The 57,671-nt window shown below is 45.7% G+C and carries 46 protein-coding genes and 2 pseudogenes (1 of these 48 running past the window's edge); 22 read left to right on the top strand and 26 right to left on the bottom strand.

The features are described 5' to 3' along the window. The first annotated feature begins 172 nt into the window (after positions 1-172). From DW657_RS06195 to DW657_RS06260, 14 genes are all read left to right on the top strand, one after another. Positions 173-1,573, top strand: coding sequence for a hypothetical protein (locus DW657_RS06195; protein WP_147381894.1), 1,401 nt, complete (start codon positions 173-175; stop codon positions 1,571-1,573). A gap of 300 nt (positions 1,574-1,873) precedes the next feature. Beyond that, complete coding sequence (locus tag DW657_RS06200; RefSeq protein ID WP_118311818.1) at positions 1,874-5,068, top strand: TonB-dependent receptor; 3,195 nt, start codon at positions 1,874-1,876, stop codon at positions 5,066-5,068. A gap of 50 nt (positions 5,069-5,118) precedes the next feature. After that, positions 5,119-6,870 carry a RagB/SusD family nutrient uptake outer membrane protein gene (locus DW657_RS06205; protein ID WP_118311819.1) on the top strand — a complete coding sequence of 584 codons (1,752 nt, stop codon included), beginning with the start codon at positions 5,119-5,121 and terminating at the stop codon, positions 6,868-6,870. Positions 6,871-7,471: 601 nt separating this feature from the next. Continuing rightward, positions 7,472-7,801, top strand: a complete 330-nt coding sequence (locus DW657_RS06210; RefSeq protein ID WP_118311820.1) for a helix-turn-helix transcriptional regulator — start codon at positions 7,472-7,474, stop codon at positions 7,799-7,801. A gap of 567 nt (positions 7,802-8,368) precedes the next feature. Beyond that, positions 8,369-11,230: a leucine--tRNA ligase gene (gene leuS / locus DW657_RS06215; protein ID WP_118311821.1), complete on the top strand. Its 2,862-nt coding sequence runs from the start codon at positions 8,369-8,371 to the stop codon at positions 11,228-11,230. 78 nt (positions 11,231-11,308) lie between these two features. Beyond that, complete coding sequence (locus DW657_RS06220; RefSeq protein ID WP_118311822.1) at positions 11,309-12,262, top strand: YitT family protein; 954 nt, start codon at positions 11,309-11,311, stop codon at positions 12,260-12,262. Positions 12,263-12,267: 5 nt separating this feature from the next. Further along, positions 12,268-12,885, top strand: a complete 618-nt coding sequence (locus DW657_RS06225) for a non-canonical purine NTP diphosphatase (RefSeq protein ID WP_118311823.1) — start codon at positions 12,268-12,270, stop codon at positions 12,883-12,885. Then, a complete protein-coding gene (locus DW657_RS06230) occupies positions 12,878-13,807 on the top strand; it encodes a glycosyltransferase family 2 protein (RefSeq protein ID WP_118311824.1) in 930 nt (309 codons plus the stop codon). The genes DW657_RS06225 and DW657_RS06230 overlap by 8 nt, the downstream gene beginning before the upstream one ends. Continuing rightward, on the top strand, positions 13,804-15,828 hold the full coding sequence (locus DW657_RS06235; RefSeq protein WP_118311825.1) for a T9SS type A sorting domain-containing protein: 2,025 nt from the start codon (positions 13,804-13,806) through the stop codon (positions 15,826-15,828). The genes DW657_RS06230 and DW657_RS06235 overlap by 4 nt, the downstream gene beginning before the upstream one ends. A 61-nt stretch (positions 15,829-15,889) precedes the next feature. Next, positions 15,890-16,954 (top strand): glycosyltransferase family 2 protein, encoded by a 1,065-nt coding sequence (locus tag DW657_RS06240; protein WP_118311826.1) that lies wholly within the window; start codon positions 15,890-15,892, stop codon positions 16,952-16,954. After that, entirely contained in the window at positions 16,909-17,889 is a 981-nt protein-coding gene (locus DW657_RS06245) for a glycosyltransferase (RefSeq protein ID WP_118311827.1), read from the top strand. The genes DW657_RS06240 and DW657_RS06245 overlap by 46 nt, the downstream gene beginning before the upstream one ends. Before the next feature lie 49 nt (positions 17,890-17,938). Next, on the top strand, positions 17,939-19,087 hold the full coding sequence (locus DW657_RS06250; protein WP_118311828.1) for a glycosyltransferase family 4 protein: 1,149 nt from the start codon (positions 17,939-17,941) through the stop codon (positions 19,085-19,087). 145 nt (positions 19,088-19,232) lie between these two features. Next, the gene (locus tag DW657_RS06255; RefSeq protein ID WP_118311829.1) at positions 19,233-20,957 is read left to right on the top strand and encodes an AAA family ATPase; all 1,725 of its coding nucleotides are present in this window, start codon (positions 19,233-19,235) and stop codon (positions 20,955-20,957) included. A gap of 493 nt (positions 20,958-21,450) precedes the next feature. Beyond that, on the top strand, positions 21,451-22,653 hold the full coding sequence (locus tag DW657_RS06260; protein WP_118311830.1) for an ATP-binding protein: 1,203 nt from the start codon (positions 21,451-21,453) through the stop codon (positions 22,651-22,653). 61 nt (positions 22,654-22,714) lie between these two features. On the opposite strand, the gene DW657_RS06265 is transcribed toward DW657_RS06260, so the two are convergent. From DW657_RS06265 to DW657_RS06325, 13 genes are read right to left on the bottom strand one after another with little or no spacing between them, the layout of a single operon-like run. Continuing rightward, positions 22,715-29,554, bottom strand: a complete 6,840-nt coding sequence (locus DW657_RS06265; RefSeq protein ID WP_118311831.1) for a CotH kinase family protein — start codon at positions 29,552-29,554, stop codon at positions 22,715-22,717. A 2-nt stretch (positions 29,555-29,556) separates the two neighbouring features. Further along, positions 29,557-29,841 (bottom strand): hypothetical protein, encoded by a 285-nt coding sequence (locus DW657_RS06270; protein ID WP_118311832.1) that lies wholly within the window; start codon positions 29,839-29,841, stop codon positions 29,557-29,559. Between the two features lie 10 nt (positions 29,842-29,851). Then, positions 29,852-34,078: a hypothetical protein gene (locus DW657_RS06275; RefSeq protein ID WP_233546629.1), complete on the bottom strand. Its 4,227-nt coding sequence runs from the start codon at positions 34,076-34,078 to the stop codon at positions 29,852-29,854. A gap of 24 nt (positions 34,079-34,102) precedes the next feature. Continuing rightward, a complete protein-coding gene (locus DW657_RS06280; protein ID WP_118311833.1) occupies positions 34,103-34,567 on the bottom strand; it encodes a hypothetical protein in 465 nt (154 codons plus the stop codon). A gap of 1 nt (position 34,568) precedes the next feature. Beyond that, positions 34,569-39,047, bottom strand: a complete 4,479-nt coding sequence (locus DW657_RS06285; RefSeq protein WP_118311834.1) for a tape measure protein — start codon at positions 39,045-39,047, stop codon at positions 34,569-34,571. After that, positions 39,044-39,241, bottom strand: coding sequence for a hypothetical protein (locus tag DW657_RS06290; protein ID WP_118311835.1), 198 nt, complete (start codon positions 39,239-39,241; stop codon positions 39,044-39,046). The genes DW657_RS06285 and DW657_RS06290 overlap by 4 nt, the downstream gene beginning before the upstream one ends. 38 nt (positions 39,242-39,279) lie before the next feature. After that, a complete protein-coding gene (locus DW657_RS06295; protein ID WP_118311836.1) occupies positions 39,280-39,771 on the bottom strand; it encodes a hypothetical protein in 492 nt (163 codons plus the stop codon). Between the two features lie 3 nt (positions 39,772-39,774). After that, positions 39,775-40,287, bottom strand: a complete 513-nt coding sequence (locus DW657_RS06300) for a hypothetical protein (RefSeq protein ID WP_118311837.1) — start codon at positions 40,285-40,287, stop codon at positions 39,775-39,777. Beyond that, a complete protein-coding gene (locus DW657_RS17700) occupies positions 40,280-40,618 on the bottom strand; it encodes a hypothetical protein (RefSeq protein ID WP_158577323.1) in 339 nt (112 codons plus the stop codon). The genes DW657_RS06300 and DW657_RS17700 overlap by 8 nt, the downstream gene beginning before the upstream one ends. After that, on the bottom strand, positions 40,596-41,054 hold the full coding sequence (locus DW657_RS06310) for a hypothetical protein (protein WP_118311839.1): 459 nt from the start codon (positions 41,052-41,054) through the stop codon (positions 40,596-40,598). The genes DW657_RS17700 and DW657_RS06310 overlap by 23 nt, the downstream gene beginning before the upstream one ends. A gap of 21 nt (positions 41,055-41,075) precedes the next feature. After that, a complete protein-coding gene (locus tag DW657_RS06315; protein ID WP_118311840.1) occupies positions 41,076-41,546 on the bottom strand; it encodes an N-acetylmuramoyl-L-alanine amidase in 471 nt (156 codons plus the stop codon). Between the two features lie 2 nt (positions 41,547-41,548). Continuing rightward, positions 41,549-42,610, bottom strand: a complete 1,062-nt coding sequence (locus DW657_RS06320) for a hypothetical protein (protein WP_118311841.1) — start codon at positions 42,608-42,610, stop codon at positions 41,549-41,551. Positions 42,611-42,635: 25 nt separating this feature from the next. Further along, on the bottom strand, positions 42,636-43,571 hold the full coding sequence (locus DW657_RS06325; RefSeq protein WP_118311842.1) for an HK97 family phage prohead protease: 936 nt from the start codon (positions 43,569-43,571) through the stop codon (positions 42,636-42,638). A gap of 169 nt (positions 43,572-43,740) precedes the next feature. Between DW657_RS06325 and DW657_RS06330 the strand changes: the two genes are divergently transcribed. The 8 genes and pseudogenes from DW657_RS06330 to DW657_RS06370 all read left to right on the top strand — a co-directional run bounded on the left by DW657_RS06330 (position 43,741) and on the right by DW657_RS06370 (position 52,118). Continuing rightward, positions 43,741-44,205: a terminase gene (locus tag DW657_RS06330; RefSeq protein WP_118311843.1), complete on the top strand. Its 465-nt coding sequence runs from the start codon at positions 43,741-43,743 to the stop codon at positions 44,203-44,205. A gap of 9 nt (positions 44,206-44,214) precedes the next feature. Further along, positions 44,215-45,774 (top strand): hypothetical protein, encoded by a 1,560-nt coding sequence (locus tag DW657_RS06335; RefSeq protein WP_118311844.1) that lies wholly within the window; start codon positions 44,215-44,217, stop codon positions 45,772-45,774. Positions 45,775-45,778: 4 nt separating this feature from the next. Beyond that, positions 45,779-46,009 carry a hypothetical protein gene (locus DW657_RS06340; protein WP_118311845.1) on the top strand — a complete coding sequence of 77 codons (231 nt, stop codon included), beginning with the start codon at positions 45,779-45,781 and terminating at the stop codon, positions 46,007-46,009. An 11-nt stretch (positions 46,010-46,020) separates the two neighbouring features. After that, the gene (locus DW657_RS06345) at positions 46,021-46,440 is read left to right on the top strand and encodes a phage protein Gp36 family protein (protein ID WP_118311846.1); all 420 of its coding nucleotides are present in this window, start codon (positions 46,021-46,023) and stop codon (positions 46,438-46,440) included. A 5-nt stretch (positions 46,441-46,445) separates the two neighbouring features. Beyond that, positions 46,446-47,768: a DUF935 family protein gene (locus tag DW657_RS06350; RefSeq protein WP_118311847.1), complete on the top strand. Its 1,323-nt coding sequence runs from the start codon at positions 46,446-46,448 to the stop codon at positions 47,766-47,768. Positions 47,769-48,481: 713 nt separating this feature from the next. Further along, positions 48,482-49,291, top strand: a pseudogene (locus tag DW657_RS18325) (phage minor head protein); the annotation flags it as partial. A gap of 1,042 nt (positions 49,292-50,333) precedes the next feature. Further along, a pseudogene (locus tag DW657_RS06365) lies at positions 50,334-51,636 on the top strand (reverse transcriptase domain-containing protein). Further along, a complete protein-coding gene (locus DW657_RS06370) occupies positions 51,636-52,118 on the top strand; it encodes a hypothetical protein (protein ID WP_118311848.1) in 483 nt (160 codons plus the stop codon). The pseudogene DW657_RS06365 and the gene DW657_RS06370 overlap by 1 nt, the downstream one beginning before the upstream one ends. Before the next feature lie 72 nt (positions 52,119-52,190). Here the strand turns inward: DW657_RS06370 and DW657_RS06375 are convergent, their stop codons facing one another. From DW657_RS06375 to DW657_RS06435, 13 genes are all read right to left on the bottom strand, one after another. Continuing rightward, positions 52,191-52,634, bottom strand: a complete 444-nt coding sequence (locus tag DW657_RS06375) for a hypothetical protein (protein WP_118311849.1) — start codon at positions 52,632-52,634, stop codon at positions 52,191-52,193. Beyond that, complete coding sequence (locus tag DW657_RS06380) at positions 52,631-53,203, bottom strand: phage virion morphogenesis protein (protein WP_233546630.1); 573 nt, start codon at positions 53,201-53,203, stop codon at positions 52,631-52,633. Before DW657_RS06380 ends, DW657_RS06375 begins: the two co-directional genes overlap by 4 nt. Beyond that, entirely contained in the window at positions 53,178-53,429 is a 252-nt protein-coding gene (locus DW657_RS06385; protein ID WP_118311851.1) for a hypothetical protein, read from the bottom strand. Before DW657_RS06385 ends, DW657_RS06380 begins: the two co-directional genes overlap by 26 nt. A 143-nt stretch (positions 53,430-53,572) precedes the next feature. Then, a complete protein-coding gene (locus DW657_RS06395) occupies positions 53,573-54,301 on the bottom strand; it encodes a DUF3164 family protein (protein WP_118311864.1) in 729 nt (242 codons plus the stop codon). Between the two features lie 28 nt (positions 54,302-54,329). Further along, the gene (locus DW657_RS06400; RefSeq protein ID WP_118311853.1) at positions 54,330-54,797 is read right to left on the bottom strand and encodes a hypothetical protein; all 468 of its coding nucleotides are present in this window, start codon (positions 54,795-54,797) and stop codon (positions 54,330-54,332) included. Beyond that, a complete protein-coding gene (locus DW657_RS06405) occupies positions 54,794-55,063 on the bottom strand; it encodes a hypothetical protein (RefSeq protein ID WP_118311854.1) in 270 nt (89 codons plus the stop codon). The genes DW657_RS06400 and DW657_RS06405 overlap by 4 nt, the downstream gene beginning before the upstream one ends. An 8-nt stretch (positions 55,064-55,071) precedes the next feature. Then, positions 55,072-55,308, bottom strand: a complete 237-nt coding sequence (locus tag DW657_RS06410; RefSeq protein ID WP_118311855.1) for a hypothetical protein — start codon at positions 55,306-55,308, stop codon at positions 55,072-55,074. Then, positions 55,301-55,477 carry a hypothetical protein gene (locus tag DW657_RS17705; RefSeq protein ID WP_158577324.1) on the bottom strand — a complete coding sequence of 59 codons (177 nt, stop codon included), beginning with the start codon at positions 55,475-55,477 and terminating at the stop codon, positions 55,301-55,303. The genes DW657_RS06410 and DW657_RS17705 overlap by 8 nt, the downstream gene beginning before the upstream one ends. Before the next feature lie 3 nt (positions 55,478-55,480). After that, complete coding sequence (locus DW657_RS06415) at positions 55,481-55,705, bottom strand: hypothetical protein (RefSeq protein WP_147381895.1); 225 nt, start codon at positions 55,703-55,705, stop codon at positions 55,481-55,483. Between the two features lie 4 nt (positions 55,706-55,709). Then, positions 55,710-56,333: a bifunctional adenosylcobinamide kinase/adenosylcobinamide-phosphate guanylyltransferase gene (locus tag DW657_RS06420; RefSeq protein ID WP_118311857.1), complete on the bottom strand. Its 624-nt coding sequence runs from the start codon at positions 56,331-56,333 to the stop codon at positions 55,710-55,712. A gap of 2 nt (positions 56,334-56,335) precedes the next feature. Continuing rightward, a complete protein-coding gene (locus DW657_RS06425; RefSeq protein ID WP_118311858.1) occupies positions 56,336-56,581 on the bottom strand; it encodes a hypothetical protein in 246 nt (81 codons plus the stop codon). A gap of 2 nt (positions 56,582-56,583) precedes the next feature. Next, entirely contained in the window at positions 56,584-57,459 is an 876-nt protein-coding gene (locus DW657_RS06430) for an ATP-binding protein (protein WP_118311859.1), read from the bottom strand. A 44-nt stretch (positions 57,460-57,503) separates the two neighbouring features. After that, positions 57,504-57,671: the end of a hypothetical protein gene (locus DW657_RS06435; RefSeq protein ID WP_118311860.1), read on the bottom strand. The gene runs 1,830 nt beyond the window's last position; the window shows 168 of its 1,998 coding nt (coding positions 1,831-1,998); the start codon falls outside the window, past its right edge; its stop codon occupies positions 57,504-57,506.

The following is a 57,671-nucleotide window of genomic DNA, read 5'->3' on the forward strand; positions in this document are numbered from 1 at the left end:
TTCCGCTCCATTTGGGAAAAATCCCAAGGCTCTATGGGAAAAGGCGTGGGAAAATCGGGCGGATTTCTTCAGTTTTACGGGAAAACGTTTGGTAATCATGATAGAAAAACGTAAATTTGCAGACTGATAACGGAACTTCGTTTCGCAAACTATTCACGATAAAACTAGAAATATGCTACAGACTCAGCAAGATAAACAAGTCCCCGCATTCAGCTACGAGGTTTTCGATCGTCAACTCGACCATTTTACAATGATGCTCAAGGTGTTGATGGACGGATGGGAAGATTACAGTTCGCAGGAGATGACCTTCGACATCCACTCCCTGTGTACCAAGGCAGCCCGACTCTGCTATCTGGCAGACCAGGACCTCGCCTTGCAGCATACCGATGTTTCCCATCATCGCAAGGAGCAGAACGAGATGTATTTTACCTCCTTCGAACTCATCATCACCACCCAGTTTACCAAATTCATGAAAAAAGTACTTGCCCTGGTCAAGGCTGGCAAAAAAGTAGAAGGACATTCTTCCCCAATGTTCTCCTCAGAGATCAGTACCCTCCTGCCTAAGCTGCACGACCTGCTGCTGATGGATGGCATGAACCAGGAATCGATACAGCTGATGGTGGAAGATATCCAGAATACGGAGAAAATGATTCAGAAATATCATAAAATCACGAAGTTCCCGGGGGTGAGATACGAGGAACGTCTGTGGTATCTCATCCGCCTCTATTGCCTCGCCAGCTATCTGGTGCTGCATTTCCGCAGAGTCTGCCACGTTACAGATTCAGAAATGACACCCGAGGAAGCGGCTCGATTAACGGAATGGGCGATACAGAAATACATCTCGGAAAAGGACAGCAGCGAAAAGCTGGAACTGTATTTCTCCAATCTGCAGTACGACAACGATGGCAAACCGCTCAACGTGGACCAATGGCTCCAGGCGAGAAGGGAGTTGAAGCATCTGGTGCCCCAGAATCTGCTCCTGCTGTTTCTCAATAGTGCAGATGATGTGAGCCAGTTGGGTGCTTCGCTGATAAAAGTGAGTTTCACGAACGAGGAATTTCTGAAGCTCGTGGATGCTGTGGCTAAATACCAGATTATCACGCAGCGCATCCGTGCCATCGAATTTCCGGAAGAATTCGAGCAGTCGCTTCATAATGAGGTATTCTATCTTACGGTGAAGGGCCGTTCGGTGAATCTGGAGGAGTTGAAGAAATCCATCTCCAAGATGGTGAATCTGATAACCCGGAAGAACCAGTGGTTCTGCGTATGGAGCGTGCTGAAGCATCTCAACCTGATCAAGCATGAGAGCACCTTCGCCACCTTTGCCCATCAGATGATGAGTATCGAGTGGTTTGGCACCATCGACCCCCGTCTCCGCTTTACGGCAGATAATCTGAGCGATTACTCCCGCTACTTCAATGAATACGATTATACCGAATGGACCGAGGAGATGTTTCTGGAGAAGAAGGAGCTGTATGGGATGACGAAGTGGTCGCCTAAGCTCTATCAGAATTTCTCTTCGCTCTGTGCCAGAATGATGCAGGCCATCTGGGGCTACAGCTTCTTCTGCTGATTTCTACCGGAAAGAAGAAAGAATCTATATTAAATAAGGTGAGAATCTATATTAAATAAGGATAGGGGGCGAAAAAGCAAATTTTATATGTTTTTTCGCCCCTTTAATGATTATTAACTTTTTTTTCAGACAACTTACTAAAAAATATCGTAAATTTGCAACCGGTTATTAAATATAATAAGCCTAAGCAATAAGAATCATTAATTGAATCAATATATATACACTTAGTCAGACAATTAAATAATTAAGAATCTGATTATCTACAATACTATATAATATAACAATTAAAACCAAACAATTATGAGCAAAAAAAGTCAGTTTGGCATGACCCTATTACTATCTACGATCTTAGTAGGTGGCGCCAATGCGAGTACTGTTTCTACCTCAAACACATTGGGTGCAGCAATGATTGCACAGCAAGGTGCTGTTTGTAAGGGTGTGGTAAAGGATGCTACCGGTGAACCTATTATTGGTGCTTCTGTATCAGTGAAAGGTACCAAGAATGCTACCGTTACCGATTTGGACGGCAATTTTACCCTTTCAGGTGTAAACAAGGGTACTACAATCGTTATCTCTTATATTGGTTTCGTGAACAGTGAAATCAAGTGGAACGGCACAAGTCTCAATGTAACTCTCGCAGAAGATACACAGGGCTTGGAAGAAGTCGTTGTCGTAGGTTATGGTACACAGAAGAAGGTAAACCTCTCTGGTGCTGTTGCCAACGTGGATGGTAAGGTATTGGAAAACCGTCCTATCACCAACATCGGTCAGGGTCTTCAGGGTGTTGTTCCTAACTTGAACGTATCTATGAACAGTGGTGGTGCTCCTGGTGCCAGCTCTAGCTACAATATCCGTGGTAACACGTCTTTGAACGGCGGTAGCCCATTGGTATTGGTTGATAACGTTCAGATGGATGCCAACCTCGTGAATCCAGAAGACGTTGAGTCTATCTCTGTTTTGAAGGATGCTTCTTCTGCAGCCATCTATGGTGCACGTGCAGCATACGGTGTGATTTTGATTACTACCAAGAAGGGTCGCAAGAGCGACAAGCCAACCATCTCTTTCAACGCTACAGGCTACTGGCAGAGCCCTGCCAAGTCATACCACAACGTTAACTCTATGCAGTACCTCAAGATGATGGATGAGGCTAACAAGAATGACGGTGGTTCTGGCCGATACTTCAAGGATCAGGTTTATAAATATACAGAGGAATACTTCAACGGAACCCGTAAGGATCCTGTATTCTTCGACGAGGCATACGACAAGGCTAAGTATGGCTATTGCGGCAATACCGACTGGTGGAATGAGCTTTACAAGACTTCATTCTCTCAGATCTACAATGCCAGCATCAGCGGCGGTAACGACCGTACTACCTACTATGCATCTCTCGGTATGAACGACCAGAAGGGTATCTTGACCGCTGGCGACGATAAGTACAAGAAGTACAACGCTAACGTAAACATCTCTTCCAACATTACCAAGTGGTTGAATGTAAGCGCTAAGATTACTCATACCTATACATCAGAGCTTCACCCTACCGGTGGTACTACAGCTATGAACCCTACTGCCTACTCAGGTTTGAGCGCATACTCAGGTATGATGAAGAACGACTTGAGCCCATTGATGCCAGTAAAGCATCCTGATGGACACTATGCAGGTCAGGGTAGCTACACCAACCCTATCGCTATCATGGAGCAGGGTGGTAACGCCAAGTATCGCCAGAACGACTTGTGGATGACTGGTGCCGTACGCATCACTCCTATCAAGGGTCTCGTGATCAATGCTGACTATACATGGAACTTCTACGGCAGAAACGCTAACGAGCACGTACGTAACTTCTACGACTATACAGCCGTTCCAGGTACAGAGAACTACTATCCTTGGACTAACCCAAGCAGTATCACCGTATCTAACTACGATGACTACTATCAGGCATTCAACGTATTTGCTGAGTACTCACTGTCTTTGGCAGAGAAGCATAACTTCAAGGTGCTCGTAGGTTACAACCAGGAGAAGAAGCACAACAAGTATCACTGGGTGGGCCGCAAGAACCTCATCGACAACGATACTCCACAGATCAACCTCGCATATGGTGATATTTCTACCAGCGGTAGCGAGAGCATGTGGGCAACCAATGGTCTCTTCTTCCGTTTCAACTACGACTTCATGGGCAAGTACCTCTTCGAGTTCAACGGTCGTGAGGATGGTTCTTCTAAGTTCGCTAAGGGTAACCGCTATGCGTTCTTCCCTTCAGGCTCTATCGCTTGGCGTGTATCAGAGGAGAAGTTCTTCGAGCCATTGCGCAGCTGGTGGGACAACCTGAAGATTCGCGGATCTTACGGTTCTCTCGGTAACCAGAACGTATCTGGTAACTTCCCTTACCTGGCTACCTACGGTGTAAGCACCAAGGCTGGCGTATTGCTCGGCGGCACACGCCCTGTAGCAGTTTACGCTCCTGGCTTGGTAAGTAGCTCATTTACATGGGAGACCGTGAACCAGCTCGACCTCGGTATCGATGCAACATGGCTCAACAACCGACTGAGTGCATCTTTCGACTGGTATCGCCGTGACACCAAGGATATGTTGACCAGAGGTGCTACCCTGCCTTCTGTGCTCGGTACTAGCGAGCCAAGAAGCAACGCTGCCAACATGAAGACCACAGGTTGGGAAGTTTCTGTAGAGTGGAACGATCGCTTAAGCTGCGGTTTGGGCTATCACATCAAGGGTGTATTGTCTGACTATCAGTCTGAAATCACCAAGTACTCTAATGATGCAAAACTCCTCGGCGACCACTATGTAGGTGAGAAGATTGGCGAAATCTGGGGTTTGGTATCTAACGGACTCTTCCAGAGCGACGAGGAAGCAGCCAAGTGGGATCAGAAGGCTATCAACGGCGGCCACTGGAGTGCAGGTGACGTGAAGTTTGAAGATATCGATGGTGACGGCAAGGTAACTTGGGGCGAAGGTACAGTAGATAAGCCAGGCGACCGCAAGATTCTCGGTAACTCAACTCCTCGCTATGCATACGGTATCACAGCAGGTGCTGACTACAAGGGCTTCGACTTCGAGATGTTCTGGCAGGGTATCGGTAAGCGCGACTACTTCGGTGGTTGGGGTGGTGCCCAGTTCTGGGGCTTCACAGACGAGTGGTGTACTCCACAGACCACCTCTCTCGACTACTGGACAGAGGATAATCGTGATGCTTACTTCCCAAAACTCCATCACTACAGTGTAAATGGCAGTAACCACAATACCTCTTCACGCTATATGCTGAATGCTGCATACTTGCGTTTGAAGAACGTAACTTTGGGTTATACTGTTCCATCTAGCTTGTTGAAGAAGGTAGGTATTGCTCGCCTCAGAGTATTTGTACAGGGTGAAAACCTCCTGACATTGACTCCAATGAAGGTGAAGTTTGCTGATCCTGAAACACTTGGTAACATGACTTACCCTATCAACAAGAAGATCTCTGTTGGTTTGAACTTAACATTATAATGTTCGAGAGTTAGGAAAGAGTGTATTATTAATGCTTAAATAGACAGACAATGAAAATTAAAAATATATTCATTTTGAGTATGATGGCCGGTATGACACTTGCATCTTGCAACTATACCGATTTGAGCCCACAAGACTCATTTACAGATAAATCATACTGGAAGAGCGCCAACGACCTCAAGATGTACGCCAATGGTATCTACAGCAACATGCTGGCTGGTGCTTCTTCTACTCTTGATGGCGAGAGTGATAACTTTGTAACCAATAGCCCAAGTGGTTATTTGTTCAACAACTACACCGTTCCAACATCAGGCGGTGGCTGGGGCTGGGGTAACGTGCGTAGCTGCAACTACTTCCTGAAGCGTTATCAGACTGCTTCTGGCTCTGAGGCTGACATCAACAAGTATGTAGCTGAGGTTCGTTTCTTCAGAGCACAGGATTACTATAGCAAGATCCGTAATTTCGGTGATGTGCCTTGGTATGAGTCTGACCTCCAGACAGGTGATGAGGCAGAGCTCTTCAAGGGTCGTGACCCACGCAACTTCGTATTGAAGAAGGTAATCGAGGACTTGGAGTTCGCTATCCAGTGGCTCCCAGAGAAGACAATGGCAGAGAAGGGTCGTCTGCACAAGGATGCAGCCCGCACCCAGTTGGCTCGCGTTTGTCTCTACTACGGTACTTATATGAAGTATCACCACGAGGCTGGTTCTGAGGGCTTGACAGCAGAAAGCTTGATTACAAAGGCTAAGGAGCTGACCGACGAGATCATCAACAGCGGTAAGTATGAAATCGTAAAGGGTACTGACGCAGGTGCCGGCACAAGAGCATACGAGGGTTATCCACTCAGCTATGCCAACCTGTTTGTTCAAGAAGACCTTTCTGACAACAAGGAGGCTATTTTGGCACGCTTCTACGAGACAGGTGTCCTTACCCACGAGACTGGCCGTCAGGCTGGTGGCAATGGTATGGGCTTGAGCAAGGACTTCATCGAGTCGTTCCTGATGAAGGATGGTACTCCTATCTATAACGAGGGTTCTGGCTACGAGGGTGATGACAATCTGGAAGAAGAGATTGCCAACCGCGATCCACGTCTCTATCAGCTCATCGACAACAACCACAAGCCATTCTGGCTCCGCAACAACAAGCAGGTGCAGAACAAGATGCCAGACTGCTCTGTTTCTGGTGGTGTAACAGGTTATCCATGTACCAAGTTCCACTCTGCTGACGAGACTCAGTGGCAGGCTCGCAACACCTCTTACGACTGGTTCATCTACCGTTATGCAGAGGTATTGCTCATCAACGCCGAGGCTAATGCCGAGTTGGGTACATGCACTCAGGCTGTTCTTGACAAGACCATCAACCAGCTTCGTGACCGTGTAGATATGGCTCACCTCACCGTGAACCCAGTTGCCGACCAGAAGCCTATCAACTATGGTTATGAGCTTTCTAACCTGCTCTACGAGATTCGTCGTGAGCGCCGTATCGAGTTGGTTGGCGAAGGTTTCCGTATGGACGACTTGAAGCGCTGGAATGCGATGAAGTTGTTGGAGAATCCTCTTACTACTCTGGGTATCCGTGTTACCGACAAGGTGAAGGAGCAGTACAACGAGATCTACGCTTTCGATAGCAGCAACACCCGTGTATATAACGGCAAGACCTATCTTCGCATCTACGCAGAGAGCTATGACGATGCTGCAGGTCGCAAGTGGTCAGACAACGACCGTCGTTGGTTGTATCCATTGCCAATCGACCAGTTGGCTTTGAACAAGAACCTGACCCAGAACCCAGGATGGACAGAATAACTATTTATCACAATAATGAGTTTTAGAATAGGCTTATAGTAAGATTAGGTTTATAAGATAAGTTTTTAAATTTGGTTCATTTATTGACTTACACTATTCTATAAATGAAAACTAAGCGTATGCCCTTTTGCTGTGAAGCAAGAGGGCATATCTTTTTTACTAAAATATTAGTACACAGACTTTTTACGTTTGTTTTACGTAGATTTATGAAGCAAATGCATTAAACGAGATGAAAGTTGCCAATGAAGCCATTGCAAAATGCAACAAAGAAGGGAAACCTATTACTCTGACAGATGTAAAACCATCTATACAAGAGAGTAAATAAAAAGCAACTTTGTTTCGCTACAACTGACTCTAATGGAGGGGCGATGTAATTGGCGTGCAATATAAGTTATGCAAAAAGGCAAAATTAAATTCATTTGTTTTTTAGATTTTATTATCAGTCTGTGGATTCTCTATGAGCAAGGACTCAAAAGCAAGTTTCTTATACGCAATTACCTCTTCCGTAAATGTTAAAAAAGAGGCTTCGTGATGTCTTTTCTTCATAATGTTTCTTGTTTATGAAACATTATGTTTACCTTTGTATTCAAAATGAAAATGTATGCCACAAATGAATCTTACTCCATTAGACGATGTGCTTGACAAGCATTTCGGAAAAGTAGGCACTCCTAAACGTGATGCTTTCGAAAGTGATGTAGATGAAGCCTTGCACGCTTATAGATTGGGCGAAGCTATCAAGAAAACTCGTATAGAACAGAACTTGACCCAAGAACAACTTGGTGAGCGTATTGGAGTGAAAAGAGCGCAAATTTCTCGATTGGAAAGAGGTTACAGCATAACTATTCCAACAATGAGAAGAGTGTTCAAGGCATTGGGTATAGGAACAGCAACTATTGACTTGGGAATTGCAGGAAAAGTTGCACTGTGGTAAATCTTCATTAATAGAGCATTACGCAGAAGCAACTATAAATAACTTTACAAGTTAAATGCAATGAAAATAATCTCTTAAGGGAAGATTTTATTTCCCTTAAGGAAAAATTATTTTCCCTTAAGGAAAAAAATAAAAATCCTTAAGGGAAAATTTTCAATCTCTTTTTTCCCCATTTTACGGGAGTTTCTTCTCTATTGTCCTTTTCTAGAATATTATTTACATATCGAAATCTATATGCCACCAGAATTATGAAAGGACTATGATGTGATTCCCCCTCTCACCAGCCACTTCGCAAAGAAACGGTCGCTTACTAAATAGCCATTGCGCTTTTTACGCAACGCAAATTACGCAATAAAAAACGAGACAGCCAAATGTTTTCAAGTTTTTTAATAATAATTATCTCCTAAAGACAAAAGGGTGATGAAATGCTAGCATACCCAGGCATTAAAATCATAAAAAACTTGCATTTTATTTTGTAATGTGCTAAAATAAATGTAATTTTGCACCTTGAATGGGGTTTTACCTTATTATATTTAAGAAAAGAAACAAAATAATTAGATAAAGACAATGGAATACAACTTCAGAGAAATCGAGAAGAAATGGCACCAGAAATGGGTCGAAAACAAGACCTACAAGGTGACAGAAGATGAAAACAAGAAGAAATTCTATGTGCTCAACATGTTCCCTTATCCATCAGGAGCGGGTTTGCACGTAGGTCACCCACTTGGTTATATCGCTAGCGATATCTATGCCCGCTACAAGCGTTTGAACGGATTCAACGTACTGAACCCTATGGGTTACGATGCTTACGGATTGCCTGCAGAGCAGTATGCTATCCAGACTGGTCAGCACCCAGAGGTTACTACCGTAGCCAACATCAACCGCTACCGCGAGCAGCTCGACAAGATTGGCTTCTGCTTCGATTGGGATCGTGAGGTTCGTACCTGCGACCCTAAGTATTACCATTGGACTCAGTGGGCTTTCCAGAAGATGTTCAACTCATTCTTCTGCAACGGCTGCCAGAAGGCTCAGCCTATCGAAAAGCTCATCAAGCGCTTCGAGGAGAAGGGTTCTGCTGACTTGAACGTGGCTCAGAACGAGCAGATCGACTTCACTGCCGAGGAATGGAACAGCTTCGACGACCTGAAGAAGCAGCAGATTCTGATGAACTACCGCATTGCTTACCTCGGCGAGACCATGGTTAACTGGTGCCCAGGTCTGGGTACTGTGCTTGCCAACGACGAGGTGGTAAACGGCGTAAGTGAGCGTGGCGGTTATCCTGTCATCCAGAAGAAGATGCAGCAGTGGTGTTTGAGAACATCTGCTTACTCTCAGCGATTGCTCGACGGTTTGGAGACCATCCAGTGGAGCGACAGTATCAAGGAAACCCAGAAAAACTGGATTGGCCGTTCTGAGGGTACAGAGGTAGTATTCTCTGTAAAGGACAGCGACGTGAAGTTCACCATCTTCACCACCCGTGCCGATACCATGTTTGGTGTTACCTTCATGGTGCTGGCTCCAGAGAGCGAGTATGTTCAGCAGGTAACTACTGCCGAGCAGAAGGAAGAGGTGGAGAAGTATCTGGACTACGTGAAGAAGCGCACCGAGTTGGACCGTATGGCTAACCACAGCGTAACCGGTGTATTCTCAGGAAGCTACGCCATCAATCCATTCACCGGCGAGGCAATCCCTGTATGGATTTCAGAATATGTATTGGCAGGATATGGTACAGGTGCCATCATGGCAGTGCCAGCTCACGATAGCCGTGACTACGCCTTTGCCAAGCACTTCAACCTGCCTATCATTCCTCTTATCGAGGGTGCTGATGTTTCAGAGGAGAGCTTCGATGCCAAGGAAGGTATCGTAACCAACTCACCTGTAGCAGGCAAGAGCAGCATGGACGGTTTCTCTCTGAACGGACTCACCGTGAAGGAGGCTATCGCAGCTACCAAGAAGTTTGTTACCGAGAAGGGCATCGGTAGAGTAAAGGTAAACTATCGTCTCCGCGACGCCATCTTCTCACGTCAGCGCTACTGGGGTGAGCCATTCCCAGTATATTACAAGGACGGAATGCCACAGATGGTTCCAGAGGATTGCCTGCCACTCGAATTGCCTGAGATTGAGACCTACAAGCCAACAGAAACTGGCGAGCCTCCATTGGGCAGAGCCAAGAAGTGGGCTTGGGATGCTGAGAAGAAAGAGGTGGTTGACAAGAGCCTCGTAGATAACAAGACCGTATTCCCACTGGAGCTCAACACCATGCCAGGTTTCGCAGGTTCTTCTGCTTACTACCTGCGCTACATGGATCCTCACAACAATGAGGCACTCGTAGGCAAGAAGGCTGATGAGTACTGGCAGAACGTGGACCTCTACGTAGGTGGTTGCGAGCATGCTACCGGTCACTTGATTTACTCCCGTTTCTGGAACAAGTTCCTCTTCGACCTCGGCGTAAGCTGCAAGGAAGAGCCATTCCAGAAGCTGGTGAACCAGGGTATGATCCAGGGTCGCTCTAACTTCGTTTACCGCATCAACAGCGATGACCACGACAAGGCTCCTGTATTCGTAAGCCTGAACCTGAAGAAGGATTACGACGTAACTCCTATCCACGTAGATGTAAACATCGTAAGCAACGATGTATTGGATATCGAGGCATTCAAGGCTTGGCGCCCTGAGTATCAGAACGCTGAGTTCATCCTGGAGGATGGCAAGTACATCTGCGGATGGGCTATCGAGAAGATGTCTAAGAGTATGTTCAACGTGGTGAATCCAGATATGATTGTCGAGAAGTATGGTGCCGATACCCTGCGTCTCTACGAAATGTTCCTGGGTCCTGTAGAGGCAAGCAAGCCTTGGGATACCAACGGTATCGACGGTTGCCACCGCTTCCTGAAGAAGTTCTGGGGTCTGTTCTACGAGAACCGTACCGACAACTTCCTTCCAGCAGCCGACGAGGCTGCGAAGCCAGAGAGCCTGAAGAGCGTTCACAAGCTCATCAAGAAGGTAAGTGAGGATATCGAGAAGTTCTCTTACAACACTTCTATCTCAGCCTTCATGATTGCGGTGAACGAACTTGGTCAGCAGAAGTGCCGCAACAAGGAACTCCTCACAGACCTCGTCATCCTCATCGCTCCATTCGCTCCACACATCGCAGAAGAGTTGTGGGCAGCACTTGGCGGGCAGGGCAGCGTTTGCGATGCAGCATGGCCTAAGTATGATGAGCAGTATCTGAAGGAGAACGATATGCAGCTCACCATTTCCTTCAACGGTAAAGCTCGTTTCCAGATGACTTTCCCTGTGGATACTCCTAACGAGGAAATCCAGAAGCAGGTATTGGCAGACGAGAAGAGCCAGAAGTACTTGGAAGGATTCAACGTGTTGAAGGTGATCATCGTACCAAAGAAGATCGTCAACGTGGTGTTGAAAAAGTAATTTATTGATAATATCCAGAAGGTCGTCTCATCTAAAAATGGGCGACCTTCTGCGCTTTAAAAATACGAGGAAAATATTATGCAAATAGCAATCAGTCAAAAAGTTAAGAATGAAATCAAGGACTATTTCTACATTACACTGGGTCTGTTGATTTATACATTTGGATGGACTATCTTCCTGCTTCCATACCAAATCGTAACGGGTGGCGTAACGGGTATTGCAGCCGTAATCTTCTATGGTACGGGAATACCTATCTATTTGTCGTATTTTCTCATCAATGCCGCCCTGCTGCTTGCCGCGCTGAAGATCTTGGGATTCAAGTTCATGGTGAAGACCATCTATGCCATCATCATGCTCTCCGTGTTCCTGGCGCTGGCGCAAGACTGGATGATAGGTGAAAATGGCAAGATGGTGCAGGTGCTGGGAGAGGGACAGGACTTCATGTCGCTCATCATCGGCTGTCTGTTTACAGGCTTGTCGCTCGCCATCGTCTTCCTGCACAATGGAAGTACGGGAGGAACGGATATCATCGCCGCCATCGTGAACAAATACCATAATATCTCGCTGGGACGTGTGCTCATCTTCGTGGACCTCGTCATCGTGGGCAGTTCCTTCTTCGTCTTCAATGCGAAACCGGAATTCACGGCGATAGATGCCATCAGAAAGGTGGTATTCGGTCTCTGTACCATGGTGATTGAGAACCTGGTGCTCGACTATGTGATGAATGCCAAACGAGAGAGTGTACAGTTCATGATCTTCAGCAAGAAGTATCAGGAGATAGCCAACGCCATCGGTACGCAGATGGACCATGGTGTGACGATTCTGGATGGCCACGGCTGGTACACCGGCGACGAGATGAAGGTGCTCTGTATTCTTGCCAAGAAGAACGAGAGCGTCACCATCTTCCGCATCGTCAAGATTATCGACCCGAATGCCTTTGTCAGCCAGAGTGCCGTCATCGGTGTGTATGGCGAGGGATTTGATGAAATGAAAGTGAAAATCAAGGAGAAAGATATTAAGAAAATCAAATAGTGATTATGAAGATAGTATTTGCAACCAATAACCAGCATAAGCTCCAGGAAATCCGCGATATTCTGGGCAGCGACTACGAGGTGGTTTCGCTGAAGGAGATAGGATGCGATGTGGATATTCCTGAAACAGGAAACACGCTGGAGGAGAATGCCTTGCAGAAGGCGCAGTATGTTTACGACCATTATCACCTGAGCTGCTTTGCCGATGATACCGGTCTGGAAGTGGAGGCGCTGGATGGTGCTCCGGGTGTTCACAGTGCCCGCTATGCTGAAGGCACCGACCACGACAGCGAGGCAAACATGGCTAAACTGCTCAGAGAACTAAATGGAAAGGAGAACAGAAAGGCCCGCTTCCGCACCGTGATCTGCTACATCGAGAAGAAGGATGTCTGCCCTTGCGGATGCACCAGCATCAAGAAAATCCATCAGTTTGATGGTATCGTAGAGGGGCATATCGCTACCGAGAAGCACGGCACCGAAGGTTTCGGCTACGACCCGATCTTCGTTCCGGAAGGCTACGACCAGAGTTTCGCCCAGCTGGGTGAGGAAATCAAGAACGGCATCAGCCATAGAGCCAGAGCCGTGGCTAAACTGGCTGAATACTTAAAGAACAAAAATGATTAATACCCTTTCGATATTAATCCCTACATATAATAATGTATGCGTTGAGCTTGTAAAATCCCTGCAAGCTCAAGCATCGTTATTGTATTCATCTTCAGATTCCCTCTCTTCATCCTCTCATTTCGAATATGAAATATTAGTCGCCGATGATGGTTCTACGGATGAAAGAACCATAGAAGGCAACCGTATCATCAACAACCTCCCCCATTGCCGCTACATCGAGAGAAAAGAGAACGTGGGCAGGGCTGCCATCCGCAACTTCCTGGCAAGGGAGGCGAAATATCCCTGGCTACTTTTTATCGACAGCAACATGAACGTGATCAGCCATCAGTATCTTGCCAATTATCTAAAAGAAAAAGAAAGCGATGTGGTCTATGGAGGATATCAGATAAAACGGGATGCTGAAACCAGAGAACGACTGAAATATAACCTACGATACATTTTCGAATCAGCCGGCACGCAGAACGGAAATCATCTCCAGCGACAGACTCATCCCTATGCAGACTTCCACACCTCCAACTTTATCGTGAAGCGAAGCATCCTGCTGAAACACCCATTCGATGAACGGTTTTCCCACTATGGATATGAAGATGTGCTTTGGGGCAAGAATCTAAAAGACAATCAGATACCGATTCTTCACGTGGATAATCCACTGGGTTATGAACACTTTATAGGCAACATGTCGTTTCTCTATAAAACAGAGGAAAGCCTGCGCATCCTCTATCAGTTCAGGAATGAACTGCAGGGCTATTCCAAAATCATCGACTATGCCCACAAGCTGAAAAGATGGCATCTCTATCCACCTTGCCAGTATCTCTTTCCGCTGCTGAGTCTGCCAATAAAAGCCAGGCTCACAGGCAATAAACCCAGTATTTTTATGTTTAATATATATAAGTTATTATATTATATACATTTAGATAGATGAGAAAGAAAATATGGATACTCCTCTCGTTCCTGATTCTTCAGGTTGCCACTTTCCAGAGCAGCGCCGCCATCGGCGACTGGAAAGCCTATATGGCGTACAGCGAAGTGCAGGAAATAGAAGAAGCCGGCAACTGGATATTCGTGCAGGCTTCCAGCAATCTCTATGCTTACAACAGAAACAACCAGAGCATTCAGACCTTCAGCAAGATGGATTTCCTGAACGACTGCGATATCCAGCACATCGCTTACAACAAGACTGCCAAGCGGCTGCTCATCCTCTACAGCAATGCCAACATCGACCTGATGAACACCCAGAACTGGAGCGTGCAGAATCTGCCGGATTACTATGCTGCCACCATCACGGGCGACAAGACCATCAACGATATCTATATGTATGGCAAATTCGCCTATCTGTGCTATGGACTGGGCATCATCAAGCTCAATATGGCGGATGGGGAAATCAGCGATACTTATACACTGGGATTCAAGGTGAACTGGTGCGAAATCAGGGATAACCAGATCTATGCCTACAGCAAGGAGGAAGGTACCTATCGCGCTGCCCTCTCTGACAACCTGCTCGACAGAAACCGATGGAGCAAGGTGGGGGCTTATACCGCTCCCCAAAAAGAGGACAAGAGCGAACTGATGAAGCTGGTAAGCAGCTTGCTGCCAGGAGGACCGAAGTATAATCATTTCTGGTATATGAAGTTTATCCACAACCAGCTCTATACCTGCGGCGGCGCCTTTCTTTCGGGAATTTCTCTTGATACCCGTCCCGGTACCATCCAGGTATTGAACCGGGATAACTGGACCATCTATCAGGATGACATCAGGAATACGACGGGTTATCAGTATCAGGATATCAACTGTGTAGAACCGGATATCCACGATCCGAACCACGTGTTTGCTTCGGGCAGAACCGGACTCTATGAGTTTACAGACGGCAAACTGACACATTATTATAATAAGGACAACAGTATCCTGGAAGCTGCCGTGGATAGAGGAACGGTGCTGGACAACAACTATGTGCTGGTGCATAGTCTGCTATCGGATGAAAGCGGAAAGCTGTGGATTCTCAACAGTCAGGCTACCCACCGCTCCATCATCGAGATGAAAGATAACCAGTTGATAGCCCACGACCAGAAGACATTGAATGCGAACGGCTACAGTCTTTCGGCGATGACGGGTCTGATGAAGGACAGGCAGGGCAGGCTGTGGTTTGTGAATGACAATCATGAAACTCCAGCCATCGTCTGCTATCAGCCGGAAACTGATGAGGTGAAGATGTTCAGCAAGCCCTTCACCAACCAGGATGGTGCGGAAATTAATCTCTATTATATCAGATGCATCAAGGAAGACCTGGAGCATAATCTGTGGATAGGAACCGACCAGGGACCTTTCTACATCACTCCGCATATCCTGGATGATACGCAGTCAACGCTTACCCAGGTGAAAGTGCCGAGAAACGACGGTACCAATTATGCCGACTATCTGCTGGGCGGTGTGGATATTACCTGCATGGCAGTGGATCAGGCAAACAGAAAATGGTTTGGTACCAGCAACAACGGTGTCTATCTCATCAGCGCCGACAATATGGAGCAGATTCATCACTTCACGACAACCAACAGTAAGCTGCTGTCGAACAACATCGAATCGCTCGCCATCAACGATGCTACCGGTGAGGTGTTTATCGGAACCAACAAGGGTCTCTGCTCCTATATGAGCGATGCTACCGCCACCAACGAAGAGATGACCCAAGACAATGTATGGGCTTATCCGAACCCGGTAAAGCCAGACTATACAGGACTCATCACCATCACCGGTCTGTCGCTGGATGCGGATGTGAAGATAGTCAGTACCAGCGGAACCCTGGTGAACCAGGGCAGAAGCAACGGCGGCACCTATACCTGGAACGGCTACGACCTGAAAGGCAGAAGAGTGGCTAGCGGAATCTATATGGTGGAAACCGCTACCAGCAACGGAGAGAAGGGTACCGTCTGCAAAATTGCCATCATCAGATAAAAGAGACAGCATCTTCTATCAGAAATTCTATCTTCTATCAGAAATATCAAGAGAGCAAGCAATGAAACTAAGTATCATCATCCCCATATATCGTGCCGAAGATACGCTCGAAAGATGCATCGGGAGTATCCTGCAGCAATCATTCACCAGCTACGAGCTGATTCTCGTAGATGATGGATCGCCTGATGCATGCCCTCTGCTCTGCGATGAATATGCCGGGAAAGATAGTCGTATCCACGTTATCCACAAGGAAAACGGAGGTTTAAGCGATGCCAGAAATGTGGGGATAAAGATGGCTAAAGGATTGTATATCACCTTTATAGACAGTGATGATGCGATTGGGGAAAACTCGCTTCAACAGCTGATGGAAGAACTTTATCAACATCCCGATGTGGATATTCTGGAATATCCCATCATGGAGAGAATCGGTCATCCCCATCGGGAAAAGCTCCTCTCCTTCGCTCCGAAAACCTATCAGAATGCCATCGAATACTGGTTGGCGGAAAAGGGCTATCATCATACCTATGCCTGCAACAAGATATTCAGGCGTTCGCTGTTTCAGAACATCGAATTTCCGAAAGGAAAAAGCTTCGAGGATGTGTGGACGATTCCGAAACTGATAGGGCTGACGGAGACTGAGATTAATCCGGATAGAGCGGTGGTTCCTCCTCCGCCATTGAAAATAAGGGTGACGGATGTAGGGAAGTATCTCTATTACTGGAATCCTCACGGCATTACATCGCAGGCAAAATATCCCGATCTGCTTCAGCTGTATCTGGGACAGAGGCAGGCTTTGATGAAGCTGAAAATAGCGGGTAAAGAAAAGATGAAGCTACAAATGGGAGCAACAGAAGAAACCAAGCTACAAATGGAAGCAATAGAAGAAATCCTGCAGAAATATCAGTCTTCATTAGAAGATTTCCTGACGCAGCATCTCAATGTCCTGCTCGATCTCTACGATTTATCAGGAAGATATGAACCGGATCCTCCCCTTATCCACGCCGTGAAATGGCTGGAAGGAAAGACGGGGATTCATTCATTCAAACTCAAACTATTCAATATTTTAGGTTATCATTCATTATGCAAAATCAATCATCTCATACACAGAATATACAGGCACCCTTAGTAAGTTTCATCATCACCACTTACAATATGCCTACGGAATATCTGGAGGAATGCCTCAAAAGCATCCTCCAGCTCTCACTCAATGCCAAGGAAAGAGAAATCATCCTCGTGGATGATGGAAGCGATATCTGTGCGATTAACGGACTCACGGAATATCTGCAGGATATCATCTATCTGCGTCAGCCTAACCGGGGAGCCAGCGTGGCTAGAAATTATGGTATGATGATAGCCAAGGGCAGATTCATCCAGTTTGTGGATGGCGACGACTATCTGGTACAGACCGCCTACGAACATTGTCTAGACATCGTAAGATATCATCAGCCAGACATCGTGACTTTCAACTATGTAAAAAACAGGCAGACGGATACTCCTCCTTATGAATTGCCGACTCCGATATCGGGCACAGCCTATATGAGCAATCATAACCTGCATGGTTCTGCCTGCTCCTATATTTTCCGCAGCAGCATCAGAGGAACCCTGCAGTTTACGCCGGGCATCGTATATGGAGAAGATGAGGAGTTTACCTCTCAGCTTTTCCTGCGTGCCGAAAGAATCTTCAAGATGGAGACTGAGGCTTATTACTATCGTGAGAACCCGAACTCCGTAACCCATCAGATGGATCATGAGAAGATTAGCCAGAAAATGGATAACAGCCTGGAGGTAATCCTGCATCTGCAGAAACTGCTGGATAAGATTCCGGTGGCAGAAAGACAGGCGCTGAGTCGCCGCATCGCCCAACTCTCGATGGATTATCTGGTGAACAATATCCGACTGAAACATTCGCTGATAGCCCTGAACCACGCCATCAAGAAGTTGAGAAAGCATGGACTCTATCCACTTCCAGACAAGGAATACACCAAGAAATATACCATGTTCAGAAAGATGATAGGTACATACGTAGGAAGAATGGCGCTCCTCTTTTTCATCAAGAAATAAATGAAAAGGAGGAAGATTTTATCAGATAAATAAAGATTATATCAGGAAGATGAAGATTCTATTAATGGGAGAATACAGTAACGTACATGCCACACTTGCCGAGGGACTCCGCAAGCTGGGGCATGAGGTTACCGTGCTCTCCAACGGCGACTTCTGGAAGAATTATCCACGAGATATCAACATGGTGAGAAAGCCTGGAAAACTGGGTGGAATCCTATATTTGATAAAGTTATACACAATTGTGCATAAGTTAAGGGGATACGACATCGTCCAGCTCATCAACCCGATGTTTCTGGAGTTGAAGGCTGAGCGTATCTTCCCGATTTACCGGTATTTGAGAAAGCACAACAGGAAGGTGGTGCTGGCTGCATTCGGTATGGATTACTATTGGGTAAGCGTCTGCTGCCAGGATAAGCCATTGAGATACAGCGATTTCAACATAGGAGATGATTTACGCACCAATGCCGATGCCCTGAAAGAAAGAAAAGACTGGCTGGGAACCGTCAAGGAAAGACTCAACCGGATGATTGCTGAGGATTGCGACGGCATCATAGCGGGACTTTATGAATACTGGGTATGTTATCAACCGCATTTTCCACAGAAAACCACGTTTATCCCCTATCCTATCCATACTTATTCACAATCCCATCAGGATAGGGATAAAAGGGCAGCTTCTGTAGAGACATCTTCTGTAGATATTCCCAGAAGACCTTCCCAAAAGTTGAAGTTATTCATAGGTATCAACAAAACCAGAAGTGAGTATAAGGGTACGGACATCATGCTGAAGGCTGCCCAGGCAATCGCCGAGAAATATCCGGAAAAGGTAGAACTGCGTATCGCCCAAAACGTGCCTTTTGCGGAATATGTAAAGATGATGAACGGCAGCGATGCCATCCTCGACCAGCTCTACAGTTATACTCCATCGATGAATCCGCTGGAGGCAATGGCAAGGGGCATCATCTGCATAGGTGGTGGAGAACCGGAAAACTACGAGATTATCCACGAGGAGCATCTCCGTCCCATCATCAATGTGCAGCCCAACTATGAGAGCGTATATCAAGAGTTGGAGCACCTGGTGCTTCACCCGGAACTGATACCGCAGCTTAAGCAACAGAGCCTCGAATACATCAGCAAGCATCATGAATACATAAAGGTAGCTAAACAATATGAAGAATACTACAAGAGCCTGTTAGCCTAGGCTCTTGTCATAAAAAGACGTCGCCTACAGAATATTGGAACGAAGGATATCATTTAAGGAAGTTTTTGAAAAAAGCCTTGCTATTCCCAATTATTTCCACTATCTTTGCAATCGAATAAGTTGCACTCTATAAAACGAAGAAGATATGGATTACAAGAGATTACCATACGGCGTTGCCGATTATACATGGATTAAGAGTCAGAACAGATACTGGGCTGATAAGACGATGTATATTCCAAAAATGGAGGAAGCAGGAGACTTTCTCTATCTCATCCGCCCACGCCGTTTTGGCAAGAGTGTCTTCCTCACGATGCTTCAAGCCTACTACGACATTGAGAAGAAAGACTCGTTCCATACCACATTCAAGGATACTTGGATTGAGTCGCATCCAACCGAAGGACTTGGCAAATACCAAGTCTTATACTTCGATTTTTCCAGAGCAGCGGCTGGTCCTGGTACTTTGGAAGAAAACTTCAATTTATATTGCAACAGCGTACTCGATGGTTTCATCAAAAAGTATGCAGCCTATTATGATGAAGATTTCAACATGGAGGAATACCTTGGCTTTTCCGGTGCCTCCTATAAGCTAAATGCACTGAATATTTATTCCAAGAGAAAAGGTACGCAACTTTACCTCATCATCGATGAGTACGACAATTTCACCAACAACATCCTGAGCGAGGAAGGAGAAGCTGTGTATCACGCCTTGACTCATGCACAAGGTTTCTACCGTGACTTCTTCAAGCTATTCAAGGGAATGTTCCAGCGCATCATGATGATGGGAGTTAGTCCTGTCACCGTGAACGACCTCAACAGTGGCTATAACATCGGCACCAATCTCTCCATGGACCCCATGTTCAATATGATGCTGGGATTCAGCGAGAACGAGGTGCGGGAAATGATAGAATACTACAGAGAAGTAGGACTCATCAAGGTTCCGACCGACCAGCTGATTACCGACATGAAGCCTTGGTATGACAACTATTGTTTCGCAAAGGACAGCCTGGTCACAGATCCAAAGATGTTCAATTCGGATATGGTTATCTATTATCTCCGCCATTTCATCCGTTTTGGCAAAGCTCCGGAAGAGATGGTAGACCCAAACACCATGACCGACTATGCCAAGATGAAGAAGATCATCTTCCTGGACAAGCTGCAAGGCGACCGCAAGAGCGTGCTGAAAGAAATCATCAACCAAGGTTACATCTGGGCAGAACTGAGAGAAAGTTTTCCTGCTGAAGACTTGGTTGACCCAGACCTGTTCCCCAGCCTGCTCTACTATTACGGCATGCTGACCATCATTGGAAAGCGTGGCAGAAGAGTAAAGTTGGGAATCCCTAACGAGAATGTACGCCGCCAATATTACGGCTATGTGTTGGATGAATACAACAAGGATACTAAAATCAATAATAATCATCTTGCCGACCGATACGATGTAATGGCTCTGGATGGTAACATCAAGCCAGCCATCGAATACATTGCCGAGGGTTATAAGAACTGCACGAGCATCCACTCCAGCATTCAGGCAGAGCGCAACCTGCAAGGGTTCATCGCCGCTTATCTCAACCATAGTGGTTATTACTACATCATCCAGGAAATGGAGTTGAACGGCGGCTATTGTGACTTGACGATGATTCCTGATCTCACCCGTTTCCCAGAGGTTGCCCATGCCTATCTCCTGGAGTTGAAGTATCTGAAATCAGGTGATACCGATAAAGAAGGCATGAAGGCTTTAGAAGAAGCAAAGGCGCAATTAGACCAATATACTCAAGACACAAGATTGCCAAAGCTGATGAGCGGCAAGCCTATACACAAGATTGCTATTATATATAAAGATAACGATCTTTGGAGAGTAGAGGAATGGCGCTGAAGAGGATAAGCCCTAATGATCTTTTATATTCAGCGACATTGAATCTCCGTTCAGCGACGTTGAATGTGCATTCAACGACGCTGAATGTATGTTCAACGTCGCCGAACGGAGATTTTCTTTAATAGTATCAGCATTTACCATAAAGGATATTCCTATTTTCCTTTAATGGTGTTTTTATTTTCCCTTAATAGTATGCCTATTTTCCCTTATGGGATTGAGCCGTCATTAAACTAGTTTTGCCACTATTTAATTCATCAAAATAGAAACGACAAGGCTTATGAAAAGACTATACTTGCAAAAATCCCTCATTGAGGGATTATTTGTATCTTTGCTGCAGTTTTTAATGATATTCATTTAAAAGAGCAAGATAAGTCTTACGCTGACGGCTCAATCTAAAAGATGTTAAACAATAATAATTTAAAGGAGTTTATCTTCTAAGCATCTTTATTTTTTCGTATCTTTGCGAAAAGTTTCGTTACGAAAAAATTCGATTATGGAAAATCCGTTTAAAATTGGCTCATTGGTTGATACCCCATACTTTACAGACAGAGTGAAAGAACTGGACTACATCGTACAGTTTCTCAAGAGCGAGAACCACCTTGTTCTTATGTCACCACGACGTTTTGGCAAATCAAGTCTCGTAAAAAAGGCTGTTGTCCAAACCCAACGACCATACCTATGGCTCAATATGCAAGCCGTGCTCAGCAAAGAAGATTTTGCGGCAAAGCTTCTGAAGGAACTGCTCAATCAATTCAAACTGGAAAAGATGAAGCACTATCTTCGTAACTTCCGCATCATTCCTTCTATCAACATGAACCCAATGACAGACGAGCTATCGGTTTCATTCCAACCATCAACCGACAGTGGAACAACAGCAATAGAAGATGTTTTAAATACAATTCAGAAGGTTTCTACACCTCAAAACAAACTGATTGTTGTCTTTGACGAGTTTCAAAGCATCCTGGAAATCGATAAAAACATGGACAAGCAGCTCCGTTCCATCATGCAGGAACAGACAGGCATCAATTACATCTTTCTGGGCAGCCAGGAATCGATGATGACAGATATCTTTGAACGTGTGAAGTCTCCGTTCTATCATTTTGGAATGCTGATGAGACTCAACAAGATTCCATACGAAGATTTCAAATCATATATTACAGACAGATTAGGAGATGTAGCAGAGCAGCCTACTCAAATTGCAGACGAGATACTGGCCTTTACAAGTTGCCATCCATACTACACGCAACAGCTTTCATTCGCAGTTTGGAACAATCTGGTAGCTGGTAAAAACGAGGATGTACTCCAACTCGCCGTAGAAGATATCATAACGACCCATGATTTAGACTACGAACGTTTATGGTTGAATTTCAATAAGACAGACAAATATGTAATGGTCAGTATCTGCGAGGGCAACAATCCTGCACAAGACAGGAACCAACCTACCAGCACGATGACCAGTGCCCTATTGCGTTTAAGCAAGAAAGGCTACATCATCCGAAGTGACAGATATGAAATAGAAGACCCATTCTTCAGGAAATGGATATATAATCCGCAAAACGAAATGTTCGCGCATTTTCAAACGAAGCGCATCATTTTCAAAAACGAAACGCAACTTTTCAAAGTTATCCCCATACCCCAAAAATCTCAAAAAAATCGACCGGCTTCGCCGGAATTTTATACATTTGAAGGCAGTTAGAACACCATCCTAACTGCCTTCTTTCGTTTTGTCGCTTCGCTCCACGCTTTGACGCTTTCGCTTACGCCACCTCGCTAATCGCCTTAAACGCACTGACGCTTTGCGCCCAGACGATTTGACCGCGGAAGGCCAGACGCGAGCCGACATTCGCATGCGCACTCGAGGCATCGTAATCCGCACTCGCACTCACGACACCGCCACTCGCACTCGCGTGGTGGTACCCACGATAAACCACACGGCTTGCAGCTGTGCTTATCCAATACACATCACTATAATATGTACTTGATGAACCGCTCACATTACCCACTGGTACCACATCCATGTATTTGCCATGATATACGGCTGTTACCCAGCTTCCGCTGTTAGTCGTACCCTTGACCATTCTTGTGCTTCCATCTGGCATCCATATACGCCACTTGCCAACATTACCACTGTCATTTGGCAAGTCAACATTATCCATCATGTCGTACTTGTTGCCAAATATGTCTTCATAACCCAGGCAGCAAGTATTATTCACTTGTTTGACATCTATAGAGCCATATTCGCCATTTACCTTGTACCAAGCATATTGGTTCACCAAGTCATCAATGAGTGAATTTGTAACATTCTCGTTGATGGCCTTTGCTGCCTTGTAACCGATGGTGTCTGTCATACCGTATGCCATTGTTCCGCCTGTTGTTCGCATGTTTGTGTGCTGACCAGCACCGCATTGATCTTGGGCATCTCTACGACCATACTTTGCAAAAAATAGGTTGGCAATGTCGCTGTGCATACTTGCGTCTATCTGTTGCATACCTCTTTGAACGCTGTAATAGTGGAAATCGCCCCACGTCATATTTGACGTAGTACTACCACCTGTCACAACAGCACGAAGTTTGTCACCTACAACTGAGCTGCCTACAGTTGCGCACAAATATTCATCCTCATTGACCCAATCAGGTTCCATGTCTTCAATCTTATCGCTATTACTCAATACCACCTTGTCGAACTCAGCAGTCAGCAATATGGTGAAGTTGAGATATGTCGCTCCAGAAGGAATGTCGGAAATCAAATACATTCCAGCCTCAAACTTGTTGCTGAGCGTTGGCACAACAATAGTCTTAACCACCTTCCCCGAATCATTGGTGAATATACTACCCACAAGGTTGGTACTAGGAACGGAAGGGAAACGAACACGCTTGTACCCCGATACTGGCACACGACAAACAGCATAGCTACTATCGGCTGTATATGAGTTTTGCAAGGTGTCCTTGCCACTCATTACCTTATATCCTTTTCTGTAGTTGTTACTGCTTTGTATCTCGCCAAGCAAAATGACCTTTGCTTTTGGCACTGATGGCATGGCAAGATTGCTGCTATAACAGCTGTAGTGCTTGTTGTTCAGGTAATCATTGACTCCCTTTATCCATCGGTGTGGCTCGTACATCATAATATCACCTTCTGAGCCATTCAACTTAGCTGCTGTGCAATTTACCACGGCTTCCGCATCCGCATAATAGTTGGAATTTTCATCATGCAACGGATAGATGGTGACAACGCCGTCAAGGTTGTTTGCTGTCGTATCAATGCCTGCAATTTTGACAGAACGTGTCGTTGGCTTTTTTGTTACCTTGACAAGGACACGATGGCGTTTCTTCAAAAGTGCTGTAATGTGACCGCTTGGAACATAGTCATTGCCGTACTTGTAGCCAGTCTTATTGTCAAGGTTGGACACGTTGGCATCATCTGCCACGCTGTCATCAAACTCTATCATGGTGTACTCAGGTTGAATGATATTCAGCTCAGGGAAATGTTCCTGCCACTTCCTGTATTCCTCATCGGCAATGTATGTGGTGAGGCGATATGTACCGACCAATCGGCATGAATCAACATTGCCACCGTTCTCATCCACGCCACCCATTGAAAGCATATTTTTCAGCAAGGTTCCGTCACCTTCCATGTCTATGCCTGTGACACGTAGATATTTCACGTTGCTGCATCTGTTGTAAAGCGTCTGCCAATTTATCAATGGACAATTATCCACCACAAGGCGTGTGACATTTGACGTGCCTTCGAGTGTGAGGCTGCTGTTTGTGAGCTTGCCAAGATAGCGAAGTTCCAAGGTTTGCAGCGTTGAAGGTAATACTACGGTCTTCAATGGTGAACCTTGTGCGAAGCTTACGCCTGTCAAGGCACTCTTGCCAGCACGGAATGTTTCCAACTTGGTGTTTGCGCTCAGGTCAATACCTGTAAAACTTGAAGACTTCAATCCAGTCATATTGAGTGAGCGAAGGTTCCTGCATCCGTTTACAAGCAATGCGTTGAGCGTTGTCTGAGTGGCAGAGCAACTGACATCAAGTGTGCGAAGTGCCGAACAGTTGTTGAGATTGAGCGTCTGCAATATGGCATGGCTGACATCCGTGAGGTCAAGCCCCAAGATACGACTTGCGCCATAGACATATTGAGGATCATTCACAATCAAGTCCGTGTCAAGTGTAAGTTGAACTGTGCTGCCAGTATTCTCTGCCAGTATTGCGCTCTGGTGTGGTGTGCCACTCGTATAGCCGTATCCGAAATAATAACGTTCGCTGGATGTTATCTTTATCTTTCGGTTGTCGCTTCCGAACTTGTAGCCAAAGTAAGCTGCAAAGCTGTCCTTTCTGTATGTACCACACACATATTTACTATCCAACAGCGCAAAGCGGTTTTGGATGGTGAAAGTACGGTGTGCGTATCGGCTTCCCTGCAAGGCATAGAGGTAATCATAATAGTTGGTACCATCTGCTGTTGTCACGCCTTCCGTCAAAGGAGTGATATACTTGTATATGCCATCCTTATTGTATATGCGTTCACACCAGTTGCCCATCTGCTCCACATTGAACACGTTCAGCACATATTCGAGGCTCATGTTTGAGCGAATCTTGTCAGCCACTTCTCTCAGTTTGTCGGGGCATCCCCTCACAAGCTCCCAAAGTACGCTGTCATGTCCAGCGAAGGCATAGGAGCCAATGCTTTCATCCATTGTTTCCCATGTAATCGTATAGTCATATTTCAGGACGGAATCGTTGCGCTCACCAAAGATGGTGTCCATGTCGTATGGAATGAACTGCCAATGTATGCCGTCCCATGTCACAAGCATCATATTCTTGGCACGGTTATCCACTGCCATGAAATAGTCTGTTATTATATACCAGGCAAACGGGCTGTCGTTGTCGAAGTAATCTTGGTATTCCGCATAAAACTTGGTTGGATTCCCCTTGCATGACAGAATCCAAGACCAAAGACGTTTTACCGCTGCCTTGTCATCCTCGTTAGCGGTCGCCCAGGTATCATCTGCCTTAAATCGGAACTCCAAAGCATTGGCGAACGTTCCCATATCAGCCGTACCGAAAAGACAAAGTGCCTCAGAGTTATTCAGAAACTCCAGACAGATACATTTGTTTCGCTGTCCGCCCAAAGTAGCCTCATCGTTGAATCCCTCGATCCCCTCAAAGCCATAGATGGCCGCACTTCCACTTTTCTCGTTGTTGAAGTTATATTTGCCAAGATAGATGTTTTCACCAGTATTGTCATTATCATAGAACAAATCTATTGGGAAACCATCCACACCGATACGGACATCATAGTTGCCAGTATATGCCTTTTGCGGTGGTGTGAGCCATCCGCAACGCTTCCAGATGTCATTGACGATTCTCACAGCTCCAGTGTTGTGGGTTGAAGAGGAATCCGAGAAATCTGCCTTCAAGCAGAAAATATTGATCGGACGTGCGCCTGGCTTGAATGAGTACATACAATCTGGAACTTCCGCGCCATTGACATACAGTTTTGTACCATACTTGCTGGAACGACCGAAATATAAGCGGTAGTTCTTTCTTGGGTATGTGGTTGAGGAAGTTCCTTGTATGCGCAATCCGCACTGATAGATGATGAAGTCGTACTCCTTGCCATAGGCAGAATAAAAGTAAATGTCAACAGGAACCTCAAACTTCTTGTTGTTTGTCTGATTGACCAAATTTACATCACCCACGATGCGCATCACGCTCTTGCCCTTGGCTCTAAGTTTGTCCATATCGACATCAGTACCCTCATCATTCATCACCTGATTGTTCTCGAACAACACCACCATTTCATCCGTTGTCGGACGGTCAACCATATAGTTGGCAAGTTCCTCATCATCGCCAAGCGCACGGTTATAGACACGGATGTTTCTCAGTTCAACGTCTGCGCTGTCGCTTCCTACCTTTATGTTGACAGGTGACGATTGCAAAAGGCTGTCTGTGTTGGCGTACTGCTTTGCACCACAAAGGATGCCGTTCACATAGAGTTCCATCAAACGGTTGCCTAACTTCTCTTGCACCACAAAGGCTATTTTTAGATTCAACCCACTCGCAAAAAGTGTATTGACCTCCGAACCTGCCCCAGTTCTCATTATTGCCTCTTGCGTTGTCAGCTTAAAACCGACATTGCCATTCATACAATCAATGACAACACCGTTTCTGTCTGTCACATTAGAGCACATCAGTTCCATTTCATAAGTGGCTCCATTGGTCGTGGCATCGCTCTTGAATGGGGCATAACCAATTTCGATGTTTGCGCCGTTGGTCAACTTTAATGCGTCCCCCGTCCATCCGTTACTTTTCCAGTCGAACCCTTTGAACGTGGTTTTGATGCCGTTATAACTCCATTCAGACGGTGTGCTTTCGCTGTTGCTACGACCAGAGGCTGTGAGCTTCAACTGCAAGCCTGATGTTGTCTCGTTTATGTCAATGCCACTTTCCTTCACGTCAATGTAAAACTTGTATTCTGTGACACCACATTTGAACTTCATTGGCACAGTTCCCTTTTCGAGGAATCGGTTTGTATATATTTGTGTGGTTCTTGGCACGTTCACGTTCTGTGTCTTGATGTCGTTGCGATAAACGCTCACGTCCGCTGGTGTCGTTGAAGGATCGTAGGCGACAAACTCAAACTTCACTTGCTCATATTGCCCTATCTCCAATGATGGTGTCAAGTGATTCGTTGTAAAAATACTACCGTCCGAGTGTGTCATCATTGTTCCAATAAATGGTGTGTTGCTTCCAGTTTTCAGAATGTCAATGTAGATACTGTCACTCTTTAAGGTAAGGTCTGCACTTGCCTCCATTTCCGCTACCATCTGTATGGTATGTCTTCCAACGCTGTATGCGGTCATGGACAATGAGAAACTGCTGTTGGTTGTTCCGCTGCGTGTTATGGTGTGGGCATTCTGTTGCTTGCCGTCCACATAGAGTGTTACAACCTTAGTACCCGAACCGCTTACGGCGTATGGGATGCTGATAGTTTCGTTCGTGCCATAGCCACCTTTGGCTATCGCCTCCGCAAGATTGAAGCTGCTTGTGAGCGTAAGAGTAACAACCTTTACACTCACATAGCTCTGTTTGGTCTGTTTCTTTCCTGTTGTAGGGTCAGTGGTGGACGCTTTCACATAGATGTCCGTAGTGCCGACCTGCAAATATTTGGAAAGGTCAAGCGTATAGCTACCCTTGCTCACATCCTCGATGGTGTCATGGTACATGGTGATTGAACCACGTTTCATTTCAATCTCAATGGTTGCTTTCTGGCCTGTTGACGTACCCTTCTCATCACCGCTGCTATATTGGTGGTCGTAAGAGTATGTGAGTTGCGCACTGCCACCTTCCTTGATGACACTGTTGTTGACGGATGTGCCCAATACAATCTTTGTGGTGGAAGTTTCACCACCACCGCCACCTTTTCCTGCTGGTATGTCCAAGCCCACGACTTCCGCACCACTCTTGTTGGTTAAGGTAAGATGTACCGTGCTTTCATCCTCACTAAGTTCAGCATTGCCACCAAAGATGGTGTTTGCCTCCACCTCATTGAGCTTCGCCGTCACTGCTGAGTTCTGCACAGGGTTCGTGCTATTTGCGTCAAGACTTTCATCAACCTCAGTTTCCTTGAAGGTCACATTCACGTTGCCAGTGGAATCAGGTGTTTGCTTCGTGCCATTTACCGTTATACTCTTGACAGTCCCTGCACCGCCGAAATCTTCCCAACTTGAAATTGATTCCCAGCTTGAAAGATTTGTGCCAATGAATTGCTTGGTCTCCCACTTGCCTTGTGATACCTCATAAGTTATGCAACGTCCCTTGGCACGCTGCTTTTCCTCCACTGCTTTGATGGCAGTGGCAAGCGTATAGTAACCGTTTTCAAGCGGAACTTGCTCAGTCACATTGTACGTGTTACCGCCACCGCTGCCACTGATTTCAATAAGGTCATTTTCTTCATCGCTCCAAACATAGAGAACATCACCACAAAGATAAACCTTGTTTTTCTGTATGCTTGAAACATCCTCACCACGGTACAATTCCGCATTGGGAACACCTTCAACAGCCCAGTTGCCGTAATACTTGCCACCCACATAATAGGCAAATTGCTTTTGGCTCTGCACATAGACGATTACACCGCCCTTGGCAATGGATGATTGAAGTTGTATTGTGGCAGATTCCACCATATAGGAAAAACGTGCCGTTGCACCATTGAAAGCAGCCTTGGCTACATTCTCGTATTTAGCCACAACCTCAGATGCAGCAGCCACAGCACTATTTGCTTCTTCCGCTGCATCAGAAGCTGCTGACGCGGCTGCATTGGCTGCACTTGCAGCAGAATTTGCGACCAGTGTGACAGAATACACGGTTTGCGCTGCTTCCGTTGCTCGATTTGCTGCACTTACTGCATTTGCCACAGCATCCTCCGCTGGTTTGGTCAGCAGCTTTATTGGCGCACTCACTACTTCCTCACCTCGTAAGGCTGGAAGGCTCATAATACCGTCCAAGGTATCTACTTGCTCCAGTTCATCTACACCTTGCGATTCAGCTTTCATCGCATTGAGTAGTTCTTGCTTCTCTTCGTTTGTCAATGCCATAGTTATTCGTTTTTATCCGTTTGACAATTTAGTTGCTCATTCAAAGCGTCTATGATACTTGGAAAACAATAGTGTTCCACAAGTTCTTTTATGAGATTGACTTCATCATCGGAAAATTCCGTTGCACCATTGCTCTCATATATTTTGAAAGCCAAATGATGTGCTTTTATTCCCATGGAACGAGTGTAAACCAAATTTGCAATGGTTTCACGAGCGTCACCTGTTTGCTTTCTTTTTTTACTAATCCCTACAGGAATAGTGAAATTTTGAAAATCTATTTTTGCCATATCTTGTTTTTTAACGGTTTATGTCTAATACTTGACCATAATAGGAGCCACTAACATAAGTAAGGGCTATGCTTACACTGTCACCTTTTCCTAAGCAAAGTTGGTCTGTGTTTCTGTTATCATCACGCCAATGTCCTCCATCATGGTTTAGCAAATCGCCATCACCATTTATTTTAACATAAACATTGTTAGAACTCTTTGAGCTATTTATGATTTTAACAGGGACACAAAAGGTTTTACTTTCTTCTATTCCAAGCTGCAATCGTATTTCATCCAATTTTGGCAAGGAAACCCATGTGTTACCAGAAGAATTATTAAAAGCGGTCAATGTCGTACCATGGTCGAGTGTTATGATGTAAGCTGTACCTGCTTTTGTTGTATTGATAATTCTACCAATTTCTAAGAATCCTCCATCACATACAATAGCTCCTTTTGTATAAAGTGCAACATCACGACTCAAGACATTATCACTTATTATTTTCACTGCTGGCAAATAACAGTCACCAGGATCAGGATTCATCTGCCGATAAAAATAACCAGCACAATTGCACCAGGAAGTTGATTCTGTCTGTTGTGGGTCTGCACCATTGCCAATAGCAACCTTTATGTTAGCCACATCACCTGGCTTGAATACTCCTACTTGTGATTGTAACTTAATCAGTCCTGGTCTAATTGCCGCTAAATCTTGTTTATAACTATTATCTGTCCATTTTGCTGGGTCGCCATAATACAAGCCTTGGTTGTCTATCAGGAAATATCCTATTTTGCCTTCATAAGCCTCAATTTTACCTTTTATCTTGGCATTTTGTGCCTCAATGCTACCATCCTCCAATATTTTGAAATTTTCGTTGGCAGTCACAAGTCCTTCCAGCTTGATGTTGTCGGCACAGATATGCACACCGCTTTCCAAATTTCCATTTTCATCTTTTGTGACGAATGCGGAAATGTCTGCCTGTTTGACAATGTTCTTGTCTTCATCTACCGCTGTGGCAAACATACCTGCAAAAGCCTCGATGCTGACATAATTGCCAATTTTCTCATTCAATCCCATCATGTCAGAATTGTACTGTTGCAACCATTCTGCATAGTCTGTAGCTGTCACAAGTCCAGCTTGGTTTTTCAGACTTCCATCCTCATTGAATCTTTGGCTGATAAGTTCATTGTACTTTGCTGTTGTTATAATGTCGCTTTCTGCCAACACATTGCCGTCCTTGTCAAAATTTTGGGCTGCAATCCTTACAAGTTTTTCGCTTTGTTCAAAAAGTGTTTTATACTTGTATGCCAATGATTCCACACGGTCAGTTGAGAGAATGAGCATATACAGATAGATGTCGCCTGTGAAGCTCAGTTTGAAATCACCAGTACCGTTCCAAAGGCCATTGCAAGAATATTGCTTGTAGCCATCAGTTTCAGCAATTTTCTCTTCAACGTGCATAGAGTTGAAATTTTCAAAGCCAGTTTTATCAACATTCTCAAACTCCACGGTCAGTGTGCCAGCCTTGGCACATCGGTAGAAGAACGTGAGGAAAACAGGAATGGCCTCTTTGGTTCCGTCTTCTCTTGTGGTCATTGGTGGAATGCTCTGCAAGTTGGTGTTCTTTTGGCTGATGTACTTGTTTCTGATGCGTACAACAGTTCTGCCCATGTCCTTGCAGACACTTGCGCTGTTGCCACGTTTCGACAAAGCCTTTCCGTTAGTCCATATCCAACGATTGCCAGCGATGAAGAAAACAGTTTCATTCTCTGTTGCCCATTTGTCCATGCCATCAGAAAATGATGGATTGTTCAAGTAGCCTCGATCACTTGCAAAGTCCTGTCTCAGTCCTTCAACAGCGGATTCAATCTTTCCTTCCGTTATCTCAAACTTGGTCTTGATGTCTTCACCAGTCACCAAGAGGAACGTGCCACGCAAGTAGGCATTATCGGAATATAGACCGTTTCCATGTGGTTGATTGTTGGAAGGAAACCAATCATCCTTGATTCCGTCAAGATTGCCAAGTCTTGCACGCAAGGCATTGGTGAAGCTCTTGCCGTTCACACCATCCATGACATCAATCCTGGGCTGTCCGTCTTCTGTGGCTGATATGAGTATGAGGTTTTGGCGATTGCCATTTGTGGTGTTGCCCATCAATACACATTCATCGCCTTCTGCTGGTTCCGTCTTGTCAAACTCTTCCTTGGCTACGAGAATGCCGCCATCGCTCATACCTGCCACCTCCACCCAGTAGCTTTTCAGGTTTGCACCTGTGAAGGTCTGGCATCGCATCAAGTCATGTGCTACAAAGGTGTTCTCTTGCTCGAAGTGAATAAGGAAATAGCCATCTTGCTCTTCAACGCTCTTTACCTTGCCATTGGCTGCACTTACGCAAATCTGACCACCGACACTTCTGACCTTATTTATCAAAAGTTCAAAGATGGTCATTATCTGGCGCACGGTCAGTTTGTCAACAGTAAGATTGGAAAGACCACTTTCATCAATCCAAAGCTGCCATCCCTCACCATTGAAGCCATCAACAAACTTGGCACTTCTCAAAAGTTGGCGCACAACCATTGTCAACAGCTCACCATTGCCTTTGCCATCCAAGTGACCACCTGCAACGCCCTCCACAAAGTCACCGAGGTCAATGCCCTCATCAAAGATGATTTTCTTTTTTGCTCGATCAATTTTCTTCTTGCTCAAAAACTCCCTTTGGCTTCTTCGAGCTGAGAACAGATTTGTGTCAGTTGGCAAAGTATTATCCCATGTACGGATGATGTCTGGAAAACTTCCAGATGTGCGTTCACGTGTATAGTTTTTGATGTTGGTCAAGCTGTCATTCACCTGATCCAATGTGCCACTTTGGAGCGCATCACTGATTTCCAAGTCCACTTGTGACGGCAAAACAACCTTTCTTGTTACTTTGGTTATCCGGCTGCTTCTATATCCTGTGTCTGGAAAAAACTTCTCACTTTCAAGCCTTACCCTGCGACCAACAAACAAGTCTGCATTGTTATGTTCCACCCAAACATGGTCGGTCTTGCCTTTGTAGATGCTGATGTCTTGCCAGTGTTCAGCATTATATTGGTCAACAGCCGTGCGGAACTCTTCTTCTGCAAGCGTGTAATATTCATCTGGCATTCTGATGTTCCAAAGAATGTAATGGTTGCCCTCTTTGGGGACAAGATTGCCACCTGGCAGTTGCGTGTCATCATCGTATGGCCATATTGTGATAATTTCAAACTCACGTGTCTTGCTGTCGAAATTCACCTCAAAGTAATGGTCATCATCCGTTCCAAGACCTGCGAGTTCACCATCTTGGAAGGAAACACGCTTTACCTCATTGGCAAGCTCGTATTCATTTGGGTCGAAATTGAGCGTGTCATCCTTGAAGTAGTAGATGATGAAAGGATTGCCGTCATCATCCGTCTTAGTCTCCGAGCGCACACTGCTAACCATACCCAAACGGCGTGGGTATATGTCAGAAAAGGCATCTTGCTCATAATGGTCATATATGCCGTATTCCTCAGTATGAAGTTCGATGTATTTCAAGCCACCAGGCAACATCAATCGATTATGCCCATATTTCTCAGGGTCGATATTTCGTGTGCTACCAATCGGGAACAGACGTGTGTAGAACTTGGCTGTGTTGCTGGTGTCTCGCTCCAGTTCCGTCAATCCATTGCCATAGCCAATGGCAAGTTCCTCACCATGCTCACAACGGCAAATGTTTACGGTTTGCCCTTCAATCCACCATTCTGCCTTTCCACCTACCTTTTCAGCGATTTCCTTCAAGGCTTCATCGCAATACTTGCCATCATAGTCAATGACAATGTTATCAGTGCCATCCACTTGGCCAATCTTCCAGTCAGTAGTATGATCCAAGCCATTATTGATGCACTTCACTATCATCTTCACATGGTCACGTGGTGGAGCCGTGAGAGTGAACACTGGTTCAGTATTGCCATCGGTGGTTTCAAGCACCAAGAAACGCTTGATGATGCTCTCTATGCCATACAGTTTCAAGTCATACACCCATTCTGTTTCGTTGTTCTGCTTTGGGGCATACTTTTCCATCAGCCAATAACGTTCGCCCTCAAAGTCCGTGTAATCGTTCACGTCAAGGGCAATGTTGGCATAATGGGTGAATGAAAGAGTGAGGATGTTGTCACCCTGCACCTCCTTCACCTGGGTTGAGCTGTCATCAGGGGCAATCTCTGCCTTTGCATAGCCTGTTTTGTCGTATATTGTTTGAACCATGTTTCAATACTGTTATAATGTCATTTAAATGATGGGTACTGGCTCACGGAATTTCACTTTGAATTTGCTTGCTTGAACACCATCTTTCCAGATATAGGTCAGAGGTTTAAACTTTCCGCAATCCAAGAATCTCATGTGCAATGTCAAATCAAGGTCAGGAAAAGTGAAGTCAAGCCAACCGTTTTTGCCTTGCTTCAGGAACTTGATGAAATCGGCATACGACTTCAACCATCCTTCCTTTGTCTTGTTATACATGGCAAAATACAGTTCCACGTCACGAGCCTCATTTTTTGGTGTCAATACGTCAGAGTATTTTTCACCATCCTCCTCTCTAATGTTCACTGCCGTTTCATCCTTTGTCTTGCTTGGTGTAAGTATGGCGGTCAGATTGGCCATGTCGCCCTTTTTGTCTTCTGTCAGAAAAACACCATATTCTTTCCAGATGTCGGTGCCATTGACCAGTACCTGGCCACTAAGTATTTCATCCATATTATTTCATTTTAAGTCCATCACGAATAATCTTTCTTATTTCCTCCTTGATGTCGTTCAGATGCGTGACACTCATACCAGTGTTTTCTGCAATGCGTGCCAGATGGCTTTCAGCCACATTCATCTTCTCGACCACGTTTTCAAGTTGGTCATCCATGCTTGACCAATGTTGCAAGCCACTGGTGAACATTCCTTCGAGCTTTGTGCCTTGGTCTTGTGTCATGGCAGAGAAACCGCCACTTTTACCGCTTTGGCTTGTGCTGCTGTTACCAGTGTACCCAGTGGCTTCTGCAAGTTTGTCACGCAAGGCAATGGCATCTTTCACATAGCCCATGTATTCCTCTTGGAGTGCATTGCGTTCTGCCTCTGTCAGGTCATTGTCTTCCATAGCAGCACCAAACTTCTTCCACCATTCCTTTAGCTTGTCAGCATACATTTCACCAATCTGGTTTGAAAGCATGGCACGCATGAAGTATTCTGACAGGTCATCAGCCATATCCTCAGCCGTGGCATTCATATCCATAAGGGTGTCCACAAAGCTGTCATACATGGAATCGAAGGAAATGCCAGTCAATCCCTCATAGAGTTCATCGGTCAGTTCCTCCAGTTTGCCAGCCTGGTCTATGTAGTCATTCAGCTTGTCAGCAACGTCATTTCCATAACTACCCTTGCCAGTGTTCTTGATATATTCCCAAATACCGACATTGGAGCGAAGTTTCTTCATTTCCTCTGGGCTAAGACTCCAGAGATCACCATTGAAGTCTTCTTTTACGTTCTGCTTGATCCAGGCAGTTTGGTCATTGTTGAAGCCATTCCAATAGTAGTTCCAACTATGATGCTTTTTCCAATAACTGGCTTGCGCCTTTGCCATATCCAGATAATTCTGGTTGGCTTCTTGCTGGTTGGCGTATGCCTGTTGATAGGCTACTACCGATTTTGTTCCCTTGCTTGCCTTGATTTCGTCTGTCAAATCCTCGATGGCATATTGCAGAAGCTCGTTGCGCTTGGTCAAGTCGTCAATGGTCTTTTGCACCTTGGCTTCATTGCCATTCAAACCGAAAAGGTCATCAATGCCAAACCAACTGCCAATGCCACTGACCAAACCTTGCAAGATGTTGCCCACATCCTTGATGATGGACAAAACGATTTCGGGCAAATCCTCAACAATTTTTTCCACACAATCGGCGATTTTGTTCAAGAGGTCATCAATGAAGCCCTTTGGATCATCACCAAGCGCATCAATGATTTGAAGGATTGCGCCAATGATACCGCCTATCTTGCCACCAAGCTCATTCAATGACTTGCCTATTCCGTCTGAGCCTTTTCCAAGTGAGGTAATGAGTTTGCTCATACCATTGGCAAAGCCATACAGGGAACCATTTGACATTTCATTCAGATAGTTGGTGAAGTTCTGAATGCCTTGCGCTGCTGCATTGGTGTTGTCCGTGAGCGTCTGGCGTGCCTTGTTGCTTTCATCCTGTGCCTCCGTTTGCTCAGTGGCAGTGGCATCGACCTTTCCTTGTGCAATATCAACCGCTTTCTGGGCAATTTCCTTTGAGGTGTCATCAGTAGCAGCAGCCAAGTTTGCTTGCGCCTTTTCCAGTTCATCGACCGCCCTTGTGTGGGCATCCGTCTTGTTTTGGAGATTTCGCACGCTTTCTTGGTATGCCGTGACATTCTTGGAGATTGTACCCCATATCTTGAAGTTGAACGGACTGGTGCTTTCCGCACCTGTCTCTTGCTTCAACTTGGCTTGCAAGTCAGTGTAAGTCTTTTTGTTTTCAGCAGACAAAGCCTTGAACTCAGCCGTCTTCATGTACGTCTCCACCTTGCCAAGTGTCTCTTTTGCCACATCTTTCAGCACATTGCCCACGCCCTCAAAGGTAGTACCCCAGTCTATATCCAGGGCAAGGCTCTTGGCATCCACTTGGCTCATGGCGGTGTCACGCTGCTTTTCGAGTGCCTTCACCTTCCACTGTTTTTCATCAGCAGTGCCAGCACCCTCATTCACCTCCTTAATCTTTTCAGCATATTCCTTGGCAATGGCATACTTTTGTTCTTGTATGGTTCCATACTCCTTCAAATAGTCTGTCATGGCAAGCAACTCATCCTTCAAGGCTTCCTTGTTGGCTTCCTCGATGGCCTTAGTTCTGCTTTTCTCGTTCAAGGCGTGCGCCTCGTTAATGGCATCGGTCTGTTCCGTGGTAAGCCCATTTGTACCAGTGGCAATGCCTGCTTTCTTGTTATCTCGTTTCCATGCGGTTTCTTGCTTGTTTATCTCGTTCTTCTGAGCCTGATAGTCGTTTTCTATCTGGCGAAGTTTCTTTTCCAAGCCTTCTTGCATGGTATTAATTTCTTCCTCGTCATTTTTACGTTGCAGTTCTGCAAGTTCCTGACCCACCTTTTCCTTGGTCTGCTTGCGGCGTTCTTCCGCTGCTTCTTCCTTGGCTCTTGCAGCTTCCGCCTTGGCTGCTGCCTTTTGTGCTTTCTCGCTGTCTTTGTCCGAACCAGGTTTGCGTGAATCATATTCCTTTTTGGCAAGTTCCATTTTTTCCTTTAGTTCCTTTGCCTTTTTGTCATATTCTTCTTTGGTTAGGTTGTTTGAGCCTTTGCTGATGAAGTCGTTGTATTTCTTCAATGCTGCTTTATAAGCCCTCTTGTCGGCTGCGCCCCAATCAGAACTTGATTTTCTTGGTTCATTACGGCGGTTCTGTTCAGATTTCAATTTGTTGAGTTGATACTGCAATTCATCCTTGGTGTATGTGCCACGGATATTTTTGCCGTCATTGGTTGTATAGCCATATTTATGACCAGACATATTCATTCGGGCAATGAGGCTTTCGCGCTCCTTTATCTGCTTTTTCAGATCGTTGTTGCTGACCCCCGTGAGATTGTCAAAGTAAGCGTTCACAGAATCCTTGCGCACCTGCTTGTTTAGGTTCTGTTGCTTCTTTTGAAGGTTTTTGAGTTCGGCTTCCTCTTTCTTGCTCAAACCTCCGACTTTCTTCATACTTGTACCAGAGCTATTGCTTTCAACCCACTTTTCCGTGCGCTGTTTTGCTTCAAGTTCTTTGATGCGTTTGTTTACGCTGTTGAGTTCGTTCTTTGGCTTTGTTATGCTTTGGCCAGCCTCCAACTCAGCAATCTCCAACTTGATTTTCTTGATGTTTTTCAGCTTCTCATACTCTGTGTCATATTTGGCAAAGATAGCAGGGTATTTCTGTTCGAGACGATTCAATGCCTCACGTCTTGTGTCGGTGCTGAGAGCTTCATCACCAGCAATGGAACAAAGCTCTTCCATCTTGCGTTTGTGCTCTTCCTCAGCCTCAATGACCTTTTGTTTTTGCGCCTCATAGTCTTCATCGGCTGCTTGCATCAGTTCTGTTTCCGTCTTCATGGAAACCATTACGGCGATAACACTTGCAATGGCTGTGGCAACCAATACGTATGGATTGCTTAGCATGGTAGCGTTAAGCAGCTTCTGCGCTTTCTCCACCATGACAATCCAACCGTAGTGAATGGCTTCCGCTGCGGTCATGCCACCAATACCAACCGTTATGAGACTGTGGACTGCTGCCACCGTCATGCAAGCCGTGCGGTATGTTCCATAAGTGGCAACCAATCCCATCAGAACACGTCCGAATTGCTCATAATGTTCCACGATATAGGAGACACCGCTAAGTGTTGTATTGATAACACCCTCGCTTTGCTTACCTAAGTCGTTGAACATTGTTGAAATAGCATCTTCGATGTTGCTTATCTGTCCTGATATGGTCTTGCTCTGTTCCTCCATCAAGCCACCGAACTTACTGCCTTCACCAGTAAGGTTCTCTATGACTTTCTGCACTTCTGGGAATCCCACCTTGCCAGCCTCCACCAAGTCCTTCACCTTGCTTTCTGCCACACCAAACACCTTGGCGAGTTCCTGGATCATCGGAATGCCACGACCAGTGAACTGGTTAAGGTCTTGCGTGTAAAGTCTGCCTTGCGCCATCGTTGTTCCGTACAGATAAACGAGGTCATTCAATGGCATACTAAGACCTTCGGCAATGTCACCCAGACGAATCAAGGTTTCGTTCACCTTCTCTGCCTCCATGCCATACGCCAAGAGTTGTTTCGCACCCTGTGCCACACCTTCAAGGTCAAACGGTGTCGTGGCTGCTGTATGAATCAGCTGAGCCATCAGATTATCGGCTTTGTCTGCACTGCCAAGCATGACATTGAAAGCCACCTCCAATTTCTGGAACTCGCCCCTGACAGTAGCGACCTCCGTAATAACCTGCTTCATGGAAAAGGCCATGCCAAGCCCCATGAGCGACTTTTTCACCTTGTCGCTCACGTTTTCCAATCCGCTCAATCCTTTCTTGGCTTCATCGGTGTAACTTTTTAGGGCATCCATCTTTTTGTTTACCCTATCAAGTCCACCGCTGATGCGGTCAAGGAGTTCAATTTCTATCGCTACTGTCTTGCCTTTGCTCATTTCAATTTACTTTGGAAAAATCCTACAATGTCGTTGGCTTCCTCTTCGGCACTTCTTTCGTCCTTGGGCTTGCCGTTCTTTTTCTTGCTAACATAATGTGGGGCATCGCTCAGCATCATAATCAGGGTTTGGTAGTTGACACCATTAAGAATATAGTCAACGCTCCAACCTGTTTCGCTTGCTATCTGCCACACAAAACCGAAAGGGCTATGGGAACCTTCGTATTCGCTCGTTAACTCCCTTTCTTCTTTTGGCTCTTCCTCAGCTTCATCGGATTCACCGCTTCTGCCGATTTGATAATATCTGTAAAACTGTCCGTTCCCATCAGCCCGACAAATTTCTTTATCACGCTGACAAGATACTTGTTTTCCATCCAGTTTCTCACAACCCATGCCGTTAAGCCAACAAACAGATGGCGACTTATCCAGCCACGGCAAAGGGTGTAAGCTACCATGCGGCTTATTTTTTTCCCATGCTTAACGAGAAACTGCATTTCTTCTTCCTTGGTGAAGTGCCACATTTCTTCGCTGGTCACACCCATTGCCAACCATTCTTTGGCAATTCTGATTTGCCCTGCCAAAGTTGGCCGGCGCATGGTCACACGTAGATGGAACGACTTTTTGAAAAAAGGAAGGTGCAACTCCTTCAATGGCACTGAAAGCCCAGTGTCAAGAAGTGCCTCAGCACCTTCCTTTTCTATTTGCCTGATGGTTCGATCATCCATACGCTATACTTTCCCGCTTTTTTCCTGGCTGGTGGATGTTGCGGCATCCTGAATATCGTAAGGAGCACTGCCATCTGAAGGCTTGTTCACCTTCAACTGGCATTCCAACTTAGACACCTCTGTAAGTGTGAGCTTACCGCCGAGATTCGCCAAGATAGTGGCATTCGGGATGGTGCATGTCTGGCCAGATACAAAAGTAATAGTCCATTTTCCCGAAAGCTGCACAAGGCTTGTTGGAGCTTTCCAGCCTGTATAATTGCCAGATGAGCCTACGAGCGTGCCGCCAAGTACCGTATGAATGTTCTCATAATCCAGCTGAATGATGTTGAATGTTGGTGAGATAGAGGCATTCTTGGTAAGGATGGTCAGCACTGGTGCATCTGGTACTTGCTCTGCTTCCACATCGGTACTCTCTGGTTTTGTACCGCCCCAATCCCAGGAACCTTTCTCAATGTAACCAATGGTCTTGTCTCCAAATTTCACGGATGCAATACCATACTTGAAATTCTTATCCATTCTTCTTTTTTGTTTTGTTTGTTATAAATCTGCCAGATATAAGTCCGGCAATGAAACTGATGATTGCCACTTTAACAGGATTTGAACGTTGTTCTTTCTCTGTTTTAATGGTGTTCGATAGTTCGGTGTTTTGCTTGGTAAGCTTCTTGTTTTGCTCCTCGTAGTAGAGGCACAACATCTGTAAGCTGTCACAAGAGGCATCAATGATTATCACGTCCTTGTCGCCCTGCTTTCCCAAACTTGCCTTCACGTTGGCACGCCCTTCTTTCTTGTTGAAGGATGCGCCCGATGGCAAACGTCCTATGCTGTCAAGCGGAATGATTAGATGCACTTGGTCTTGTGGCACCTTTTCCGTCCATATTATCTTTGTCGTGGTCTGCTTGTTTTCTGCGCTGTCCTTTTCCACCTTTGCCTCTGCCTGGGCTGTCATCGTCTTCGTCGAGCGACAACTCACTGCTGACAGGGCAAGAATTGCGATGAGGACAAAGCTTGATAGCCTCGATTGCACGGCTGAGCCGATTGATGGCGAGGCGTGTCTTGTGGTTCTCTGCCGTAAGCACTTCCACAACCTTAGTGTTGTCTTCATATTTCTGTTGTGTTTCCAACAGCACCTTTGATATGTCCTCGTACATGCCTTTGTAGGTGTCATGCACTATCTTGGCATTTTTGGCGTTGTTGGCCTTTCTGTTGGCAAACCAAACGATGGCAGCACCTATGCCGCCCGATGGTATTGCCCACTGGATGAATTGCAGTAAAATGTCTGCCATCGTTGTTCTTCTATTATGGGGTTAAACTTGCTTGATGCCTATCGACCGCAGCCACTTCTGGACCTCAAACGATGGGCAAGCCTTGTGACTGTTAAGTTCGTTGTGTCCAACAATGCGGATGGTGGGGAAACGCTCATGGAAGTTGCGCACGTATTCGATCATTGCCTTCTGCTGTGCCGCCGTGCGTGTATCCTTAGCTGTCTTGCCGTCAGTGGCAAGCCCACCAACATACACAACGTGACGGCTCACAGAGTTGAAGCCTGCTGCACCGTTTGTTATTTCCCAAGGGTCAACCTCTGCATCCTCGTTGTTCTCCACAAGTCGCTCCACTTTACCGTCAAGGTGAATCATGTCGGTATAGCCAACTTGCTTCCAGCCACGACCACCCTTCTTTACTGGGTCGGTGTGCCAGTGGCGAATTTCGTCACTGGTCACTTCACGGCCTTCTGGTGTGGCGGTGCAATGAAGCACCAGATATTTCATCTTTGCCATGGTTACGATGCACTATAGTCGCTCATCATTACGACACCTGCATCTGCCTTCTTAGGCATACAAATGAAACGATGGCGGAAGTTGATTTTGTTACGCTGGTACTCAGGATCGTTCTCCGCTGCGCTCCAATACATCTTGGTTGAACCTGTAGCCTTGAACACACGAGGAACATAGAAGGCAAACGAGCATTGGAACTCACCTGTTGTAGCAGCTTTGTTCAGATCTTTCTTTACACCAGCTGTGGTGTATAATGGGTTATTAGCAAACTCGTAGATGTCAAAGCCATACAAGCGTCCAACGGTTCCGTCATTGCGGTTGATATTGTACTGCTCGCGGAATGTCTGCTCAATCTCCAAAAGGTCGTTGATGTGATCTGAGCAAAGCACAAGACGGCGACCTGCCGAAGGCACTTTCAGAGCATCCATACTACGCTTCATACAAAGCACGTCATTTCTGGTGAGCTTCTTACGCCCAGTAACAGCATCCCTCTCTCCAGTAGTCTTCAATACAGGTGTTTTCTCTGAGTTCTGCTTGGCGCAAAGAGCATGGGCTGCTTTGGTAAACTTTGCATCGTTAATGGCATTACCATGTGATTCCTTCACTCGCGCAATTTTGTCGTAACTGATGGCATAAAGTTCATCATCAGTGATAGGTGTTACCTTAGTCTGGAACTTGTCAAGCTGGATGGAAATATCCTTGTCTTCCAAAGCTTGGAGGCTGATAGGATATGTAGTGTTGTTAATCAACACATCTGGGTCAACGCCGGCATCCACCAAGTGAATAACATCATTTTCCACGATACTTGAAGCGTCAGGAATACCATCAAGCCAAGTGGCTTCCAAGCCACGGCGAAGGTACTTCACCAGCTCACCAGTCCACACCTCTTTATATACACCAGCACGCAATGCGCCCTGGGCTACTTTACCGCCTACCATTGAGACGATACAATTCATACCCAAGGCTCCCTCTACAGGCGAAAAGCCAAGGACTGCACCGAATACACTGCCAGTGATGCAGTTGAAAAGCACTGCCATTGTCAGTGCAAGCAATCTGTTCTTCTTCATTTTTCTTGTTTTATGGTTATACATTTTAGATTTCACACTCAAAGCCATATTCAGCCTTGAAGAGGCGTTTGTATTCATCAGGATTGTCAGAGCGCATCTTTTCCAGCTCTGCGCCTGGCACCTCACTAAACTTTGAATAGGCGGTTGGCTGCTGTGTCGGTGTTCCACCCTGATGACCAATTACGGCACTGAGCTTTACCATTGGCGACATGGCTGCGAAGGTCTGCTTCAAGTCTTCCACGCCAATCTTCTTGCCGAGGTTGATGAAATGCTCTTTCTTGTCCTCGCCGATGCGTTTCTCTGTGATTGCGGTCTCTACGGCGGTGGTGATTGCCGAGAGTGTCAACTGAGCCTTCTCCTTGGCAAGTGTCTCTTTTTCTGCTTCTGCTGCCTTCAATGAGTTAATCTTTTGAAGGATTGTCGCCTCGTCTGCTGTCTCTGGCAGTCCGAGCTGTGCACACAAAAGTTTCTGTTCCATTTGTTTGTTGTTTTGTTGTTTGTTACTGAGCAAGGTCAACGGGTTCTTTCCGTCCTTGCCTAAAGTTATTTGTTCACCGTTCTTTCTCATTACGATGGCATCGTCATTGGCTCCTATGTCCACGACCGACACTTCAAAGAGTTTGCTTTTGGTAATTGTCTTGTACTTTTGTCCTGGAAGCATCACGTCAGGATCGTCACTTTCTTCCACGATGTCAATGCCCGCGCTCACCATTTTCAGGCTTCCGAACTCCCATTGCTTCTTGCAGCGTTTTGAGAGTTCCGTAGCTTCATCAAACATAAGTACACCACTTACCTCATCATTTTCCACTTTGAGGTCTTTCACATAGCCAATCACATTGCCACGCTCGTGCATATATAACAGTACTGGATTACGGCAATACTGCTGCACGTCCATGCCTTTTGTCAGTACACGGCTGCTGTAACTGTTAAGGCTGTTGTTTGAAATTCTTACTCGTTTCATTTTCTCGCTTTTTGCGTTTTGCGCTGCAATATTACTGCTAAATTTGTTAACCGCCAAAAAAGTGTGAAATGGTTGCACACATCTATGAAACGATTGCACACTTTTTTGGCGGTGCCACCGAATTGTTGCAATTTTGCAGCACATTTGATTTTTTAACAATGTATTGCACATGACAAAAGCAGAAATAGAAAAGAAACGTTCGTTAGCCAGAACACTCTTCATGTCGGGTATGGAACAGGCTGAGATTGCCGAAAAAATAGGAGTCTCGCGTGTCACCATTTCCAAGTGGTGTGTGGCTGATGGATGGAAGGAGGCACGTGCGGCCAAGAGTGTCACACGTCCCGAACTGGTCAATAAGCTGTTGTTGACCATTGACGCGCTTATAACGCAAGTGAATAATTCTGGCGACCCAATGGCGATGGCTGGACTGGGTGACAAACTCGCAAAGCTTTCCTCTGTCATAGAGAAACTTGACAAGAAGGCCAACGTGGTTGACATCATTGAAGTGTCCATGAAGTTCAGCAAGTGGTTGGAGTTCCGTGCCAAGTCTGACCCTACGATAACAACTGAGTTGATGAAGGCAATCAATCATCTTCAAGACTTGTTTATCATGGAACAGATGGGTGTTAAATAATTAAGGAGTATGGCAACAGCAGCAGAAAAGAAACTCGCATACGAGCAATGGAAGGAACGGTGCAAGCAAGTTCAGGCTTTCACCGACACCTCTCTTATGCGTAAGGAAACGCCCCTTGAAAAGGAAAAACGTATTCGTAGGCTGCAATCCAATTACGCTGCATTCTGCGAATATTACTTTCCGCATTTCCTACAGCTGAGAGATAAGACTACAGGCGAAGTAATCCGAACCATACACAATGCGCCTTTTCACAATCAAGCTGCACAGAAGGCGAAGAACACGCCGAACCTCAAAGCGGTCTTTATGTGGCCTCGTGGTCATGCCAAGTCCACCCACATGGACATTTTTACTCCTTTGTGGCTGATGTTTCAGACCAAGCGTCTGATTAACTTCATGGTGGTAGTTGGCAAGTCCGAGGATAGTGCCATCCGTTTGCTTGGCGACATCCAGGCTGAATTGGAGTACAACCAACGCATCATTGCCGACTTTGGCACACAAAAAAACGCTGGCGACTGGCAAGAAGGTGAGTTTAAGACCAAGGACGGCGTGAAGTTCCTTGCCTGTGGTCGTGGTCAATCTCCTCGTGGTTTGCGTGACCGTGAGGCACGTCCAGACTACATTGTCATTGATGACCTCGATGATGATGAGCTTTGCCGTAACGAGAAGCGTGTGCATGACCTCACCGACTGGGTGAAAGAAGCCCTTTTCGGTTCGCTTGATGTAGGTCGTGGTCGCTTCATTATGGTTGGAAACCTCATTTCAAAAACTTCCGTTCTTTTCAACCTGGCACATACCAAGGGGGTGTTCCTTTCTAAGATTGTGGCGGTTGATTCTGATGGCGAACCAGTATGGCGTGAAAAGTGGACAAAGGATGAGGCGAAGGCTTATGCCGATTTTGTGGGCTTCCGAGCATGGAACAAGGAAATGATGCACAACCCAATTAAGGACGGTACCATCTTTCGCCATGATTGGATCCATTATAAGAAGGTTCTTCCTCTCAATAAGTACGACCAGCTTATCTGTTACACTGACCCTTCTTTCAAATCGACTACAGCCAACGACTACAAGGCTTCACGCTTTTGGGGCAAGATTGGCACAGAGTTCCATTTGATTGATTGCTATGTGCGTCAAGATACCGTTGGCGGTATGGTCAGATGGCTATACAATCTTTATGAATCATTGCCAGAGGATGTGACGGTTTCCTTCTTCATGGAGGCAAACTTTCTACAGGACACCATCCTTGATGAGTTCACGGAAGAGGGTAATCGGCGCGGCTACCAGTTGCCGATAACAGGCGACAAACGCAAGAAGCCCGATAAGTTGCAGCGTATAGAGGCCATATCCCCATTGTGGGAGCGTGGTTTTGTCTTCTACAATGAGGCGTTGAAGGATTATCCTGACATGGAAGTTGGCATTGAACAGACGCTTTCACTTGAACGTGGCAGCCGCGTGCATGATGATGCGCCCGATGCTGATGAGGGTGCCATCTGGATGCTCCAGCGCAACACAAGGCAAGTTAAGTATAAACCGAGGTTTGGCAAGCGTCCGACCTCTAAAAACAGTTGGTAAGATTATGATTAGACTATTCAGAGATTTGATTTTCGCTTGGCGTTACAAGCGTGCTGTCAAGGAAGCCATTTTGCTCTCCCAGGGTAGTGGTTTGAAATATTATGTCCTTTATATGAACGGTGGTTTTAAGGTCGTTCCAAAGCAGACCATCAAGACGCTTGTGAAGCGTCACCGTTTCAAAAAAGGCACCAAGGTTGAAGACATCGAACGGCGTGCCTTGTTTGTTACAAAGTAAGGAGGTGCATCATGTTTATAACAGAGGATGATTATAAAGTGGTTATCGGCGATACCGCCATGAAGGTGGTTTCACAGGCTTCTGCCGAGAATCGTGCCAACGCCGAGCGTGAGGCACAGGAGGAAATTTCGGGCTATTTGCGCCCTAAGTATGATTGTGACGCTGTATTTGCAGCGGAAGGTGATAAGCGCAATCGTCAGATTGTGATGTTCACTTGCGACATTGCCCTTTACCACATGGTTTCGGCAATGCCTCAGAAAATGGGTTCCGACATCAGAAAGGAACGCTATGAGCGTGCCGTCAAGTGGTTGGAGGGTGTTCAGTCCGGAAAGATTGTACCTGACCTTCCCTTGATGCTTGATGAGGATGGTGAAATGGTTGGCTGTTCCATTGTCTATGGCTGTCAGCCTAAACTAAGACATAACTGGTAAACGATATGGGAGTTATTCAGAATTTAATACAGAACATTACAGGCAAGCCGAACGTCTTGCACACGAAATATGGTGACTACAACCTTGCCAAGTCTTCTGGACGTAGGAATGTCCAAAAGATTGTGGCACAGCTTCAACGTACCACCGAGGCACTTACACGTTCAGACATGAAGGACTGGCGTAATGCCTGGCAGATGGCAATCAGTGTGGAAAGTCCCAACCGTCAACGCCTCTATGACATTTACCGTGACGCTGATGTTGATGCTCACCTTTCGGGATGTGTCGAACAGCGCAAGGGCTTTGTCATGGCTCGCTCCTTCAAGATTGTTGACAAGAATGGCAATGTGAAGGATGATGCGCTGCACTACTTCAACCAGGCATGGTTTAAGCAGCTCTTGCGCCTTGCCCTGGATTCTATCTATTGGGGACATTCGCTCATTGAACTTGGCGACATTACCACTGATGGCGATGGTTGCCCATGCTTCAGTGGTGTGAAGTTGATTAACCGTAAGTATGTCATTCCTGAGTATGGCCGTGTTATCACCGACCTTGGCATGGACTGGACTACTGGCATCGACTACCATCAGCCACCTTTCACTGATTGGCTCATTGAAGCTGGTCAGCCCGATGACCTGGGCTTGTACTTGAAGGCAGCAGCGCATACCATTCCAAAGAAAAATACGCTTGCCTTTTGGGACACGTTCGGTGAGATTTTCGGTATGCCTATGCGCATCGGCCACACCACTGTCCGTGACGATAAGGAACTTTCAAAAATGGAGGACATGATGGCAAACATGGGTACTGAGTTTTGGGCTTTGTTTCCAGAGGGTACCGACATTGAGGTGGTTGAGAGTTCCAAGGGTGACGCTTTCAATGTGTATGACAAACGTGTTGACCGTGCCAACTCAGAACTTTCAAAGCTCATCATCGGGCAAACAATGACCATTGAGGATGGCAGTAGCCTCTCACAGTCGCAAACCCACCTTGAAGTGTTTGAGAACTTGGTGGAAAGCGATGCGGATATGTTGGCAGACCTCGTGAACAATCAGCTGATTCCTCGTATGGTGAAGCTTGGTTTCCCTATTCAGGGCTTGCGCTTTGCCTGGGATGATGCTGTTGACTACACTCCAGAACAGCAATTCAGCTATGAAAAGATGATTGCCGACCGTTATGAGGTCGATCCAAAGTATTTTGCCGATAAGTACAATATGCCTGTAGGTGAACGCCGTCAACATCAATTTCCTGCACCTGACCCAGACGGTGATGGTGAGGACAAGGATGATAAGGGCAAGAAGACGCAAAAGAATGCACATCCTTTTTTCGATTAAGCCCCACCGATTACGTGGGGCTGCACCAGCGGTACGCCGAAATCTTAGGTGAAGAGCTTTCCGTTACCTCATTGTGTCTGAGCAAAAAGGAAGAGGAATTTGATGCTATTGCCAAGAAATGGGCAAGCGGTATCAGCAACAAGTACGTAAGGGAGCAAGCGGAAGAGGCTGCACGGATTGCACTCAGGCATGGAATCAAGGAATTGCCAGAGCTGCGTGAGGCAGACTTGGGTCGAATCACCAAGTATCATGGCATCCGTGCGTCTTTCCATGCTGGATTGACCGATGAGCTGCCTTCCGTTATCCGTGTGAACAAACGAGGTTACAGAGGTTGGAAGGAGGCTCATGCAAATGCCGTCCGTTATGGTCAGCTCGCTCAGGACAATCCCATCTTGCACGAATTGGGGCATTACATAGACTATTGCAATGATTCCACCTATTACAGAAAGCTCGAACACTCATGGAAAATGGAGAATGTGGATGAAACCCTTATAAAAAAGAATCTTTCCACGTATGCCCTCACTGATTATGCTGAATTTGAGGCGGAACTGAATGCTGCCATTATGAGGGGCAAAGTGCTTCCAAAGGAATTGCTTTCATACTCGCACATGAATAAGGTGGACACACCTCTTGCCAAACGTTTGCTTAGTTTAGGCTCTGGTGATAGCGTATGCCTTCCAAGCGAAGAGGTTAGCAAGGGATTCAAGGATGCGATGAAGGCTATTTTCAATCAGAAGGGAAGTTCTTTCTCTATTGACATCATGGCAGATGGCAATGTCCAGAACTTGATAGAGGCTCATGCTGGTGTCCTTGACCGCAACTTGCAACGCTTGGAAATGTCCGACCTCATGCGTCAGCGTCTTACTCGCTCCAACTATATATTTAGTGGCTTGAAGACTTTCCATGAGTTGAATGAGACTTTTCCGTCCTTACTTGATGAGAATGGCAATAAAAAGACGTTTGAACGCTTTTTGAACGATGTCCGAAAGATAGATGAAACATACAATTCCAACTATCTGCGTGCTGAATACAATTTTGTTCAGGCATCAGCGGAAATGGCTGCTAAGTGGGAAAAATTCATGGAGGATGGTGATCATTATTATCTCCAGTATCGAACACAGCATGATGATAAGGTTCGCCCAGAACACGCTTCGCTCGATCGTGTAACGCTTCCACCAACTGATTCCTTCTGGGAATCATACTACCCACCAAATGGTTGGAATTGTCGCTGTACCGTGGTGCAAGTTCTGAAACGAAAATACGAGCCAACACCACATGATGAAGCCATGTCACTGGGTGAGGATGCTTTGCAGACTGATAAAAAGGGCATATTCCGTTTCAATTCTGGCAAGGAGCAAAAGACAGTCCCTGACTACAACCCTTACACCATCAAGCGATGTCGTGACTGTGATATTGCAAAAGGTAAGTTGGATCTTGACAGAAAGCCTGTTGCAGATAATGAACTTTGTGCTGCTTGCCGCTTGGTACATAAATGCGCTAATTCGTACACTGATTCAGGAAAAACAAATCTGTCTGTTGAAGACCGTGATGCGATACTTGCAAAGCCTTTGGATGAACAATATTTCACCAAATACATAGGCATTAAAGGAAAAGTGTTGCAACATGAGTTGGCTTGCTCTACAGCAGAAGACTATAAGCGAGTTTTAGATGTTGCCAAGGCTTTTGCTGATGAATTTGGTGATTGTTTACTAAATCCTGAAATTCAATTCACCGCAACAAATGGAAGAAGAAAGGTTTATGATATGCTTCCAGAAGACAGTAAAGCAAACCCTGATTTAAAAGTGGGAGAATTTGGATATATAGATGTGAAATCACCAGAGAAAGTAATGAACTGCTGTCGTAATGCGAACCATGCTTCTGATGCACAACACGCTTGCGTTTGTCTGACTGATCATTGCTTTAGAAAGCCAATTACAGAAAGACAAATCCAAGATAGAAACAAAGCTATTTGGGATAGTAAAGATTACCACCATGACTATATCTTTTGGTATGTCAATGGCAAGCTCAGAAAATACAAGAGACCAATGGAATAATCCGTTGGCCTCAGGTTCTGCAACGTCGCACGCTGCTTTCAGTGGTTATCAGTACTTCGCTCTCCACGCTGCAAAGATAGTAATAAATCTTAATATAGCAACTAAATGACAACATTTTTTAAGATTATTCGTTATAAAATGTATAGCTACAGAGTTTTATACGTAACTTTGCAGCCCAAAAGGTGGACTTTCCCAATAAGCCGTGTGGTTTATCGTGGGTACAACAACGCGAATGCGAATGGCGGTGTCGTGAATGCGAATGCGAATAACGATGCCTCGAATGCGAATGCGAATGTCGGCTCGCGTCTGGACAAACTGATTACATTATCAATCGGCCTACCATACAAGGGACGTGCTCCCTAAGATGGTGCCGGGGGAAACGAACCTCAGCAAATTACTATTATAGGAAAGCTGAAACAGCAAGTGTTGGGTGGAGTTTGGTAGGCCAGCAATGGCTCGAAGAAGTCAGACCCAGAGACAGGAAGGCCGAAAGGCCATTAAATTATTAACAATGCGTAGAGAAGGTTACATCATAGAAGAAATCATTGACTACTCCAATATGTCAGAGTCGTTTGATGAAGTTCTCCGTGGCAAGAAGCGGAAACGCTCACGTCAGGGACGCTACTTGCTTGCGCATCGTGAAGAGGTGATTAAGGAGCTAACAGAGCAAATTGCCAATGGCTCTTTCCGTGTGAGTGGTTACCGTGAGCGCACAATCCACGAATACGGCAAAGAAAGGAACTTGCAGATTCTTTCGATGAAAGACCGCATAGGTGTCCATGCTATAATGTCCGTGGTGGACAGACATCTGCAAAGGCGTTACATACGCACAACAGCAGCATCCATCAAGGAACGTGGCACGCACGACCTTATGAAGGTAATTCGTCAAGATATGCAGCACGACCCAGAAGGCACGCTATATGCCTACAAGTTTGACATCAGACATTTCTATGAGAATGTTCGTCAAGACTTCGCCATGTGGTGCTACCGCCGTGTGTTCAAAGACCAGAAGCTGCTTGTTATGTTGGAATCCTTTGTTACTATGCTGGACAGTGGCATCAGCTTTGGACTAAGAAGCTCACAAGCCACCGGCAACTTGTTGTTGTCTGTATTTTTAGACCACTATTTGAAAGATAAGTGTGGGGTCGCTCATTTCTACAGATATTGTGATGACGGCCTTGTGCTTGGTAAAACGAAAGCGGAATTATGGGTGATTCGTGAAATTATCCACTCTCAGGTGAACCAGATTGATTTGGAGATAAAGCCAAATGAAAGGGTGTTCCCAGTGGATGAGGGCATTGACTTCTTGGGATATGTCATATATCCCGACCATGTGGCGATACGCAAGCGTATCAAGCAGAAGTTTGCCCGAAAAATGCACGAGGTTAAATCGAGGAAAAGAAGGCGTGAGCTGATTGTCAGTTTCTATGGCATGACAAAGCACGCCGACTGTAATAGATTGTTTAATAAATTAACAGGCAAAACAATGAGATCATTTAAAGATTTGAACGTTTCTTATAAGCCAGCGGATGGCAAGAAGCGTTTCCCTGGGTCAGTGGTAAGCATCAGGGAATTAGTGAACTTACCAATCATCGTGAAGGACTTCGAGCTTGGCATCAAGACTGAGCAAGGCGAAGACCGCTGCATTGTCTCCATCGAACAGAACGGTGAGGCAAAGAAGTTTTTTCACCAATTCGGAGGAAATGAAGAATATTCTCCAACAGATCAGTGAACTGCCAGATGGCTTGCCTTTTGAGACAACTATCAGAACAGAGACATTTGGCAAAGGTAGAACCAAATACGTATTTAGCTAATGAAACGAACAGAAGGAAGTGCGGTGGTGAAACTGCTTGAATGCGTGAACCCCGTCAAGAACAAATGGCGCATCCGTTGGGATGTCATAGTTAAAGAGGACGGTTCGGCCAACTACATGGAGGCAGAGTTTACCAATGGCAAGCCTTCTGTGGATGACATCAAGCGAATCGTCTTGGACTGGTACAACGAACAGACTGACCAAGCCATCATTTCAGGCTTCACATATAAGGGTCAGGCTGTGTGGCTCTCCACTGAAAACCAGTTCAACTATAAGGCAGCTTATGACCTTGCCGTGCAAACGGAAGGAAAGACGCTGCCAGTAACGTTCAAGTTTGGAACTGAGGATGAACCATCATACCATACGTTTGACACACTTGAAGAACTTGCCGACTTTTATCTGAAAGCCACCGAATATGTGCAAAACACCTTGGCTGAGGGATGGAAGAAGAAGGATGCTTTTGATTTGAGCTTGTATCAATAAGGTTCAAACGGCATCCGAATGACATTAAAAAAGCATCCGAAGCTGTCAAGCCATCGGATGCTTTAATCATATTTACTTGGACTGGTCAAGTTCTCTGTACCCCACATAACTATAAGTCTCAATGTTTTCCAAAATATCCTCATGGTTGTGGTTGGTTGTCGAATTGCTGATGTTGAACTCTCTGAAATGTTCACCGTCCACATCTGCCAGGGCTGTGTGAATCTTTTCCAAGAGGTCAAACACGGTCAGACTCTCTTCTCTTTGGTCGCTGTTGGCTGCACTGCTACCCAACCAGTCCGTCACCACGTGCAAGTTCACTTTCGCTTCTGTCACATAGCGCATACCTGCCACCGTAGCCTCCCAGTTGATTGGACAAAGCTCCACAAACACCGCTGGACGTTCCCAGTTGTCTTCTTGTTCAATGAACTCCACATTGTGGTTCCAAAGGTCAATATACTTGATTTCTGGTATATTGCCCAGACGCTCACAAAGCATCTTGTAAATCTCTTTTCTCATTTCTTCAATCGTTTTTCAAAATGTTCCATTTCCTTTCCGAGGTATTCTTGCAAATTATCCTCGATGATGTCCGTAACTGCCTTTTCCACCTCTGGTGACAAACCAAGAAACTGCCTCTTAGGTATCTTGATTGTCGTGCCTTCCTTCTTCAATGCCATGAATTTCCAGAACTCTGCCACGTCACTGATATGCCGTGTCTTCTTGTCCTTGCGCTGCGTGCCGTCCTTGCGCCTTGCAAAGGTCAATGCACCTGCTGCATCCATGTACTTGTGCCAGAAATAGCCTTTCATTCGTTTTGTCACCACTATCTCACCACCTTCATTGTGAATGTCGGCGTATGGCAAATCAGTGAAGAAGCGGATGCTCGTTTCCTTCATCTCGCTTCTGACGCTTCTCCTCAGCGTGCCTGTATCAACAAGAATATGCCCACCTGGTCGAAGGGGGCTTCTGTGCCGTTCCCATGCCTCGCCGAAAAATGCCTCTCGCTCAAAGTTCTGGTCAAACTCGTCACTTAGGTCAACGCGGATGTCATTCAGAATCCTCTTAATAATAGTCTTTTCCTTGCTCATCATTCCAAAAATCAAGATACGGTTGAGCGTCTGCTGGAATCACATTCTTTGATTCAGCAGACGCTTTCAATATATTGTAAAATTGACGCTCACTGATAGCATACTCAGGATATATGAACCTGCGCCATATCTCACGGTTTGGAACACCGTCTTTTACGTGCTGGTCATATATCCTGTTGATGTCAGCAACACGTTTCTGATAACTTAGTCCGCGTCGCTTTCCCATAGGGCTAAATGTTTGTTGAATGTTTAACCTTTGGATGATATGGACGGATGTCAAGTGTCATTTCACAGCTCACTGTCACACGTCCACTTCCTTCACATTGTGGGCAAATGTCTTCGCCCTTCCTCCCAGTGCCGTGGCACATTCTACACAGTGCCACCTTGGGTGCCTTGGTTGTCGTTGTCTTCATTGGCTTCTTGTTTAGTTTCTGTTTGTTCTACATCTGTCACACTCAATGGGATGATGTGCCACTTGTTGTGTTCGTCCTTCCACTCAGCTCTGATGAACTGTTTGGTGAGCGATGGCTGATAAGCCTCTTCGATGATTTGCACACCTTCCTTGAATTGGTCGTTGTCGCTCTTGTCTGCCAGTTTGCGAAGCTGCAACACACGGCTTGCCTTCAAGTTGCCTGTTCCGTCACGGCTCAATAGCTGTAGGATGGTTGCCACAAGTTCCTTGCTTTTGGTGTCGGTTGCAAGGCTCTCGATGTACTGCTTGACGATGGCAATGCCGTCATTCACTGTGTCACGGTAGTCATCAATGCAGTTGTAACCAAGCGTGAGGCGCATCTTTCCGTTTGAATGGGTGAAGGTGTGTGTGCGCTGGGTGTCTTTAGTCATTTTCAGCACATTCGACTTGATGTTTATCACCTCGCCAAAGTTCTCATACACCTTGCGTTTCACCGCAAGCATTTGTTCCGACAGACTGCGAAGCTCTGGAATAGCAGCTTCCACCTCGCTGTCAACCAACTGAGCGTAAGCCTCACGGTCTTCCTTGCGCTTTTTTGCAGCTTCTTCCTTGGCTTGCTTCTCCTGGAACTGTTTGAAGGCTTCCGCCTGTTCTGCGGTCATTTCGACCTGTACTTTTGTTTCCATTGTCTTGTTGTTTTGATGGGTTATACTCTTAGGCATTCGGCTTTCCATCCAATGGGACGTACATCACCATCCTGCCTGGATTATCTATGTCTTCTTTCTCTTTCAAACCACCTTTGCGCTTGATGGCTCTGAGTTTCTTCTGGAAGTCTTCCATTTCGTCAAGGCGAATCTTTGAAAACTCCTTTCCACATATACGTGGATGCTTGCAGAAGTCGTTGATGCGCTGCCAGTCCGTTGTGTCCACGCCAATCTCTTGTATCAGCTTTAGGCAGATGGAACGGTTACGCTTCAATCGGTCTTTCCGTCCACTAAGTTTCTCCAGACCGTCACAGCAATCTTTGTATTCCTGTCTGGTCATTTCCTTCAAGCTCTCTGTGCGTCCAAATGTGTATTGGCTTACCACTTCCTTCTTGAAGTCCTCACGGTCGCCACAATAACATGGAAGCTCGTTGAAGGAAGCGTAGAAACGGCTAAAGTTTGTCACTTCCTGCTTCATTGCTGTTGGTTCTTGATGTCCTTGTACTTGATATAATACAAACGAGCCTGCAACACGCTTGCAGCCAAACTCTCTGTTAGATCCTCTGTTTCGAGGATAGGCACGTTGTCGAAGCACAAGAACATCTTGCCATGAAACTCTCTTGCTTGAAGTCTTGACATTGCTTCCAGTCTTAGAAGGGTCGCACGTTTTTCTTGTGCTTTCTTTTGGTAGCTCTCATGCTTGGCATGGAACCAGTCTTTTACAAATTGAATAAACTTACTCATATCTGTTGCTATTTTATAATTTTACTTCCGTTTGGTAGCCATGTTATTTCAACGATGGCTTTCATTTGCTTGTCGCCCAGGCAGACAGGGCAAGTGACCTTCACGCCTTCCCAGTTGGCATCACGTCCCCAGAACCACCCATTGCCATGACAATACTCACATTCATGTCCTTGGCTAATGATGCGCTCATGGGTGCCTTTGTATGATGGTGGATTCAACTCTATCACCTTTCGCTCCTTACTCATCGTTCAACACCTCCTTTCCTTCACCCAGATATTCACTTTTAAGGGCATCGGCTGACATGTCGTACAATCTGCTTGCCAATTCCCGAAACATAAGATCTTGATCCATATAGGAAAAATCCTTTGTTTTATTCTTGATAATTGCCACCAAACTCTCAATTACTTCTTCCATACGCTATATAGTTTGATAAGTTACTTTCAAATATCCATGCCACTGGATGATTCTGTTTGCCCACATCAGGCTCTTTGTTTTCAGAACAAACTGCCCTCTGTTCTTCTGTGAGCGCATCACATTCAAGTCGCACTCATAATTGTGTTCAAGCCATTCCGTCATGGCAGACTTGCATTGTTCTGCCGTCATCAAGATGAAAATGGTGTCTCCTTCCTTGTAGTTGTCCATACGCTTATACTGCATTACTGGTTTGTATTACTCCATCTTCCCATACGGTAAAAGCCTCACCTGCCTCGCCAATGGCTCGACCTTGGCAATATGCCTTATATCCTTGCACTCTCACCTTCATGCCTGCCATATACTTCAATCGGGCAGCTGGCTTGCCAAGCGGTTGCCCCTTGTATTCTTGGCTGATGAATATGAAACTCTTACGAGGAAATTCATCAGCAAGTGTCTTGGCTTGCTCATAGCTCCATTCTGAGTATTGGAAACTGTCAATGATGATGAACTTGGCACTTTTGCGCTTTTTGAGGCGTTCTTTCAGTTCGTCAAGAGTGTCATCGGTCGCCACTCGAAACTTGCCTTGCACCTCATTCATCTTGTAACGGTTGATACGGTCTTGAAAACTCTTGCTCACGCCTTCCTCGTAACTCAGATAAAGAACACCGCCATACGAGCAAAGTTCTTTGGCAAGCTGCATCACAAAGCTGCTCTTTCCACTTGCGCTCGACCCCGACACAAACCATGTTTCTGTTATGGAAGGGAATCCAAATACCTTGCTCCACTTCTCACCCCAGGGAATGGTGATATATGTCTTTGCAGCTATATCCCTGGGGCTATATGCTCGCTTTGCCATAATTATCTACCTTTTATATAACACCAACCCATCAAATGTTCAAGCGGAAGTGATACACCATGAATGGTTCTAAATACACTAAAGTTACCATCTTCATCAACCTCACCATCACACCATCCTCTGCATACTTTTAAATTGTCCATGACAAAACGAGCTTCACGTTTTTCATCAATGCTTTGCAATGTGTCTGGTGATTTCAATACCTTACGGCTTCCATCATTGAACGTTACCGTCATCTTATTTCCCATAATCATGCAAGTTTCAGTTTCTCAATCTCAGTATAGACACGGCGCAAACCGCCGTTTGTTTTTCTCACGATGGTTGCAATGTCGGCATCCTTTGGAGCGTTAGCCCTTGCCACCACTTCTGCCTGATGGCGCAAGAACTTATCACGTTCCTTGCCATCATCTGGTGTAACCTTGGAATATCTACCACCGTAACGGCTCAACATTTCGGTGTAACCAACCTTCTTGCACTCGATGGAGCGATTTATCTTCTCTTTCAGTCCATCCGCTCCCATCATGTACCAGGCGCAACAACGTTCGGTTGCATTCCAGAGGGCTTTGAGTTCCAAGAAAGCCTCATACTGCAAGTCTCCAGCTTCATCAAGGATGATAAGAGGGTGTTCGATGGAACGAAGGTAATAAACCAAATCCTCATACACATCGGCATAATGTCCCTTGCTGTCCACGCCAAACTCTGATGCTATCTTGCGAACCAACTTCAACTTGGTCTTTACTTGTGAACAGTCGATATAAACTGCATTCTTGTGACCTTGCACATAATAGCGTGCCGTGAAGGTCTTTCCAATGTTGGGTATGTCGCAAAGGATGCTGCTTTGCCCTGAGCCTTGACAGAACTCTATTTGCTTGGTGATATACTTGAAGGTCTCTGTTGGGGCTGCGTTCCACTCTATTTCGTTGCGCAAGGCCACATTCAGCTTTCTTGCAATGCTCAACCAGTTGGCATCACTCAATGCCTTTTCTGTCTGACCATTCTTCAACATACTATAAATGGATGTTGAAAGTCCAAGGGCGGTTGCGTGCTTTGCGTCACTTGGATAGTTTGACCTGTTGGCTGCTATCGCTGCCAGGATCTTTTTCTTTGTTGCGTCTGCTATTGTCATATTCTTAATCTTTAATCGTTATTATAATGATGTTTGAACGGTGTTTAAAGGTCGGCCAAAGCCCTTTCCTCTATGCTCATTTCTGGCATATATACTTCATCGGGGTCTTCTATCTTTGGCGGTGGAAGTACAAAGGTTTCCTCTGCCTCTTCCTTTGGCACATCCGACTTCATTACTCCAACCTTGCCAATGGCATTGTCCTTGACGTATTT

This window comes from Prevotella sp. AM23-5 (assembly GCF_003473645.1).
GTDB lineage: Bacteria > Bacteroidota > Bacteroidia > Bacteroidales > Bacteroidaceae > Prevotella > Prevotella copri_A.

Bases quoted from the DNA above. Each gene is read 5' to 3' on its own strand.
- DW657_RS06395 (WP_118311864.1), bottom strand. From the start codon at position 54,301: ATGGAAACAAAAGTACAGGTCGAAATGACCGCAGAACAGGCGGAAGCC.
- DW657_RS06375 (WP_118311849.1), bottom strand. From the start codon at position 52,634: ATGAGAAAAGAGATTTACAAGATGCTTTGTGAGCGTCTGGGCAATATA.
- DW657_RS06370 (WP_118311848.1), top strand. From the start codon at position 51,636: ATGAAACGAACAGAAGGAAGTGCGGTGGTGAAACTGCTTGAATGCGTG.
- DW657_RS06275 (WP_233546629.1), bottom strand. From the start codon at position 34,078: ATGGTTCAAACAATATACGACAAAACAGGCTATGCAAAGGCAGAGATT.
- DW657_RS17705 (WP_158577324.1), bottom strand. From the start codon at position 55,477: ATGGAAGAAGTAATTGAGAGTTTGGTGGCAATTATCAAGAATAAAACA.
- DW657_RS06210 (WP_118311820.1), top strand. From the start codon at position 7,472: ATGCCACAAATGAATCTTACTCCATTAGACGATGTGCTTGACAAGCAT.
- DW657_RS06285 (WP_118311834.1), bottom strand. From the start codon at position 39,047: ATGAGCAAAGGCAAGACAGTAGCGATAGAAATTGAACTCCTTGACCGC.
- DW657_RS06195 (WP_147381894.1), top strand. From the start codon at position 173: ATGCTACAGACTCAGCAAGATAAACAAGTCCCCGCATTCAGCTACGAG.
- DW657_RS06345 (WP_118311846.1), top strand. From the start codon at position 46,021: ATGTTTATAACAGAGGATGATTATAAAGTGGTTATCGGCGATACCGCC.
- DW657_RS06255 (WP_118311829.1), top strand. From the start codon at position 19,233: ATGGATTACAAGAGATTACCATACGGCGTTGCCGATTATACATGGATT.
- DW657_RS06335 (WP_118311844.1), top strand. From the start codon at position 44,215: ATGGCAACAGCAGCAGAAAAGAAACTCGCATACGAGCAATGGAAGGAA.
- DW657_RS06425 (WP_118311858.1), bottom strand. From the start codon at position 56,581: ATGGGAAATAAGATGACGGTAACGTTCAATGATGGAAGCCGTAAGGTA.
- DW657_RS06270 (WP_118311832.1), bottom strand. From the start codon at position 29,841: ATGGCAAAAATAGATTTTCAAAATTTCACTATTCCTGTAGGGATTAGT.
- DW657_RS06430 (WP_118311859.1), bottom strand. From the start codon at position 57,459: ATGACAATAGCAGACGCAACAAAGAAAAAGATCCTGGCAGCGATAGCA.
- DW657_RS06295 (WP_118311836.1), bottom strand. From the start codon at position 39,771: ATGGATGATCGAACCATCAGGCAAATAGAAAAGGAAGGTGCTGAGGCA.
- DW657_RS06260 (WP_118311830.1), top strand. From the start codon at position 21,451: ATGGAAAATCCGTTTAAAATTGGCTCATTGGTTGATACCCCATACTTT.
- DW657_RS06380 (WP_233546630.1), bottom strand. From the start codon at position 53,203: ATGAGCAAGGAAAAGACTATTATTAAGAGGATTCTGAATGACATCCGC.
- DW657_RS06330 (WP_118311843.1), top strand. From the start codon at position 43,741: ATGACAAAAGCAGAAATAGAAAAGAAACGTTCGTTAGCCAGAACACTC.
- DW657_RS06420 (WP_118311857.1), bottom strand. From the start codon at position 56,333: ATGGCAAAGCGAGCATATAGCCCCAGGGATATAGCTGCAAAGACATAT.
- DW657_RS06245 (WP_118311827.1), top strand. From the start codon at position 16,909: ATGCAAAATCAATCATCTCATACACAGAATATACAGGCACCCTTAGTA.
- DW657_RS06230 (WP_118311824.1), top strand. From the start codon at position 12,878: ATGATTAATACCCTTTCGATATTAATCCCTACATATAATAATGTATGC.
- DW657_RS06220 (WP_118311822.1), top strand. From the start codon at position 11,309: ATGCAAATAGCAATCAGTCAAAAAGTTAAGAATGAAATCAAGGACTAT.
- DW657_RS06315 (WP_118311840.1), bottom strand. From the start codon at position 41,546: ATGGCAAAGATGAAATATCTGGTGCTTCATTGCACCGCCACACCAGAA.
- DW657_RS06340 (WP_118311845.1), top strand. From the start codon at position 45,779: ATGATTAGACTATTCAGAGATTTGATTTTCGCTTGGCGTTACAAGCGT.
- DW657_RS06200 (WP_118311818.1), top strand. From the start codon at position 1,874: ATGAGCAAAAAAAGTCAGTTTGGCATGACCCTATTACTATCTACGATC.
- leuS (WP_118311821.1), top strand. From the start codon at position 8,369: ATGGAATACAACTTCAGAGAAATCGAGAAGAAATGGCACCAGAAATGG.
- DW657_RS06225 (WP_118311823.1), top strand. From the start codon at position 12,268: ATGAAGATAGTATTTGCAACCAATAACCAGCATAAGCTCCAGGAAATC.
- DW657_RS06405 (WP_118311854.1), bottom strand. From the start codon at position 55,063: ATGAGTAAGTTTATTCAATTTGTAAAAGACTGGTTCCATGCCAAGCAT.
- DW657_RS06205 (WP_118311819.1), top strand. From the start codon at position 5,119: ATGAAAATTAAAAATATATTCATTTTGAGTATGATGGCCGGTATGACA.
- DW657_RS06415 (WP_147381895.1), bottom strand. From the start codon at position 55,705: ATGGACAACTACAAGGAAGGAGACACCATTTTCATCTTGATGACGGCA.
- DW657_RS06280 (WP_118311833.1), bottom strand. From the start codon at position 34,567: ATGGATGAAATACTTAGTGGCCAGGTACTGGTCAATGGCACCGACATC.
- DW657_RS06265 (WP_118311831.1), bottom strand. From the start codon at position 29,554: ATGGCATTGACAAACGAAGAGAAGCAAGAACTACTCAATGCGATGAAA.
- DW657_RS06250 (WP_118311828.1), top strand. From the start codon at position 17,939: ATGAAGATTCTATTAATGGGAGAATACAGTAACGTACATGCCACACTT.
- DW657_RS06400 (WP_118311853.1), bottom strand. From the start codon at position 54,797: ATGAAGCAGGAAGTGACAAACTTTAGCCGTTTCTACGCTTCCTTCAAC.
- DW657_RS06235 (WP_118311825.1), top strand. From the start codon at position 13,804: ATGAGAAAGAAAATATGGATACTCCTCTCGTTCCTGATTCTTCAGGTT.
- DW657_RS06310 (WP_118311839.1), bottom strand. From the start codon at position 41,054: ATGGCAGACATTTTACTGCAATTCATCCAGTGGGCAATACCATCGGGC.
- DW657_RS06300 (WP_118311837.1), bottom strand. From the start codon at position 40,287: ATGGATAAGAATTTCAAGTATGGTATTGCATCCGTGAAATTTGGAGAC.
- DW657_RS06320 (WP_118311841.1), bottom strand. From the start codon at position 42,610: ATGAAGAAGAACAGATTGCTTGCACTGACAATGGCAGTGCTTTTCAAC.
- DW657_RS06350 (WP_118311847.1), top strand. From the start codon at position 46,446: ATGGGAGTTATTCAGAATTTAATACAGAACATTACAGGCAAGCCGAAC.
- DW657_RS06385 (WP_118311851.1), bottom strand. From the start codon at position 53,429: ATGGGAAAGCGACGCGGACTAAGTTATCAGAAACGTGTTGCTGACATC.
- DW657_RS06325 (WP_118311842.1), bottom strand. From the start codon at position 43,571: ATGAAACGAGTAAGAATTTCAAACAACAGCCTTAACAGTTACAGCAGC.
- DW657_RS06410 (WP_118311855.1), bottom strand. From the start codon at position 55,308: ATGAGTAAGGAGCGAAAGGTGATAGAGTTGAATCCACCATCATACAAA.
- DW657_RS06240 (WP_118311826.1), top strand. From the start codon at position 15,890: ATGAAACTAAGTATCATCATCCCCATATATCGTGCCGAAGATACGCTC.